47 protein-coding genes and 1 pseudogene are annotated in these 44,831 nt (G+C 66.8%); 21 read left to right on the top strand and 27 right to left on the bottom strand.

Annotated elements, in window-relative coordinates:
- Positions 1-394: 394 nt before the first annotated feature.
- Both rpoN and lptB read right to left on the bottom strand, forming a co-directional pair.
- Positions 395-1,936: an RNA polymerase factor sigma-54 gene (gene rpoN, locus FHS79_RS07790; protein WP_184197882.1), complete on the bottom strand. Its 1,542-nt coding sequence runs from the start codon at positions 1,934-1,936 to the stop codon at positions 395-397.
- A 38-nt stretch (positions 1,937-1,974) separates the two neighbouring features.
- Complete coding sequence (lptB, locus tag FHS79_RS07785; RefSeq protein ID WP_373289774.1) at positions 1,975-2,781, bottom strand: LPS export ABC transporter ATP-binding protein; 807 nt, start codon at positions 2,779-2,781, stop codon at positions 1,975-1,977.
- Positions 2,782-2,921: 140 nt separating this feature from the next.
- Here lptB and FHS79_RS07780 point away from each other — a divergent pair, with 140 nt between their 5' ends.
- Positions 2,922-3,692, top strand: a complete 771-nt coding sequence (locus FHS79_RS07780) for a sulfite exporter TauE/SafE family protein (RefSeq protein WP_207792264.1) — start codon at positions 2,922-2,924, stop codon at positions 3,690-3,692.
- 164 nt (positions 3,693-3,856) lie between these two features.
- Here FHS79_RS07780 and FHS79_RS07775 read toward each other — a convergent pair whose 3' ends face one another.
- On the bottom strand, positions 3,857-5,452 hold the full coding sequence (locus FHS79_RS07775; protein ID WP_184197877.1) for an isocitrate lyase: 1,596 nt from the start codon (positions 5,450-5,452) through the stop codon (positions 3,857-3,859).
- 218 nt (positions 5,453-5,670) lie between these two features.
- Here FHS79_RS07775 and FHS79_RS07770 point away from each other — a divergent pair, with 218 nt between their 5' ends.
- Together FHS79_RS07770 and aceB are read left to right on the top strand one after the other, a co-directional pair.
- Entirely contained in the window at positions 5,671-7,083 is a 1,413-nt protein-coding gene (locus FHS79_RS07770) for a helix-turn-helix domain-containing protein (protein WP_341534430.1), read from the top strand.
- 4 nt (positions 7,084-7,087) lie between these two features.
- Complete coding sequence (gene aceB / locus FHS79_RS07765; RefSeq protein ID WP_184197874.1) at positions 7,088-8,677, top strand: malate synthase A; 1,590 nt, start codon at positions 7,088-7,090, stop codon at positions 8,675-8,677.
- Here aceB and FHS79_RS19420 read toward each other — a convergent pair.
- Entirely contained in the window at positions 8,662-8,769 is a 108-nt protein-coding gene (locus tag FHS79_RS19420; protein WP_373289772.1) for a hypothetical protein, read from the bottom strand. The two genes, aceB and FHS79_RS19420, sit on opposite strands and share 16 nt — an antisense overlap.
- Before the next feature lie 112 nt (positions 8,770-8,881).
- Positions 8,882-9,904: pseudogene (locus tag FHS79_RS07760) on the bottom strand (dicarboxylate/amino acid:cation symporter); the annotation flags it as partial.
- A gap of 98 nt (positions 9,905-10,002) precedes the next feature.
- Here FHS79_RS07760 and argS point away from each other — a divergent pair.
- The 5 genes from argS to scpB are packed head-to-tail and all read left to right on the top strand — an operon-like array spanning position 10,003 to position 14,959.
- Positions 10,003-11,724: an arginine--tRNA ligase gene (gene argS / locus FHS79_RS07755; protein WP_184197871.1), complete on the top strand. Its 1,722-nt coding sequence runs from the start codon at positions 10,003-10,005 to the stop codon at positions 11,722-11,724.
- Positions 11,724-12,563, top strand: a complete 840-nt coding sequence (locus FHS79_RS07750) for an SPOR domain-containing protein (RefSeq protein WP_184197868.1) — start codon at positions 11,724-11,726, stop codon at positions 12,561-12,563. The genes argS and FHS79_RS07750 overlap by 1 nt, the downstream gene beginning before the upstream one ends.
- A 10-nt stretch (positions 12,564-12,573) precedes the next feature.
- Positions 12,574-13,626, top strand: coding sequence for a glycoside hydrolase family 3 protein (locus tag FHS79_RS07745; RefSeq protein WP_184197865.1), 1,053 nt, complete (start codon positions 12,574-12,576; stop codon positions 13,624-13,626).
- On the top strand, positions 13,623-14,387 hold the full coding sequence (locus tag FHS79_RS07740; RefSeq protein ID WP_184197862.1) for a segregation and condensation protein A: 765 nt from the start codon (positions 13,623-13,625) through the stop codon (positions 14,385-14,387). The genes FHS79_RS07745 and FHS79_RS07740 overlap by 4 nt, the downstream gene beginning before the upstream one ends.
- Complete coding sequence (gene scpB, locus FHS79_RS07735; RefSeq protein ID WP_184197859.1) at positions 14,384-14,959, top strand: SMC-Scp complex subunit ScpB; 576 nt, start codon at positions 14,384-14,386, stop codon at positions 14,957-14,959. The genes FHS79_RS07740 and scpB overlap by 4 nt, the downstream gene beginning before the upstream one ends.
- A 16-nt stretch (positions 14,960-14,975) precedes the next feature.
- On the opposite strand, the gene FHS79_RS07730 is transcribed toward scpB, so the two are convergent.
- The 12 genes from FHS79_RS07730 to FHS79_RS07675 form a co-directional block, all read right to left on the bottom strand.
- Complete coding sequence (locus FHS79_RS07730; protein WP_184197857.1) at positions 14,976-15,293, bottom strand: DUF1491 family protein; 318 nt, start codon at positions 15,291-15,293, stop codon at positions 14,976-14,978.
- Complete coding sequence (locus tag FHS79_RS07725; protein ID WP_184197854.1) at positions 15,293-15,772, bottom strand: PTS sugar transporter subunit IIA; 480 nt, start codon at positions 15,770-15,772, stop codon at positions 15,293-15,295. Before FHS79_RS07725 ends, FHS79_RS07730 begins: the two co-directional genes overlap by 1 nt.
- Before the next feature lie 22 nt (positions 15,773-15,794).
- Positions 15,795-16,385: a ribosome hibernation-promoting factor, HPF/YfiA family gene (hpf, locus tag FHS79_RS07720; RefSeq protein ID WP_184197925.1), complete on the bottom strand. Its 591-nt coding sequence runs from the start codon at positions 16,383-16,385 to the stop codon at positions 15,795-15,797.
- A 162-nt stretch (positions 16,386-16,547) separates the two neighbouring features.
- Complete coding sequence (gene dnaQ, locus FHS79_RS07715; protein WP_184197849.1) at positions 16,548-17,240, bottom strand: DNA polymerase III subunit epsilon; 693 nt, start codon at positions 17,238-17,240, stop codon at positions 16,548-16,550.
- Between the two features lie 102 nt (positions 17,241-17,342).
- Positions 17,343-17,918, bottom strand: coding sequence for a dephospho-CoA kinase (gene coaE, locus FHS79_RS07710; protein WP_184197846.1), 576 nt, complete (start codon positions 17,916-17,918; stop codon positions 17,343-17,345).
- Positions 17,915-18,724, bottom strand: coding sequence for a shikimate dehydrogenase family protein (locus FHS79_RS07705; protein WP_184197844.1), 810 nt, complete (start codon positions 18,722-18,724; stop codon positions 17,915-17,917). Before FHS79_RS07705 ends, coaE begins: the two co-directional genes overlap by 4 nt.
- Before the next feature lie 16 nt (positions 18,725-18,740).
- Positions 18,741-19,220: a response regulator gene (locus FHS79_RS07700; protein WP_207792262.1), complete on the bottom strand. Its 480-nt coding sequence runs from the start codon at positions 19,218-19,220 to the stop codon at positions 18,741-18,743.
- 32 nt (positions 19,221-19,252) lie between these two features.
- Positions 19,253-20,302, bottom strand: coding sequence for a sensor histidine kinase (locus FHS79_RS07695; protein WP_184197841.1), 1,050 nt, complete (start codon positions 20,300-20,302; stop codon positions 19,253-19,255).
- Positions 20,299-20,829 carry a methanogen output domain 1-containing protein gene (locus FHS79_RS07690; protein WP_184197838.1) on the bottom strand — a complete coding sequence of 177 codons (531 nt, stop codon included), beginning with the start codon at positions 20,827-20,829 and terminating at the stop codon, positions 20,299-20,301. The genes FHS79_RS07695 and FHS79_RS07690 overlap by 4 nt, the downstream gene beginning before the upstream one ends.
- A gap of 131 nt (positions 20,830-20,960) precedes the next feature.
- A complete protein-coding gene (locus FHS79_RS07685; RefSeq protein ID WP_184197836.1) occupies positions 20,961-21,611 on the bottom strand; it encodes a DsbA family protein in 651 nt (216 codons plus the stop codon).
- A gap of 58 nt (positions 21,612-21,669) precedes the next feature.
- Positions 21,670-22,257, bottom strand: a complete 588-nt coding sequence (locus FHS79_RS07680) for a Maf family protein (RefSeq protein ID WP_184197834.1) — start codon at positions 22,255-22,257, stop codon at positions 21,670-21,672.
- A 25-nt stretch (positions 22,258-22,282) separates the two neighbouring features.
- Positions 22,283-23,122, bottom strand: coding sequence for a pyruvate, water dikinase regulatory protein (locus FHS79_RS07675; protein WP_184197832.1), 840 nt, complete (start codon positions 23,120-23,122; stop codon positions 22,283-22,285).
- A gap of 340 nt (positions 23,123-23,462) precedes the next feature.
- Here FHS79_RS07675 and hemE point away from each other — a divergent pair, with 340 nt between their 5' ends.
- Together hemE and FHS79_RS07665 are read left to right on the top strand one after the other, a co-directional pair.
- The gene (gene hemE / locus FHS79_RS07670; RefSeq protein WP_184197830.1) at positions 23,463-24,503 is read left to right on the top strand and encodes a uroporphyrinogen decarboxylase; all 1,041 of its coding nucleotides are present in this window, start codon (positions 23,463-23,465) and stop codon (positions 24,501-24,503) included.
- Positions 24,500-24,940, top strand: a complete 441-nt coding sequence (locus FHS79_RS07665) for a CopD family protein (RefSeq protein ID WP_184197828.1) — start codon at positions 24,500-24,502, stop codon at positions 24,938-24,940. Before hemE ends, FHS79_RS07665 begins: the two co-directional genes overlap by 4 nt.
- Positions 24,941-25,087: 147 nt before the next feature.
- Here FHS79_RS07665 and FHS79_RS07660 read toward each other — a convergent pair whose 3' ends face one another.
- The 6 genes from FHS79_RS07660 to FHS79_RS07635 all read right to left on the bottom strand — a co-directional run bounded on the left by FHS79_RS07660 (position 25,088) and on the right by FHS79_RS07635 (position 28,881).
- Positions 25,088-25,423 (bottom strand): phosphoribosyl-ATP diphosphatase, encoded by a 336-nt coding sequence (locus FHS79_RS07660; protein ID WP_184197825.1) that lies wholly within the window; start codon positions 25,421-25,423, stop codon positions 25,088-25,090.
- A complete protein-coding gene (hisF, locus tag FHS79_RS07655) occupies positions 25,420-26,184 on the bottom strand; it encodes an imidazole glycerol phosphate synthase subunit HisF (RefSeq protein WP_184197822.1) in 765 nt (254 codons plus the stop codon). Before hisF ends, FHS79_RS07660 begins: the two co-directional genes overlap by 4 nt.
- A 10-nt stretch (positions 26,185-26,194) precedes the next feature.
- Entirely contained in the window at positions 26,195-26,917 is a 723-nt protein-coding gene (gene hisA, locus FHS79_RS07650; RefSeq protein ID WP_184197819.1) for a 1-(5-phosphoribosyl)-5-[(5-phosphoribosylamino)methylideneamino]imidazole-4-carboxamide isomerase, read from the bottom strand.
- A complete protein-coding gene (gene hisH, locus FHS79_RS07645; RefSeq protein WP_184197816.1) occupies positions 26,908-27,543 on the bottom strand; it encodes an imidazole glycerol phosphate synthase subunit HisH in 636 nt (211 codons plus the stop codon). The genes hisA and hisH overlap by 10 nt, the downstream gene beginning before the upstream one ends.
- Complete coding sequence (gene hisB / locus FHS79_RS07640) at positions 27,533-28,186, bottom strand: imidazoleglycerol-phosphate dehydratase HisB (RefSeq protein ID WP_184197813.1); 654 nt, start codon at positions 28,184-28,186, stop codon at positions 27,533-27,535. Before hisB ends, hisH begins: the two co-directional genes overlap by 11 nt.
- Before the next feature lie 65 nt (positions 28,187-28,251).
- Positions 28,252-28,881, bottom strand: a complete 630-nt coding sequence (locus FHS79_RS07635) for a 1-acyl-sn-glycerol-3-phosphate acyltransferase (RefSeq protein ID WP_184197810.1) — start codon at positions 28,879-28,881, stop codon at positions 28,252-28,254.
- A gap of 114 nt (positions 28,882-28,995) precedes the next feature.
- On the opposite strand from FHS79_RS07635, the gene hslV reads away from it, so the two are divergent.
- The 4 genes from hslV (at position 28,996) to FHS79_RS07615 (ending at position 34,102) form a co-directional block, all read left to right on the top strand.
- A complete protein-coding gene (gene hslV, locus FHS79_RS07630; protein ID WP_184197807.1) occupies positions 28,996-29,586 on the top strand; it encodes an ATP-dependent protease subunit HslV in 591 nt (196 codons plus the stop codon).
- Complete coding sequence (gene hslU / locus FHS79_RS07625) at positions 29,586-30,908, top strand: ATP-dependent protease ATPase subunit HslU (protein WP_184197803.1); 1,323 nt, start codon at positions 29,586-29,588, stop codon at positions 30,906-30,908. The genes hslV and hslU overlap by 1 nt, the downstream gene beginning before the upstream one ends.
- 72 nt (positions 30,909-30,980) lie before the next feature.
- On the top strand, positions 30,981-33,614 hold the full coding sequence (locus FHS79_RS07620; protein WP_184197801.1) for a M1 family metallopeptidase: 2,634 nt from the start codon (positions 30,981-30,983) through the stop codon (positions 33,612-33,614).
- Positions 33,615-33,652: 38 nt separating this feature from the next.
- Complete coding sequence (locus FHS79_RS07615) at positions 33,653-34,102, top strand: MmcB family DNA repair protein (RefSeq protein WP_184197799.1); 450 nt, start codon at positions 33,653-33,655, stop codon at positions 34,100-34,102.
- 60 nt (positions 34,103-34,162) lie between these two features.
- Here FHS79_RS07615 and FHS79_RS07610 read toward each other — a convergent pair whose 3' ends face one another.
- Genes FHS79_RS07610 through FHS79_RS07600 form a run of 3 tightly spaced genes read right to left on the bottom strand, consistent with a single transcriptional unit; the run spans position 34,163 to position 36,646 of the window.
- Positions 34,163-34,669, bottom strand: coding sequence for a LysM peptidoglycan-binding domain-containing protein (locus tag FHS79_RS07610; RefSeq protein ID WP_184197921.1), 507 nt, complete (start codon positions 34,667-34,669; stop codon positions 34,163-34,165).
- Positions 34,670-34,726: 57 nt separating this feature from the next.
- Positions 34,727-35,113 (bottom strand): DUF805 domain-containing protein, encoded by a 387-nt coding sequence (locus FHS79_RS07605; RefSeq protein WP_184197796.1) that lies wholly within the window; start codon positions 35,111-35,113, stop codon positions 34,727-34,729.
- Between the two features lie 24 nt (positions 35,114-35,137).
- On the bottom strand, positions 35,138-36,646 hold the full coding sequence (locus FHS79_RS07600) for a YifB family Mg chelatase-like AAA ATPase (RefSeq protein WP_184197793.1): 1,509 nt from the start codon (positions 36,644-36,646) through the stop codon (positions 35,138-35,140).
- A 139-nt stretch (positions 36,647-36,785) separates the two neighbouring features.
- Here FHS79_RS07600 and FHS79_RS07595 point away from each other — a divergent pair, with 139 nt between their 5' ends.
- The 4 genes from FHS79_RS07595 (at position 36,786) to FHS79_RS07580 (ending at position 40,663) form a co-directional block, all read left to right on the top strand.
- On the top strand, positions 36,786-37,127 hold the full coding sequence (locus FHS79_RS07595; protein WP_184197790.1) for a hypothetical protein: 342 nt from the start codon (positions 36,786-36,788) through the stop codon (positions 37,125-37,127).
- A 92-nt stretch (positions 37,128-37,219) separates the two neighbouring features.
- Positions 37,220-39,988 (top strand): preprotein translocase subunit SecA, encoded by a 2,769-nt coding sequence (secA, locus tag FHS79_RS07590; RefSeq protein WP_184197787.1) that lies wholly within the window; start codon positions 37,220-37,222, stop codon positions 39,986-39,988.
- Positions 39,989-40,099: 111 nt separating this feature from the next.
- On the top strand, positions 40,100-40,345 hold the full coding sequence (locus FHS79_RS07585) for a ribbon-helix-helix domain-containing protein (RefSeq protein WP_207792270.1): 246 nt from the start codon (positions 40,100-40,102) through the stop codon (positions 40,343-40,345).
- 3 nt (positions 40,346-40,348) lie between these two features.
- Complete coding sequence (locus FHS79_RS07580; protein WP_184197784.1) at positions 40,349-40,663, top strand: type II toxin-antitoxin system RelE/ParE family toxin; 315 nt, start codon at positions 40,349-40,351, stop codon at positions 40,661-40,663.
- 47 nt (positions 40,664-40,710) lie between these two features.
- On the opposite strand, the gene FHS79_RS07575 is transcribed toward FHS79_RS07580, so the two are convergent.
- On the bottom strand, positions 40,711-41,511 hold the full coding sequence (locus FHS79_RS07575; protein WP_184197781.1) for a class I SAM-dependent methyltransferase: 801 nt from the start codon (positions 41,509-41,511) through the stop codon (positions 40,711-40,713).
- Positions 41,512-41,836: 325 nt separating this feature from the next.
- Here FHS79_RS07575 and rpsL point away from each other — a divergent pair, with 325 nt between their 5' ends.
- From rpsL to fusA, 3 genes are all read left to right on the top strand, one after another.
- Complete coding sequence (gene rpsL / locus FHS79_RS07570; RefSeq protein ID WP_184197778.1) at positions 41,837-42,208, top strand: 30S ribosomal protein S12; 372 nt, start codon at positions 41,837-41,839, stop codon at positions 42,206-42,208.
- A 13-nt stretch (positions 42,209-42,221) separates the two neighbouring features.
- The gene (gene rpsG / locus FHS79_RS07565) at positions 42,222-42,692 is read left to right on the top strand and encodes a 30S ribosomal protein S7 (RefSeq protein ID WP_184197775.1); all 471 of its coding nucleotides are present in this window, start codon (positions 42,222-42,224) and stop codon (positions 42,690-42,692) included.
- A gap of 63 nt (positions 42,693-42,755) precedes the next feature.
- The gene (fusA, locus tag FHS79_RS07560; RefSeq protein ID WP_184197772.1) at positions 42,756-44,828 is read left to right on the top strand and encodes an elongation factor G; all 2,073 of its coding nucleotides are present in this window, start codon (positions 42,756-42,758) and stop codon (positions 44,826-44,828) included.
- The last annotated feature ends 3 nt before the right edge of the window (positions 44,829-44,831 follow it).

Genomic DNA, 44,831 nt, shown 5'->3' with positions numbered 1-44,831 from the left:
TCAACAGGGTCTGATCCTCCCAGAGTCATCGGCAGTGTGAATCACAGCTACGACCCAAAGGGAAGACGCTCTGCCCGGGAATCTGCCCCGGCTACCCATATTGTAAAAGAATCTAATCACGTCGGGCTCCGTTCTGTGGCGCGGGCGGAAATCGCCCCGATGCAAGCAGCTGTGCGATTTATAAGGTTCTCTGAAAAGGGCGGCGGAAGCTGACCCCTAGGCCAAAGTAGCCAGTTTGCTCTGGTTCGAACGTCCGCTTTCGGAATCGCGGCGCTCCGGCGCGAATGGCCGGAAGGGGGGCGCAAACCGGTCGTTGGTTGTGACGAAAATTATCGTCCGACTTCGGGGGTCTTGGGCCTGAGGCCCCAGCCGCCGGAGGCTCTTCTGCCATTTCCTACGCCTCCGCCAGCGTGCGCGCGCGGCGGCGGGCGACGCTGGAGCCGAGGCCCAGGGCTTCGCGGTATTTGGCGACGGTGCGCCGCGCGATGTCGAAGCCTTCGGCGGTGAGGATTTCGACGAGGCTGTCGTCGGAGAGGACGGCGGCGCCTTCGGCGGCGATGAGGCGGGCGATGCGGTCCTTGACGGCGACGGCCGAGGCGCCGCCTTCGCCGGATGCGGTGGCGGCAGAGGAGGCGACGCCCGAGGAGAAGAACCAGCGCAGCTCGAACAGGCCGCGATCGCAGGCGAGATATTTGTTGGCGGCGACGCGGCTGACGGTGGATTCGTGCATGTCGATGGCGTCGGCGATCTGGCGCAGCGTGAGGGGCTTGAGGGCGCTGACGCCGTGTTCGAAAAAGCCCGCCTGCTGGACGACGAGGGCGCTGGCGACCTTGACGATGGTGCGGGCGCGCTGATCGAGCGCCTTCAGCAGCCAGTTGGCGTCACCGAGGCATTCGTTGAGGAAGCTTCCCGTCGCCTTGCTGCCGTCGGCGGCGAGGACGGCGTGATAATCGCGGTCGATGATGAGGCGGGGGAGGGTGGCCTGGTTGAGCTCGACGCGCCAGCCCCCGTTCTTGCCGTTGCCCAGCGCGCCTGGAGCGCGGCGGATGAAGACATCGGCGACGACGGGGGCGGCGTCCTCGCCGCCGAAGCGCAGGCCGGGCTTGGGATCGTAGCGGCGGAGCTCGCGGATCATGTCCATCACGTCTTCGCGGTCGCATTCGGTGACGCGCATGAGGCCGGGGATATCGCCGCGGGCGACGAGATCGAGATTGCCGATGAGGGCGGCCATGGCGGGATCGAGGCGGTCTGCCTCCTGCGCCTGGAGGGCGATGCATTCGGCGAGGCTGCGCGCGCCGACGCCGGTGGGATCGAAACGGTGGATGCCGGTGAGGACGGCTTCGACGGTCTCGGGGGCCACGCCGAGGCGCTCCGCGACGGTTTCTAGCGGCTCGGTGAGGTAGCCGGCGTCGTCGATGAGATCGATCAGATGTTCGGCGATGGTGAGGGCGATGCCGCTGAAGGCCATGCCGGCCTGGGCGGCGAGATGGGCGTGGAGGGAGAGGCCATCTTCGCTGAGGCGATCGAGATCGAAGCCTTCGCCGTCCCCGGTGCTGCTGGCGGTGCCGCTGCTGGAGGCGCTGGTGTTGGCGAGCGCGCCCCCGCCGCCTTCGAAACCGGATTCGCCTTCATCGCGGCCGCCGGAGTCGGGGGGAGCGAGATCGAGGGGGGATTCGGCGAGGGCTGCCTGTGGCTCGCGGCCGAGCAGGGCATCGAGGCCGTCGGTTTCGGAGGGTGGAGGGGCTTCGGCTGAGGGGGTTTCGGTGGGGCCGTCGCTTTCGGCGGTGGTGAGGAGGGGGTTCTTGTCGAGCGCGTCGGAGATATAGGATTCGAGCTCGATGTTGGTGAGCGTGAGCAGCTTGATGGCGAGCTGCAGCTGCGGTGTCATCACCAGCTGCTGCGACTGCCGAAGCTCCAGCCTTGGCCCCAGCCCCATGATGTTTCAGCCGCCCCCGGCTTTGGCTGAAGCGCGGATCATAGCGCGAAATCTTCGCCCAGATAGACGCGGCGCACGGTCTCGTCGGCGACAAGGGCTTGCGGGGTGCCTTCGAAGAGCACGCGGCCATCGTAGATGATGCAGGCGCGATCGACGATTTCGAGGGTTTCGCGGACGTTGTGATCGGTGATGAGGACGCCGATGTCGCGCTCGCGGAGCTGGACGACGAGCGCGCGGATATCGGAGATGGAGATGGGATCGATGCCGGCGAAGGGCTCGTCGAGGAGCATGATCGAAGGGTTGGCAGCCAGCGCACGGGCGATTTCGCAGCGGCGGCGCTCACCGCCGGAGAGGGCCATGGCGGGGGCGGCGCGCAAGCGGGTGATGTTGAACTCGGCGAGCAGCTGCTCGAGCCGCTCGGCGCGCTGCTTCTTGTCGGGCTCGGCGACTTCGAGGACGGCGAGGATGTTCTGCTCGACGGTCATGCCGCGGAAGATGCTGGTTTCCTGCGGGAGATAGCCGAGGCCGAGGGCGGCGCGGCGGTACATGGGGAGGCCGGTGATGTCGTGGCCATCGAGGAGGATGCGGCCGGAATCGGGCATGGCGAGGCCCATGATCGAGTAGAAGCAGGTCGTCTTGCCGGCACCATTGGGGCCGAGCAGGCCGACAACTTCGCCGCGGCGGACCGAAAGCGACACGTCGCGGAGCACCACGCGCTTGTCATAGGCCTTGCCGATGCCATCGACAGAGAGACCGCGGGCCACACCTTCGAAGGGGGCAGCGTCGTGCGGCTCCAGCGCGGCGATGGGGCCGTCGTCTTCGTCCATGATGGTGGCGTCTGCCATAAAACACTGCCTCATGCGCGGCGCCCGACTGTGGCGCGAAGTTTGCATGGCCTCAATGCCAGTCTCGACCATGGTCGTGCAAGGGGACAGGCAGCCGAAATGGCTGGCGCTGGTGGCAGGTGCCCGGCAAAACGCTGCCGATGCTCGCTTCCTTCGATCCCGCCATGCTCCTGTTGCTGCTTGTGGCGGGGGTGTGGGCCGGCATCCAGAATGCGCTGGCGGGAGGTGGGTCGTTCGTCACGCTCCCGGCGCTGATCATTGCGGGGCTGGACCCTAAGCTCGCCAACATCACCAGCACCATCGCGCTGTTTCCCGGGCAGATCACCACCGGGCTTGCGGGGCGAAAGCTGGTGGCGGGGGCGGAGCGGCTTTCGTTCCGGGTGCTGGCGATCATCAGCTTTGCGGGCGGCATTGCCGGCGCGCTGCTGCTGATCATCACGCCGAGCCGGGTGTTTGCGAGCATGGTGCCGTGGCTGGTGCTGGCAGCGACCCTGGTGTTCGCCTGGTCGACGTGGGGCCGGCGCAAGCCGCAGCCGGGGGATGCGCCGATCGTGCCGCCGCCGGCCTGGGTTTCGGCGCTGATCCAGACGGTGATCGCGGTCTATGGCGGGTTTTTCGGGGGCGGGGCTGGGATCATGACGCTGGCGGCGCTGACACTGGCGCGGATGCCGGTGCGCAATGCGGCCGGCACCAAGAATGTGCTGATCTCGCTCGCCAATCTGTCGGCGGCAGTGGTGTTCGCGCTGTCGGGGGCTGTCGCCTGGGCGCATGCGCTGGTGATCGGGCTGGGGGCGATTGCGGGGGGCTATGCCGGGGCGCGGCTGCTGCATGTGCTGCCGGACAAGGTGCTGCGCGTGGGGGTGGTGGTGATCGGGGTGGGGCTGACGGTGGGGTTGTTCGTGCGGGGGTGAGGGGGAGAAGGAAGGAAGGAAGGGCGCGGCAAAGCCGCAATGCCCGCCCCGGACTTGATCCGGGGTCGGACGAGTCAAAACGGGCGGCCTGAAGGGGCCGCCCGTTTCGCTCGCCGGCCGCGCTTGCGCGAGTCGGCAAATAGCTCTGCTATTTGCGCGCCGCGCTACGCGGCAAACTGATTCATCGTATTGTGCGCGCCACCGGCCTTGAGCGCCGCCTCGCCCGCAAAATACTCCTTGTGATCATCGCCGATGTCCGACCCGGACATGTTCTGGTGCTTCACGCACGCAATCCCCTGGCGGATCTCGGCGCGCTGGACGTTCTTGACGTAGCCGAGCATGCCCGCATCGCCGAAATACTCCTTCGCCAGATTGTCCGTGGAGAGCGCTGCCGTGTGGTAGGTCGGCAGGGTGATGAGGTGGTGGAAGATGCCGGCGCGCGAGGCTGCATCGCGCTGGAAGGTGCGGATGCGCTCATCGGCTTCGGCGCCGAGCGGGGTGCCGTCGTAATCGACGCTCATCAGCTTGGGACGGTCGTACTTCGAAACGTCCTTCCCGGCGGCGACCCAGGCGTCATAGACCTGTTGGCGGAAGTTGAGCGTCCAGTTGAACGACGGACTGTTGTTGTAGACGAGCTTGGCGTTCGGGATGACCTCGCGGATACGGTCGACCATGCCGGCGATCTGCTCGATGTGGGGCTTTTCGGTCTCGATCCAGAGCAGGTCGGCGCCGTTCTGCAGGCTGGTGATGCAATCGAGGACGCAACGGTCCTCGCCCGAGCCCGCGCGGAACTGGAACAGGTTCGACGGCAGGCGCTTGGGGCGGAGCAGCTTGCCGCCGCGGTTGAGGATGACATCGCCGTTGCGGGCCGTGCTGGGGTCGATCTCCTCGCAATCGAGGAAGCTGTTGTACTGGTCGCCGAGGTCGCCGGGCTCCTTGGAGACGGCAATCTGCTTGGTGAGGCCCGCACCCAGCGAATCGGTGCGGGTGACGATGATGCCATCCTCGACGCCGAGTTCGAGGAAGGCGTAGCGGCAGGCGCGGACCTTGGCGAGAAAGTCCTCATGCGGGACGGTGACCTTGCCGTCCTGGTGGCCGCACTGCTTTTCGTCCGACACCTGGTTCTCGATCTGCAGCGCGCAGGCACCGGCTTCGATCATCTTTTTCGCGAGGAGATAGGTGGCCTCGGCGTTGCCGAAGCCGGCGTCGATATCGGCGATGATCGGCACGACATGCGTCTGATAGCCGTCGATGGCGGCCATCAGCTGCTTGGCCTTGATCTGGTCGCCATTGGCGCGCGCGGCATCGAGATCGCGGAACATAAGCCCAAGCTCGCGGGCGTCGGCCTGGCGGAGGAAGGTGTAGAGCTCCTCGATCAGCGCCGGGACGCTGGTCTTTTCGTGCATCGACTGATCGGGCAGCGGCCCGAATTCGGAGCGCAGCGCTGCGACCATCCAGCCGGAGAGATAGAGGTAGCGGCGATCGGTGGTGCCGAAGTGCTTCTTGATCGAGATCATCTTCTGCTGGCCGATGAAGCCGTGCCAGCAGCCGAGCGACTGGGTGTAGCTGGCGGGATCGGCATCATAGGCGGCCATGTCGCGGCGCATGATGGCGGCGGTGTAGCGCGCGATGTCGAGCCCGGTCTGAAAGCGGTTCTGCAGGCGCATGCGCGCTACCGATTCGGCGCTGATGCCATCCCAGGTGCCGCCGTGCCTGGCGATGAGGGCTGCAGTGGCGCTGATGTGATCCTGATAAGCCATGACTATGCTCCGAAATTCGTGTCGATGTTTGCGGCGTCGGCTTCTGTGAGCCGACGCCGCATCCTCCCCGTGATTTGGTCTTGTTCGGCGTTTCGCCGTTGCCGCGTCGATGCGCCTGGGCTAGGCGGAGGTCAACGCGAATCAGTCAAGGAAAAGTGTCAAAGCGTGGCCATTTCGCCAAAATATCGTGTCGAATTGTCAATATTTTGACAGAACTGGTGACCCTTGAGGCCGCCGAGCCGATCGCGCGCAAGCTGTTCGCCGGGGCGCGGGTGCGCGCGCTGCGGACAGCGCGGGGGCTCACACAGACGCGCATGGCGTCCGATCTCGGTGTTTCGGTGTCGTATCTCAACCTGATCGAGCGCGACCAGCGGCCATTGTCTGCCGCCTTTCTGCTCAAGCTGGCGGGCACCTATGAGCTCGACCTGCGGTCGCTGGCCGAGGGCGATGGCTCGGCACTTGGCGACGAGCTTGTGAAAATCTTCACCGACCCGCGGCTGATCGGCATCGATGTGCCGCGCGCCGATCTGCGCGAGCTGGCGGTGCGGCAGCCGGGGATTGCGCAGGCGCTGGTGCGGTTGGCCGCTGGCGCGCCGGCGGCAGCCGAAACCGGGATCACATCGGGACCGATCGCGCAGGTGCGCGGGCTCCTCGAACAGCATGGCAATCATTTTGCGGCACTCGATATGGCGGCCGAGGCGCTGGCGGACGAGCTTCGGCTGTCGGGCGGGGACCTGAATGCGGCGGTGGTCGAGCGGCTGCGCGCACGGCACAGCCTGGGCGTCCGGGTGATGCCCGTCGAGGTGATGCCGGACATGCTGCGGCGGCTCGACCTTCATGCACGCCAGCTGCAGCTTTCCGAAAGCCTCGATGCCGCGTCGCGGGGGTTTGCGGCGGCCATCCAGCTGGCGCTGATCGAGCTCAAGGCCGAGATTGCCGAAGCCGCGGCGGCGATCATCGATCCGCTGGCGCGCCGTGCGGCGGTGGTGGCGCTGGCCAAATATGCAGCAGGGGCCGTGCTGATGCCCTATGGGCGCTTTCTCGCCGCCTGCGAGGCGACCGGCTATGACGTCGAGCTGCTGCAGGCACGTTTTGGGCGCGGGCTGGAGCAGATTGCCCACCGGCTGACGACGCTCGGCCGGGCGGGGGCGCGCGGGGTGCCGTTCTTCCTGGTGCGGATCGACCGCGCCGGCACGATTTCGAAGCGCTTCGCGCCGGGGCCGTCGCCGCTGCCCAAGCCGGGGATGGGCAGTTGCGCGCTGTGGAACCTGCATGCAGCCTTTGCCAGCCCGGGACAGATGCAACGCCAGTTGATCGAGTTGGAGGACGGCCATCGCTTCCTGACGCTGGCGCGCACCGTGCGCAGCGTCGCTGTTCCTTGGGGCGCCGGCCCCTGGGGCAGCGAGCGGCCGAACTTTGCCATCGGCATCGGCACGCAGGCGCGCCATGCCGCAGCACTTGTCTGGTCTTCGGGGCTCGATCTCGGCGGTGCCGCCGTGCCGATCGGCCCCGGCTGTGCGGCCTGCCACCGCGCCGATTGCCGCCAGCGCGGCTTGCCTCCCGCTGCCGCACATCTCGCCTTCGACGAGCGGGTGCGCGGCCTCACCCCTTTCCGTTTCACCGAGGACTGACGACATGAGCATCAAGATTACCGGCGCGCTGCAACCCGGTTACGAGACGATCCTGACCGAGCCGGCACTCGCCTTCGTTGCACTGCTGCACCGGAGCTTCGAGCCGATGCGGCAGAACCTGCTGGCGGCGCGCCACGAGCGGCAGGCACAGTGGAACGGCGGCGAATCGATCGACTTCCCGCCGGAAATGTCGAGCGTGCGGGATGATCCGCACTGGCAGGTGCGCGCCGCACCTGCCGACCTCAGCGACCGCCGGGTGGAGATCACCGGGCCGTGCGACCGCAAGATGGTGATCAACGCGCTCAATTCGGGCGCGCAATGCTTCATGGCGTGCCTCGAGGATGCGTCGGCGCCGACCTGGGATGTGATGGTGCAGGGGCAGGTCAATCTGCGCGACGCCGCTGCGGGCACGATCACGCTCGAGGAGAACAAAGGTTCCGGGGGCAAGAGCTACAAGCTCAACGACAAGACCTGCACGCTGATCGCGCGGCCGCGCGGCTGGCACCTCGACGAGGCGCACATGCTGGTCGATGGCGAGCGCGTGGCGGGCGCGCTGTTCGATTTCGGGCTGTATTTCTTCCACAATGCCAAGGCGCTGCTCGCGCGCGGCTCGGGGCCTTACTTCTACCTGCCCAAGCTCGAACATTATCTGGAAGCGCGGCTGTGGAACGATGTGTTCCGGCTGGCGCAATCGGTGCTGGGGCTGCCACTCGGCACCATCCGCGCCACAGTGTTGATCGAGACGCTGCCGGGTGCCTTCATGGCCGAGGAAATCCTCTACGAACTCCGCGACCATATCACCGCGCTCAACTGCGGCCGCTGGGACTATATCTTCAGCTATATCAAGACCTTCCAGAACGATGGCTCGAAGGTGCTGCCCGACCGCGCGGCGGTGACGATGGCGAGCCCGTTCATGGCGGCCTATGCGCGCCATGTGATCCGCACCTGCCACAAGCGCGGTGCGCATGCGATGGGCGGGATGAGCGCCTTCATTCCGGTGAAGGACGATGAGGCGGCCAATGAAAAGGCCTTTGCCGCAGTGCGCGCCGACAAGGAGCGCGAGGCGAAGCTGGGGCATGATGGCACCTGGGTGGCGCACCCCGGGCTCGTCGGGCTGGCGCGCGAAGTGTTCGATGCGATCATGCCGACGCCGAACCAGCTCGGGGTGATTCCGGACGGCGTGGCAACGGCGGATGATCTGGTCACGGCGCCGCCGGGGCCGAAGTCGCGCGCCGGGCTCGACAACAACATCAATGTGGGAATCGGCTATATCGCCGCCTGGCTGCGCGGGCAGGGTGCGGTGCCGCTGCACAATCTGATGGAGGATGCCGCAACCGCCGAGATCAGCCGCACCCAGCTCTGGCAGTGGCGCATGCAGAAGGTGGTGCTCGATTCAGGCGAGCCGGTGGATGCGGCGCTGATCGGGGCGGCGGTGAAGGAGCAGCTTGGTGTGTGGAAGGGCCAGGTGGGGGACAATTTCTTTGCCACCGGCAAATATCAGGAAGCGGCGGACATCCTGCAGACGCTGATCCTGGCCGATGAACTGGCGCCGTTCCTGACCGGGCCGGCGTATGAGTTTCATTTCGCCGGCTGAGGGGACTCTTCAGCGCCGCCGTCACCCTCCCAGCGGGTGACGGCGATGGCGATGGCGAGATCGCCGGTGACGTTGACGACGGTGCGCCACATGTCCAGCAGCCGGTCGAAGGGCAGCACGAAGCCGATGACGAGCGCCGGTCGAGACGCCGATGACATCGAGCACCGCCGCCATCAGGAACAGCGAGGCGGACGGGACCGAGGCCGTGCCGATCGAGACCAGCATTGTTGTCAGTGCGATCAGGCCATAGTCGGCAAGCGACAGCGGGATGCCGAAGACCTGGGCGGCGAACACCGCGACGGCCGCCACATAAAGCCCGGTGCCATCCATGTTGATGGTGGCGCCGAGCGGCAGCACCACCGAGGCAATGGGCGCCGGCACGCCGAGCTGCTCTTGTGCGGCTTCGAGCGAGACGGGCAGGGTGGCGGCGCTCGAGCTGGTGGAAAAGGCCATGAGCTGCGGGGTGCGCGCGCCTTTCAGGAAGGCGGGGATGGGCATCCGGGCGACGAACCGGACGAGGGCGCCCTGCAGCAGCAGCATGTGCAGCGCGCCGCCGAGGAAGACGACAAGCCCGAGCTTGAGCATGCCGGTGAACGCCGCCAGCCCCTCGCTGCCGGTGACGGTGGCGACCAGCGCGAAGACGCCGAAGGGGGCGAATTCCATGACGATTCCGGTCAGCCGCAGCATGACCGCGGAGCCGGCGGTGAAGGCGCGGGTGAGCGGGGCGGCGGCTGGCCCTGCAAGCACCATCGCGGTGCCGAGCAGCACGGCGAAGAAGATGACCGCCAGCACATCGCCCGCGGCGAAGGCGGCGATGACATTTTCGGGCACGATGGCCATCATCCGCTCGCCGAGCGCCACCGGGGCAGCGGTGACGACAGCGGTGGCAGTGCCGATATCGAGGCCGATTCCCGGGCGGATGGCGAGGGCGAGGGCAAGGCCGATGAGCACCGCCCCGAAGGTGGTGGCCATGTAGAGCGTCATCGCCTTGAGCCCTATCGAGGCGAGGCGGGCGGGCGCCTCCATGCCGGTGATGCCGGCGACGAGGGTGATGAACACCAGCGGCACGATAAGCATGCGGATGAGGCGGATGAACAGATCGCCGAGCCAGCGCAGGCTTTCGGCCTGGGCGCCCAGTGCCAGCCCGGCGAGCGCGCCGAGCACCAGGGCGGCGAGGATGCGCTGCCAGAGCGGGACGGCGAGCCATTGGCGGAACAATCGGGTCATCGTCTTCCTGCGTTGCGCCGGTGGAGGACCGGGATAGCATCGGCCCTGCCGCCCCGCACCCCCTTCCGCACCCGCACCGCAGCGGCTAAAGCCGGGGGATGCACCTTCACGCCCGATTTCTCGACATCATCCAGGCCGAGCTTGCCGCCATGCAGGCGAGCGGCGACCTGCCCCAGGGGCTCGACACGCGCGGCGTGACGGTGGAGCCGCCGCGCGATGCGTCGCATGGGGATCTGGCGACCAATGCGGCGATGGTGCTGACCAAGCAGGCGAAGCGGCCGCCGCGCGAGATTGCCGTGGCGCTGGCGCAGCGGCTGTCGCGGCGGGCGGACGTGGCGACGGCCGAGGTGGCGGGGCCGGGCTTCCTCAACCTGACGCTGCGCCGCGCCGAGTGGGAGGCCGAGCTGCAGGCAATTCTGGCGGCGGGCGTCGATTATGGCCGGGGGGCAGCGAAGCCCGGGAGCCGGATCAACATCGAATATGTGTCCACCAACCCTACAGGCCCGGTGCATGTGGGGCATTGCCGGGGGGCGGTGGTGGGCGATGCGCTCGCCAGCCTGCTGGCCTTTGCCGGCAATGAGGTGACGCGCGAATATTACATCAACGACGCCGGCGGGCAGGTCGATGTGCTCGCGCGCTCGGTGCACCTGCGTTACCGCGAGGCATTGGGCGAGGCGGTGACGATTCCCGAGGGCTTTTATCCGGGGGACTATCTGGTTCCGATCGGCGAGGCGCTGGCGGCAGAGCATGGCGACCGTTTCGTGGGCGCGCCCGAAAGCGAATGGCTGAAGGATTTCCGCGGAATTGCAGTGGCGGCGATGATGGATCGCATCCGCGAGGATCTGGCGGCGCTTGCCATCAGGCAGGACGTGTATTTCTCGGAGAATTCACTGGGCCCGCGAGTGCAGGAGGCCCTCGAGGTGCTCGATGCGCGCGGGCTGATCCACCAGGGCGTGCTCGAGCGGCCGAAGGGCACCAGCGGCGAGGATTGGGAGCCGCGCCCGCAGACGCTGTTCTGCTCGACCGAGTTCGGCGATGACAGCGACCGCGCGATGAAGAAGTCCGACGGCAGCTGGACCTATTTCGCCGGCGATGTGGCGTACCATTACGACAAGCTGCAGCGGGGCTATACCGCTCTCGTCAACGTGTTCGGTGCCGACCATGCCGGCTATGTGAAGCGCATGACGGCGGCGGTGGCCGCACTTTCCGAAGGCCGGGTGCCGCTCGACATCAAGGTGGTGCAGCTGGTCAAGCTGATGAAGAATGGCGAGCCGTTCAAGATGTCCAAGCGCGCCGGCAATTTCGTGACGCTGCGCGATGTGGTCGACGAGGTGGGCAAGGATGTGGTGCGCTTCATCATGCTCACCAAGCGGCCCGAGAGCCCGCTGGAGTTCGACTTTGCCAAGGCGGTGGAGCAGACGCGCGAGAATCCGGTGTTTTATGTGCAATATGCCCATGCGCGCATCGCCTCGCTGGGGCGCAAGGCGGTGGAGGCGGGGATCGACCTGCCCGAACCGGATCTGTCGCTGCTGCTGCCCGAGGAGCTGGCAGCGGTGAAGCTGGCGGCGAGCTGGCCGCGGCTGGTGGAGCAGGCAGCCGAGGCGCGTGAACCGCACCGGATTGCCTTTTACCTGGCCGATCTGGCCGCAGCGTTCCATGCGCTGTGGAACATGGGCAATGACGATCCGGCACGGCGCTTCGTGATTGCCGATGATCCGGCCACTACGGCGGCGCGGCTGGCGCTGGCGCGGGGGCTGGGCAATGTGATCCGCTCCGCACTCGGCGTGATCGGTGTCGAAGCGGCGAGCGAGCTGCACTGATGGCGCACGACGATGATGCCCCCTGGCTGGCCGAGGCCGAACCCGGAAGCCGTGGCTCTGGCCGGGGCTCAGGCCGGAGCAATGGCCGGGGCCGCGAGCAGGGCGCGTCGCGGGCGCCGCTGATGCGGCTGATCATCGTGCTGCTGGCGGTGGCGGTGGCGGCGATCATCGCGGTCTATGTCTTTACCCGCCCCGGCCAGAGCAACGGCGACGGCTATATGGAGGCTGCACAGGCGCCGCTGATCAATGCCCTTCCCGGGCCGTTCAAGGTGAAGCCCGAGGATCCGCGCGGGCTCGATGTCGAGGGCCAGGACCAGACGCTGTATGCGGCGGGCGCCGGGATCGACGATATGAGCGACATCAACCTGGGGGCCGCACCCGAGGTGCCGATGGCGCGGCCGGGCAGCGGCGAGGCCGAGCCGGCGGCCCCGCCGCCGACGGCGCGCAACCTGCTGCCGCCGGCGATGGGCGGCGATGCGGTGGCAACACCGGCGCCCGCGCCGGCAGCAGCACCGGCAGCAGCTCCGCCAGCAGCATTGGCGCCCGCGCGCGCGGCCCCTGCTCCTGTGCCGACGATCACGGCGCCGCCACCCAGGGCGGCCCCGGCGGCGGGTGGCAAGACGGTGCAGCTCGGCGCTTTTTCGAGCCGGGCGCGTGCTGAATCCGAATGGGCGCGGCTGGCGGCACGGCACGGGATGCTGGGCTTCTCGCCGCGCTATGTGCCCACCGAACGCGGCGGGCAGACGCTGTGGCGTCTGCGTGCCAGTGGCGGCGATACGGCTGCACTGTGCGCGCGGCTGGCGGGTGCGGGGGACAGTTGCACGGTGGTGAGCGAATGATGGCCGACTTATGATTCCGGCGTTCTTCGGCCTTGAAGGGCTTACCATCTCGGAGGCCGAGCGCGCGCTGTTCCGCAGTGTCGATCCTGCCGGCTATATCCTGTTCAAGCGCAACATCGACAGCCCTGAGCAGGTGCGGGCGCTGACGGCGGCGCTGACCGACATGGCGGGGCGGCGACTGCCGATCCTCATCGACCAGGAGGGCGGGCGCGTGGCGCGGTTGCGGCCGCCGCACTGGCCCGAGTTTCCGAGCGGCCAGGCCTTTGCCGATGTGTATGAGCGCGCGCCCATCACCGCGATCGAGGCGTGCAGGCTCAATGCGCTGGCGCTGGCGGCGATGCTGCGGGACCTCGGCATCACCGTCGATTGCCTGCCGCTGCTCGATGTGCGCGACCGGGAAGGCCATGACATCATCGGCGACCGCGCGCTGGGGTTCGAGCCGATGCAGGTGGCAGCACTCGGCCGCGCCACGCTCGATGGCCTGCGGCAGGGCGGGGTGTGCGGGGTGGTGAAGCATATCCCCGGCCATGGCCGTGCTGCTGCCGACAGCCATGTCGAGCTGCCGATCGTCACCGCAAGCCGTGAGGCGCTGGAGCGCGATTTCGAACCTTTCCGCCGGCTTGCCGCCGCCCCCATGGCGATGACGGCGCATGTAACCTACACCGCACTCGATCCGCACCGCTGTGCGACGCTCTCCCCGACCGTCATCGACTTCATTCGCGAGGATATCGGCTTTTCGGGGCTGCTGATGTCCGATGATCTCGGCATGCATGCGCTCGGCAATCCGCTTTCGGGGGGCCATGCCGCGGGCTCGAACGCGCTGATGGATTTCGGCGCGCGCGCCCTCGCCAGCCTGGACGCCGGCTGCGATATCGCGCTGCATTGCTCGGGCGACATGGCGGAGATGCGCGCGATTGCCGAGGCGCTCGGGTCGATCGAAGCAGCGGCGGCGCGGCGGCTCGATGCGGCGATGGCCTGGGCGGGTGCGGGGGACAGCACGCCGGCGGCGGGCTGGGCCGATGCGCGCGACCAGTTGCTCGCTGCCGGCCTCGGACAGGCATGACCGAGCCGTTCGAGGACGGTCCCCCCCGCGCCGAGGCGCCGCCTTCGCTTGTATTGCAGCTCGGCAGCTGGGAGGGGCCGCTCGACCTGCTGCTGCAACTGGCGCGGACGCAAAAGGTCGATCTGGCGCAGATCTCGATCCTGGCGCTGGTCGAACAGTATCTCGCTTTCATTCGCGACGCGCGGGCGCTGAGCCTCGAGCTGGCGGCCGATTATCTGGTGATGGCGGCGTGGCTCGCCTATCTCAAATCCGCACTTCTGCTGCCCCCCGAGCCCGATGCCGATCCTGATCCTGCCGAGATGGCGTTGAAGCTGCAGTTCCAGCTGCAACGACTGGGTGCCATGCGCGATGCCGGGCAGAAGCTGCTGGCACGGCCGCAACTGGGGTGGGACAGTTTTCGCCGCGCTGCCCCCGAGGGGCTGAGCACCGAGACGCTGAGCCGCTTCGACACCAGCCTTTTCGACCTGATTTCGGCCTATGGCAACATCCAGGCCCGCGCCCAGCACGGGGTGCATGTCGTGCGGCGCCGGCCGGTGATGGCACTCGACGAGGCGATCGAACGGCTGGAGCGGCTGCTTGGCGCATCGCTCGATTGGGCCGAGCTGGTGCGCTACCTGCCGCGCGACCTTGCTGATGAAAGCTATGCGCGCTCGGTGCTCGCCTCAAGCTTCGTTGCCACGCTGGAGCTGGTGCGGCAGGGGCGGGCGGAGGTTTCGCAAGGGGCGGCATTTGCCCCGATTCTGATCCGGGGGCGGGCATGAGCGACACGGCACATGAGGCGCTGCGCGCGCTGGAGGCTGTGATCTTCGCGGCCGAGGCGCCGCTTGGTCTCGGCGAGCTGACCCGGCATGTGGGCGAGCGGGGGGATCTGCCCGAGCTGCTGCGCCAGCTGGCCGACTCCTACGCTCCGCGCGGAATCATCCTTGTCGAGCGCGGCGGGCGCTGGGCGTTCCAGACTGCACCCGACCTGGCGCACCATCTCCGCCCCACCCGCGAGGCGGTACGCAAGCTGAGCCGGGCCGCGGTGGAGACGCTGTCGGTTATCGCTTATCACGAGCCGGTCACGCGGCCGGAAATCGAGGAAATCCGTGGGGTTGCCGTCTCGCCCGGCACGCTCGACGTGCTGATGGAGGCGGGCTGGGTGCGGCCGGCGGGGCGGCGGGAAAGCCCGGGCCGACCGTTGCAATATGCCACCACGCCGGGGTTCCTGGCGCATTTCAACCTCGCCTCGCGGCGCGACCTGCCGGGGCTGGCGGACCTCAAGGCCGCCGGGCTGCTCGACCGTGAGCCACCGCGCGAGCTGCCGTTGCCGCTGGGAGGCCGGGAGGAATAGCTGCCGCCGCAGGGGCTCAATCCTGCCCCAGCGTCTCGCCCACCAGCCGCATGGCGTCCGCCGCCTCGATTTCCACCACCCAGAGATCGGGATCGCGCTGCCGCGCGCGGGACACCCAGCCTGCCACTGCCTCGCCGCGCGCCGCCTCCGACCAGGCATAACGCCCGCTCAGCGCCATCACCGGTGCCAGCAGCAGCTCCTCGCCGCCTTCGCGCACCACCACGGCGATGCTGCCTGCCTCCTGGTCGCCGCGGGCCAGAACCACGCCGAAGCCGCCGACGGCCTGCACAGTACGAAGCAGTGCCGAAACCTTGAGCCCCGCCGCCAGCCGCATCAAGCAGCCTGGTTTTCGCTCATCGCCGGGGAGTCGATCGCCGCAAACAGGGCATCGGCGCTGGGTGCGGCGCGCATTGCGGCAAGGATGCGCCGGTTGCGCAGCGCCCGGCTGATCCGTGCCAGCGCCTTCAGATGGTCCGCCCCCGCACCCTCGGGCGACAGCAGCATCACCACCAGATCGACCGGCTCGCCGTCGAGGGCGCCGTAATCGAGGGGTTTCGCCGGCCGCACGACCACGATCGTCACGGCATCAAGCCCGGCAAGCCGGGCATGCGGGATGGCCACCCCCTGGCCGAAGCCGGTGGTGCCGAGCGTCTCACGCTCGCGCACCCGCTCGAGGATGAAGCTGGCGGGAAGACCGGCAAGCGGCGCTGCTGCCTGCGCGCACGCAGCCAGCAGCGCCGACTTGTCACCGGCCTCCACACCAAGGAAGATTGCATCCCCGCGCAGCAGGTCGGCAAAATCTCCACCGCTCATCGCTTGCTCCAAAATCTGCCCGTCAGGCGCGTCTGGGTTCGACCCAACCGATGCTGCCATCGTCGCGACGATACACCATATTATGGTTTCCGGATGCAGAATTGACGAACAACAATGCGTTTGTGTTGCGCAAGTCCAGCATCATCACTGCATCGCTCACCGTGGCCTCCGGAATGTCCACGCGTGTCTCTGCAATAACAAGCGGATGGTCGCCCTCGGGTTCCGCTTCTTCGGACACGGCGGCAAAGATCTTGTAATCGGCATTGTCGAACTCGCTCATGATAGCCCGCTCGGCGGCCACCTGCGCGCCGGGACCGTGCCGGTCCTTCAGCCGGCGCATGTAGCGACGCAGCTGCTTGTCGATCCGTTCGGCCGCGCCATCGAAGGCGACATGCGCCTCGGCGCCGCGATTCGAGCCCTTCAGGATGAGGTCGGCCATCACATGCATCACGATATCGACCTGGAAATGCCCGTGTGGCGCCGGCTCCAGCGTGACGTGCGCGGTGAGTGCGCGCGGAAAATACTTGTCCACCATGGCCTGCAGCCGCTCGCGCACGTGCACGCCGAAGGCCGCGCCGGTATCAACCTGATGTCCTGAAATCCTGATGTCCATCACTCGTCTCCCAACGCAGGCACCGCCTGCGAGTTGATTGCGCCAGCGAAGTGTGCCGGCGCACTGCCCGCAGCCAATGGCTGCGGACTCGGGATATTGCGGCAAAATGCCTGGCTTGTCCCGCGTCTTGTCCCGCCGCGGACACGGCGGGACGCGGCAACATCATGCCAGCCAGAGCGGCTCCTTGAGCCCGGCCACAAAGGCCTGGTGCCGCGCCAGCTCATCATCGCTCGCCGCCGCATGGATCGCCACACGCGGGCCGGACGCACCCACCAGCGCAGGCGGCGGGGCACTGAAATCGAGCGGCACATCGGCTGCATCCGCCACAAGATCGAGCCCGATCTGGCGGCCGCCCATCAGCTCCACATACACGCGCGCCAGCAGCTCGGCATCGAGCAGCGCGCCATGCTTGACCCGGCCGGAAAGGTCGATGCCATAGCGGTTGCACAGCGCATCGAGCGTGTGCTTTGCGCCGGGATGCAGCTTGCGGCTGATCTCCAGCGTGTCGATCATCCGCGTGAGCGGCAGCGGCTGCCGCTTGGCACGCTTCAGCTCCCAGTTGATGAATTCCATGTCGAAGGCGGCGTTGTGCGCCACCAGAGGTGCATCGCCGATGAAGTCCAGAAACCCGTCGATCACCATTTCGAACACCGGCTGGCCGGTGAGGAAGTCGCTTGAAAGCCCGTGCACATTCTGGGCATCGCGCGGCATCGGCCGGCACGGATCGACATAGGTGTGGAATTGCCGCCCGGTCACCACCCGGCCGATCATCTCCAGCGCGCCGATCTCGACGATGCGGTGGCCATCCCCCGGCATGATCCCGGTGGTCTCGGTGTCGAAGACAATCTCGCGCATGGCGGGGGCATAGCGCAGGGGCGGCGGAAATAGAAGCCTGCGGCGGACAGGGGGCTTGGCCCCTGAACCCCATCCCTTGGACTAATCGCAAATACGACGCCGCTAAAGCTCGCGCACGATCCGCCGCACTGCATCCCAGGTCAGGCGGCGGCCGCGCCCGGTCTCGATCACCACATCGGCGCGGCGGCGCTTTTCGGCATCGGGCATCTGCGCCTTCAGGATCGCCTCGAACCTTGCCCGTGTCATCCCCGGCCTTGCCAGCACGCGCGCGCGCTGCACCCGCAGCGGCGCGGAGACGACCACGGTCAGATGGCAGCGCTGCCAGCCGCCTTTCTCGAACAACAGTGGCACATCGAGCACCACCGCCTGCTTGAGCCGGTGCGCGCCCAGAAACGACGATTGCACTTCGGCCACCAGCGGATGCAAAATCCCCTCCAGCCGCCGCAACGCCAGATGGTCGCCAAACACCGCCGCTCCCAGCCGCTCGCGGTGCAGCCCGGCTTCGTGGGTGGTGCCGGGAAACGCCGCCTCGATCGCCGCCAGCGCGCGGCCGCCAGGTCCCTGCACGCGCCGCACCTCGGCATCGGCATCGAAGACCGGCACCCCGAGCTTGCGGAACATCGCCGCCACGGTGCTCTTGCCCATGCCGATGGAGCCGGTCAGCCCGATGATCTTCATGCCGTGAGCAGCGCCCGCAGTTCGGCATCGTGCATGCGCGGCGCGGCCACGCCATAAATGGTTTCGAACGCCCGCGCCGCCTGACCTATGAGCATTTCAAGCCCGTCGATCACCGACAGCCCGTGCGCCCGCGCCGCCGCCAGCAGTGGTGTTTCGAGTGGCGCATAGACCGCGTCGAAGACGATCCCGTCGGACGCCATGCCCCCCAGGTCGATCGCCAGCGGCGGCTGCCCCATCATTCCCGCTGTCGTCGCATTGAACAGCAGCGCCGCCTCCTTGAAGCGCGCGTCCATCGGCAGGACGTCGCCGGGGATGCCGAGCGACTCCAGCATCGCAGCACCCTTGGCCGGGTCGCGCGCGAGCAGGACGATCTGCCCTGCCTGCAGCCGCCGCATCGCTACCACCGCGGCCCGCGCCGCACCGCCGGCGCCCGCGATCACGACCCGGCGCCCCGCCAGCGCGATCCCCGCCAGCGGTGCCAGAATGCCGTCGATATCGGTGTTCGACCCTGCAAGGCCATCGGCCAGCGCGGTGACAAGGTTGACGGCACCGACGGCTTTTGCCGAGTCGTCGAGCGTTGCCAGATGAGCCATCACTGCCACCTTGTACGGCACGGTCACGTTCACGCCGCGAATGCCCAGAGCCGACATCGCGCCCAGTGCTGCACCCAGTGCTTCGGGGGCCACCGGGAAGCGGCTGTATTCGCCGTCGATGCCGGTCCTTGCCAGCCAGAAGCGATGGATGATCGGCGACCTGGAGTGCGCCACCGGCCAGCCGATGACGCCAGCCACGACAGGTCGGATCATTGCCGGGAACCCGCGATCACGTCGGCCGTCGCCGTTCGAGCGCGCGGGCAACCGCCAGGACCAGCTCATCGCCTGAAAACGGCTTGAACAGCCAGCCGAGCGGCTGCGCGGCATTGCCCCGTCCGCGCGTGACCGCATCGGAATGGGCGCTGGCAAACACGACGCGCAGGCCATGCGGAAGCAGCGCCAGGGCAGCGTCGATCCCGTCCATCTTCCCGGCCAGCCTGATGTCCATCAGGATCAGATCGGGCTTTTCCGAAATCGCCCGCGCCAGGGCGGCCTCGCCGGTCGATTCCACGCCGATCACGTCATATCCTGCATCGCCAAGCGAAGCCTCGGTCGACAGCGCGACGAAATACTCATCCTCGACAATCAGGATTCGGCCGCTGATGCCCGTTGTGGCCGCTATGCCCTTCTGCGCCCCGGACCGCGGCGGCGACCCTGGAATGCCGGGCACGTTGAAGTGCTGCGATGGCAGCGGCATCGGGGCATTCATTGAACTGGGGCATTCATCGATCGGCAGCCTTCTCAATCTTCCTGCGCGTGCGAAATACGCACCACGCAGCGCGCGCCGGCATCGGCTTCGATCGCCAATGAGCCGCCCAGCTGCCGCAGCAGCCCGCGCACCAGTCCCAATCCCGATGCACGCTTGCGGCCGCCCCCGGCGGACGACGCGGCGCCGAAGCCCGGCCCGTTGTCGCCGACGCGCAGCTCCAGCATGCCGCCCGTCACCTTGAGGGTCACGGTGATTTTCTGTGTCCCCCTCGCCGGCATGCCATATTTCACGGCATTGGTCAGCAACTCGTTCAGGATGAGGGCGAGTGATGGCGCTTTGCCGATCGGCAACTGCAGCGGCTCGACATCGGTCTCCACCACAAGCGGGTCTGCGGCCAAGCTGCTGGCGGCGCGCGCCAGCGTTTCGACAAAGGCGACCAAGTCGATGCTGTTGAAATTGTTCGAGGCGTAGAGCAGTTGCTGCACCGCTCCGATCGCTGCAAATCGCGAGGCGGTGTCGCCGAGGATCGCCCGGGCCTCCTCGCTTTCGGCCTCACGCTCGGCACCGCTGAGGATTCCCGACAACATCTGCATGTTGTTGTTCACCCGGTGCTGCAGCTCGCGGAGAAGCAGCTCGCGCTCGCTGATCGACTCGCGCAGGATGGCTTCGGTGCGCTGCCGGGCCCGGACTTCGTCGCGCAACGCCTCGAGATTGCGCGTCAGCAGCGCGAACTGGGCGTCGTCCGACCGGCTCAGCCGCAACAGCACCGCGCGCCCTGCCCCGTTCCCGATCACCCCGTCCCCGATCACATTGCCCCGGCACTGGTATTTGCCTTCGCTGCGCAGCGTGATGGTGCCGACGAGCGGCTGCCGCGATCCCCGACAGCGATCGACATAGGTCGCCAGCCCGCCAGGCTCCCCATCATGCAGTGCAAACACCGGGGTGCCGGCCAGACCAGGCCCCAGCAGCACGCTTGCCGCGCGGTTGGCATGGAGGATGGTTCCGTCCTCCGCCAGCAGCAGCGCCACTTCGGAAAGCCCTTCGAGCACTGCCGCAGCCTGAATGTTCAGCGGCCCCGTCAACGGCGGACATACTCGCGCGCGGTCACCGGCACGGCTTCGCTCGGCCGCAGGTAAACCGTGACGCGGCAGCCGGCATGGCCCTGCGCGATGGTCTCCTCCAGATCGACCGCAGCATAACCCAGGTTCTGCGCAGTGACATGGCCGAACACGTTCGATGTCATCATGCACAGCGACGGCCGATCGCGCACCATCTCGCCGAACGGGCAGACGCGATTGCCGAGGACGATCCGGTCCTCGGTCTCGTCGATGATGAAGAAATCCCCCTGGATCCGCCGCTTCAGGTCGACCAGCACGTCGGCCACCTGCGTCCGCGACAGCCTGTCCACGGCAAAGGCCTGCCGGTAATCGGCATCGATATGCTCGCCGATCGCAGTTCCGACCACACTGATATAGCCCGACGCCTCCTTGACCCCGACGACCTCCTCGAGGGTGCCGGCCAGCTCTCGGATCAGCAACCGCACAAAGCCATCGCGTTCGAGCGGCACATCGAGCTGCGCAGCATTCGCAGGAAGATCAACTGAGGCCATGACGGCACTCCATCGCAAAACAAACATTCACTTGTCTGGCGCTTATGGAACATGCGGCGCCGCCGAGAAAGGCTGTTTCGGACAAAATGTCGCAGCGTGGGCGCCATGTGCGCCACGTTGCCGACCCGGCCTCACCGTGGTCGCGCACGCGCCTCGGCAAAGGCCCGGGCAAAACCATCCTCGTCCATGCCGCCGACCACCAGGATGGTGCCGATCACAAACGCCGGCGTTCCGGGCAGGCTCAGTGCAAAGGCATCCTGGCTGGTGCGCGCGATCAGCTGGTCAATCGGCTGTGCAAGACGGTCAAGATCGGCAAGCAGCCGCGCCCAGTCGCCGCCGCTCGCTTCCACCACGGCCTGCAGCACCGCATCGTCGAGCTGCCGCCGCTCGGCCATCAGCCGCCGATGGACCTGGGGGTAGACGCCCTGCGCCGCCGACGCCAGCGCCACGCGTGCAGCGCGCTCGGAACGCGGTCCGAAGATCGGCCATTCCCGGTAGATCAGCCGCACCCGGCCATCGTCCGCCACCGCCGCCGCCATCGCCGGTGCGGCCACCTTGCACGCCGCGCACTGGTAATCGGTGAACACCACCATCGTCAGATCGGCGCCGCGCACCTCGGTCCGCGGCGAAAGCCGATCCTGCAGCAGCCGCTGCGCGGTCAGGTTGGTGCCGACATCACGGCCGATCGGTGCTGCACGCTGAAAGACCTTTGCAGCCCCCCAGCCAACCACCACCACCGCGCCCAGTTGCAGAAGCTGCCGCCGCGAAACCGCCTGGGCCATCAGCGCGGTCCCCGCAAACGCGGTCCGGGGTCGCCGGCCCCAGCCGCCGGAGGCCAGCTCACGTCCCCACAACCCCCCGCTCGCGCAGCCACCCCAGCAGTGCCAGCAGCGGCAGGCCGCGGATGACGAACTGGTCCCCGTCGATCCGCGTGAAAAGCTGGGCGCCGAGCCCTTCGATCCGGTAGCAGCCGACACAGCCGAGCACCGCCTCGCCCTCGCGGTCGAGATAGTCGGCGATGAAGGCATCCGACAGCGGCCGCATCATCAGCCGCGCCACCCCGCCGGCGCGCCACACCGGCTTGCCGCCCTGCGCCACCACCGCCGCCGACACCAGCCGGTGCGTTGTGCCGGCAAGCTGGCGCAGCTGCACCTCGGCACGGGCGCGCGTCTCGGGCTTGGCGAGGAGCTCGCCATCGGCGGTAACCGCGATCGAATCCGCGCCCAGCACCAGCGCATCGGGGTGCGCGCGAGAGATCTTCACCGCCTTGAGCTCGGCCAAAGCATCGGCGATTTTCTCCGCAGGGGCGCCGACGAGGGCGGCGGTGACCCCCTCCTCATCGACATGCGCGGGAATCGCGTCGTGCGCCACGCCGGCGGCTGCCAGCATCGAGCGACGCGCCGCACTCTGGCTGGCGAGGATGATCATGCAGCCCGCATTGCAGCCGGTTCCATCACACCGGGTCGCCTGCCCGGTCGGCGCGCGCCTGCACCAGGTTGATGATCGCCGCTGCCGTCTCCTCGATCGAGCGACGTGTCACATCGATCACCGGAATGTCGTTGTCGGCGAACAGCCGGCGCGCGAACGCCGTCTCGGCGTCGATCTGCTCGAGGTCCACATAGGCGGTGTCGGGCATCTGCCCCAGGCTCAGCAGCCGGTTGCGCCGCACCGCCAGCAACCGCTCGGAGGCCGCGGTCAGCCCCACCACCAGCGGGTTCTGCAGCTTGAACAGCGAGGCGGGGGGCGGCGATTGCGGCACCAGCGGGATGTTCGCGGTCTTGTAGCCGCGGTTGGCGAGATAGATGGCCGTCGGCGTCTTCGAGGTGCGCGACACGCCGGCGAGCACGATCTCGGCCTCCTCCCAATTGTCATGGCCGGCACCATCATCGTGCACCATCGTGTAGTTGATCGCGTCGACGCGCTTGAAATAGGCGGCGTCCATCACGTGCTGGCGGCCCGGCCGGCTCGTCGCCACCTGCCCGAGAAGGCCCGAAAGCGCGGTCACGGTCGGATCGAGGGGGCTCACCATCGGCAGCCCCAGGTTGACGCATCTACTCTCCAGCCGATCCCGCACCCGGCCATCGACGAGGGTGTGGATGACCAGCCCCGGCCGCTTGACGATTTCCTCCATCACCCGGTCGAGATGCCCTTCGGATCGCACCATCGGCCAGAAGTGCTTCACCGCGTCCACGCCCTCGAATCGGGCAAGGCCGGCCTTGGCGATGATTTCGAGCGTCTCGCCGGTGGAATCGCTCACCAGATGAAGGTGCAAGCGGGTCTGGCCAACGCTCATGTCGAAATATCCCCGGAACAAGCCTGTGAATAACCCGTGGAGCCGCCCGGTCAAGGCCGGCGGAATCGCGTCCATGCCCAGGAACCATCGGGTTCGCCGCCCCCGCTCCGCCCATCGAGTCCCATGGGGAAGACTCCACAGGGGGGGCTGTGGATAACGGGGACAAGTCGCGCGACTCGCGATTTCATGCCGCATTGGCATTTGGCCGGTTGTGGATGGAATCCGGCACAGCGACTTATCCCGATGTTCCCCACCCCCAACAACCACAACAGTTTTTTTAAAGAATCTTGATTGTTGCTGACTCTTGACCGTGCGTGCGCGCGCCGCAATGAAAGCCCTCATGAACGCCCTCCCCACCGACCCGCCCCTTCTCGCCGTCCTGAAGGGCGAACACCGCGATCCGCCGCCGGTGTGGCTGATGCGCCAGGCCGGCCGCTACCTCCCCGAATATCGCGCGCTGCGTGCCGAAAAGGGTGGCTTTCTCGAGCTGGTCTATGATCCCGACGCCGCTTGCGAGGTCACCGTCCAGCCCCTCCGCCGCTTCCACATGGACGGCGCGATCCTGTTCTCGGACATCCTGATCGTGCCGCACGGGATGGGCCAGGGCCTGACCTTCGGCCCCGGCGAAGGTCCGCAGCTGACCCCGCCGCTCCAGACCGCCGACTGGGAATCTCTCACCCCCGCCCCCGGCTATTTTGCGAGGATCTACGAGACCGTCGCCAAGGTCCGCGCGGCGATCGACCCTTCGATCACCATGCTCGGCTTTGCCGGGGCGCCGTGGACGATCGCTACCTACATGGTGAACGGCCATGGCTCGAAGGACCAGGCCGAGACCCGTGCGCTCGCCTATGCCGACCCGGCCGCCTTCCAGTCGCTGATCGATGCCATCGTGCGCAGCACGGTCGACTATCTTTCGGGCCAGATCGACGCGGGCGCGCAGGCGGTGCAGCTGTTCGACAGCTGGGCGGGCTCGCTCAGCCCGACGCAGTTCGAGCGCTGGGTGATCGCGCCGACCGCCAGCATCACCAGCCAGCTGATGGCGCGCCATCCCGATACGCCGATCATCGGTTTTCCCAAGGGGGCGGGTGCCAAGCTTGCCGCCTATGCCGCCGAAACCGGGGTCGATGCCGTCGGCCTCGACGAGACGCTCGATCCCGCCTGGGCCGATGCCGTGCTGCCCCCCGGCATGCCGGTGCAAGGCAATCTCGATCCGCTTGCCCTTTTGACCGGCGGTGAAGCGCTGACACAAGCCGTTGCCCGTGTGCGCGCCGCCTTCGACAGCCGTCCGCACATCTTCAACCTCGGCCACGGCATCATCAAGGAAACCCCGATCGCCCATGTCGAGGCGCTGATGGACCTGGTGCGGAAGCCCTTTCGATGACCGGCTGGCTCGGCAGCGCCTATCCCTATGTGAAGTCGCTCCATGTCATCTTCGTCATCTTCTGGATGGCGGGGCTGTTCATGCTGCCGCGCTTCCTCGTCTACTGGATGGCCGCGGCGTCCGATGCCGAGAACAGCCTCTGGGCCGAACGCTGCCGGCGGCTGCGCCGCATCATCCTCACGCCGGGACTCATCATCAGCTGGGCCGCGGGCCTCAGCCTCGCCTTCCACCTCGGCTTTGCAGGCAATGGCTGGCTCCACGCCAAGCTCGCCATCGTGCTCGGCCTCTCGGGCTTCCATGGCTGGGCCACCGCCACCACGAAGAAATTCGGGCGCGGCGAGCGGCCATATGCCGAGAAGACGCTGCGGCTGGCCAATGAGATTCCGTCGCTGGCCACGATTGGCGCGGTGCTGCTGGTGATCGTCAAGCCGTTCTGATCAAAGGGAAAAGCGGCCTCCGGCGGCTGGGGGCTCGGGCCCCAGACCCCGATAGGTGGCCTGTGCAATATCCGGACGGCCAAGTGTGTGCGATGGCCCACGAATGGGGTCTGGGGCCCGAGCCCCCAGCCGCCGGAGGCCCCTTGTTCACCCCTTCTTGCGCCCGGCCTTTTCGTCCAGCCCCGACAGGCCTTCGCGGCGCACCAGTTCGGCGCGCACATCGTCGAGCGACAGGCCCGCATCGGCGAGCAGGACGCAGAGGTGGAACATCAGGTCGGCGGATTCGCTCACGATCTCGTCGCGGTCGGCGCGCATTGCTGCGATGACGGTTTCCACGGCTTCTTCGCCGAGCTTCTGGGCGATCTTGGCGCGGCCGCGCGCGGTCAGCTTGGCAGTGTAGCTCGTCGCCGGATCGCCGTGGCGGTTGAGGCGGATTCGCGCTTCGAGGCGATCGAGCACATCGGGGGGGGGATCGTCGCTCATGTCGGCCTCCGCACATGCACCCCGGCGGCGATGAGCGCCTGCCGGGCCTGGTCGATCGACGCTTCGCCGAAATGGAAGATCGAGGCGGCGAGTACGGCGCTGGCATGGCCTTCGACCACGCCGGCCACCAGATCGTCGAGCCCGCCGACGCCGCCGCTGGCGATGACGGGCACCGGCACGGCATCGGCAATGCGGCGGGTGAGTGCCAGGTCATAGCCGCTGCGTGTGCCATCGCGGTCCATCGAGGTGAGCAGGATCTCGCCGGCGCCGAGCCGTGCGGCTTCCACGGCATAGGCCACTGCATCGATGCCGGTGCCGCGGCGCCCGCCATGGGTGAAGACCTCCCAGCCATCGCCAACGCGCTTGGCATCGACTGCAACGACGACGCATTGCTCGCCGAAGCGCCCGGCGAGCTCGCCGATGAGTGCCGGGCGCGCAACGGCGGCGGAGTTGACCGCCACCTTGTCGGCGCCCGCCAGCAGGAGGGCGCGGGCATCGGCGACCGAGCGCACCCCGCCGCCGACCGTGAGCGGCATGAAGCACTGGTCCGCCACTGCTTCGACCATGTGCAGCAGCGTGCCGCGGCCTTCATGGCTGGCGCTGATATCGAGGAAGCACAGTTCGTCGGCGCCGGCGGCATCATAGGCGCGCGCTGCCTCCACCGGATCCCCGGCATCGCGCAGCGAAACGAAGTTGACGCCCTTCACCACCCGTCCGTCCGCCACATCGAGGCAGGGGATGATCCGGGTCGCCACACTCATGGTTTCGGGCTCATGCCGCGAGCGCCAGCGCTTCGGCGAGGTCGATGCGCCCGTCGTAGATCGCACGGCCGGTGATGACGCCCTCGATGCCGGGCCGGCCCTTGAGTGCTTCGATGTCCGCCAGCCCCGCCAGCCCGCCGCTGGCGATGACCGGGATCGCCACCGCCGCCGCCAGGGCTGCGGTGGCCTCGACGTTGACGCCCTTGAGCAGCCCGTCGCGCCCGACATCGGTGAACAACAGGGCTGCCACCCCGGCATCCTCGAACCGCCGCCCGAGATCTTCGACCGACACGCTGGACTTCTCCGCCCAGCCGCGCACCGCCACCATGCCGCCCCGCGCATCGACTGCAACCACCACCCCGCCGGGGTGCTCGGCGGCGAGCTCGCGCACCAGCACCGGGTTTTCGAGTGCCGCCGTCCCCATCACCACGCGCCACACGCCGGCCTCGAGCCAGGCTTCGGCCTGGGCGCGGCTGCGGATGCCGCCGCCGACCTGGACCCGGCCGGGAAAGGCCGCCAGGATCGCGCGCACTGCCGCCCCGTTGCAGCTTTCGCCGGCAAAGGCGCCATCGAGATCGACGACATGCAGCACTGTGGCGCCGGCCTCGGCGAAGCGTGCGGCTTGCGCAGCGGGATCATCGCCATAGACCGTTGCCCGGTCCATGTCGCCTTCTGCCAGCCGCACAACCTGGCCAAGCTTGAGGTCGATTGCCGGATAGATCGTCAGTGCCATCGGCCATCCTCGAGCCAGTTCTTCAGAAAGCCCAGCCCATAGGCCTGGCTCTTTTCGGGGTGGAATTGCACCCCGGTCAGGTTCGCGCGGCCGACGATGGCGGCAAAGGGCGTGCCATGTGTTGCCGTGGCGCGCACATCGCTGCCGCTCGCCACCTCGAAGACATAGCTGTGCACGAAATAGGCCTCGCCCTGGGGCAGGCCGCTGCCATCGCTCGGCAGAACGCGGTTCCAGCCCATGTGCGGCACCTTGAGGCTGGTATCTGCGGGCGCCATTCGCACGACCCGGCCCTCGATCCAGCCGAGCCCGCGGTGCACGCCATGCTCATGGCCCTCGCTGGCGAGCAGCTGCATGCCGACACAGATGCCGAGGAACGGCCGCCGCCGCTCGATGACCGCCTCGTGAAGGGCTGCTTCCAGCCCATCGACGCTGCGCAGTGCCTCGATGCACTGGCCGAACGCGCCCACGCCGGGCAGCACGATGCGATCGGCGGCCAGGATCTCCGCCGCGGACGCGGTCACCGTCACCTGTGCCCCTACCGCTTCCAGCGCCCGGGCTGCGGAGCGGAGGTTGCCGGCGCCGTAATCGATGAGTGCGACGCGCTCGGGCGCGCTCTCAGCCGCCATGGCTGCCGTCGAGGTCCATGCCGCCTGTCGCCGTGCCGCCGAGCGATCCCTTGGTGGAGGGCACCGCATCGGCCTTGCGCGGATCGATCGCCACCGCCGTCCGCAGCGCGCGCGCGACGCCCTTGAAGCAGCTTTCGGCGATATGGTGATTGTTCACCCCGTAGAGCGTCTCGATATGCAGCGTCAGCCCCGCAGAGCCGGCGAGTGCCGCGAAAAACTCCTTCACCATCTCGGTGTCGAGGTCGCCGAGCTTGGGCTGGGTGAAGCCCGAGCGCCATACCAGATAGGGGCGGCCGGAAATGTCGAGCGCCACGCGGGTGAGCGTCTCGTCCATCGGCACCAGCGCATCGCCATAGCGGGTGATTCCGCGACGATCGCCCAGCGCCTTGCCGATCGCCTCGCCGAGCGCGATGCCTGTATCCTCGGTGGTGTGGTGGCCATCGATGTGCAGGTCGCCCACCGTCTTCACGTGGAGGTCGATCAGCGAGTGCCGGCTCAGCTGCTCGAGCATGTGATCGAGAAAGCCGATGCCGGTCGACACCTGATAATCGCCGCTGCCGTCGAGGTTGACGGTCACCTCGACCGAAGTTTCCTTGGTGGCGCGGCTGATGGTGGCGATGCGGGAGGCGGGGCTGGGGCTCATGGCATCGCGCGGTAGAGCAAGCGCGACTTTCGGGCAAGCCGCTGCCCCTGTCTCACCTTTTTGTCTCACCGGCCCGTCATCACGAACTTCTCGGGGTATTTTCCCTTGGCATCGGCATAGGCCGCCTGGATGATCGGCAGGTCCTGCGCATAGTCGCCGCTCGGCCACAGCGTGATCTTCAGCGTCACCGTCCGTGTCGCATAGTCCATGACCGCCGTGGTGATGGGCACGCCGGCTCCCACCGCGATATGATAAAAGCCCGATTTCCACTTTTCCACGAGGTCGCGCGTGCCTTCGGGCGGGACCGCCAGGATGAGATCATCGGCCGCGGCAAAGGCGTTGATGCTGGCCTGCACCACATCGTTCGCCTTGCTGCGGTCGATCGGGATGCACCCGCTCCAGCGCACGGCCCAGCCGAACGGCCCCTGCGTCAGGCTCTTCTTGCCCATGTAGCGCAGCCGCGCCCGCCAGGCGCCGGCGGCGGCCACCATCCAGATGCCATCCCAGTTGGAGGTGTGCGGGGCGGCGGTGATGACGACCTTGGCATCCGACGGCCAGTCGCACGCAATCTTCCATCCGCCGGCCAGGAGAAATCCCCGGCACAGCCAGTGCCAGATCTCCATGCCGAGGCTGCCACGGGGCCGCGGCCGCGCGCTCGTTGCATCGTTGACGATCAGCGTGCCGGGAGGTGCCATGGCGTCCCGCTAGCAGAGCCCGCCGTCCCGCCCAAGCTGCCAAAATTGCCGCAAGCCTTTTGCAAGGCCCGCCAAAGCCCTACATGGACCCCAAGAACAAGAAAGTACCCTCGCATGTCCGAAGAATTCACCTGGCACGGCACCACCATCGTCTCGGTGCGCAAGAACGGCCAGGTCACCATCGCCGGTGATGGCCAGGTGACCATGGGCCAGACGATCATGAAGCCCAACGCCCGCAAGGTCCGCCGCCTCGGCCATGATGGCCGGGTGATCGGCGGCTTCGCCGGCGCCACCGCCGATGCCTTCACGCTGTTCGAGCGCCTGGAATCCAAGCTCGAGCGCTTCCCCGGCCAGCTCACCCGCGCCGCCGTCGAGCTGGCGAAGGACTGGCGGACCGATCGCTACCTCCGCCGCCTCGAAGCGATGATGATCGTCGCCGATGCCGATGTCACTCTCGTGCTCACCGGCACAGGCGATGTTCTTGAGCCGCACGGCGGCATCGCCGCAATCGGCTCAGGCGGCAATTATGCCCTCGCCGCTGCCCGCGCGCTGGCGGACAGTCCGCACAGCGCCGAAGCCGTGGCGCGCCGTTCGATGGCGATTGCCGCCGAGCTTTGCATCTACACCAACGACCAGCTCACCGTGGAGACGATTGCCGCCTCGACCGGCGAGAACCAGTCCGACCACTCGGGCGGAGACCTTTGATGATCCACGCCACCCCGCTCACGTCTGCCGAAAAGGGCCTGACCCCCGCCGAGATCGTCGCCGCGCTCGATCGCCATATCGTCGGCCAGGCCGATGCCAAGCGCGCCGTGGCGGTCGCCATGCGCAACCGCTGGCGCCGCCAGCAGCTGAGCGATGACCTGCGCGACGAGGTGACGCCGAAGAACATCCTGATGATCGGGCCCACCGGCTGCGGCAAGACCGAGATCAGCCGGCGGCTGGCCAAGCTCACCGGAGCACCGTTCCTCAAGATCGAAGCGACCAAGTTCACCGAGGTCGGCTATGTCGGCCGCGACGTCGATTCGATCATCCGCGATCTCGTCGAGGAATCGATCCGACTCGTCCGCGATGCTCGCCGCAGCACGGTGCGCGACGCCGCCGAAGCCGCTGCCATGGCACGCCTGCTCGATGCGCTGGTCGGCAAGGATGCCTCCGAAGCCACCCGCCTCGCCTTCCGCCAGCGCTTTGAATCGGGCGACATGAAGGACCGCGAGGTCGAGCTCGAACTCGCCGACGCCGGCCCGCAGTTCGAAATGCCGGGCGCTCCGGGACAGGTCGGCATGATCAATCTCTCCGAGATGTTCGGCAAGGCGATGGGCGGCCGCACCAAGCGCCGCAAGCTGCCCGTCGAAGCCGCCTTCGAAGCGCTGCTGGCGGAGGAATCGGACAAGCGCCTCGATGACGAAGAGATCACCCGCGAAGCCGTCCGCAACGCCGAGGCCAATGGCATCGTCTTCCTCGACGAGATCGACAAGATCGCGGTGTCCGACGTTCGCGGCGGCTCGGTCAGCCGCGAGGGCGTGCAGCGCGACCTGCTGCCGCTCATCGAGGGCACCACGGTCGCCACCAAGCATGGGCCGGTGAAGACCGATCACATCCTCTTCATCGCCTCGGGCGCCTTCCATGTCGCGAGCCCGTCGGATCTCCTTCCCGAGTTGCAGGGAAGGCTGCCCATCCGCGTTGAGCTCAAGGGCCTGACCTATGAGGATTTCCGCCGCATCCTCACCGACACCGAAGCTTCGCTCATCCGCCAATATACAGCGCTTCTCGGCACCGAGGGCGTTAACATCCATTTCACCGCGGACGGGATCAATGCCATCGCCCGCACTGCCGAACAGGTGAATGCCGCTGTCGAGAACATCGGCGCCCGCCGCTTGCAGACGATCATGGAGAAGCTGCTGGAATCGCTGTCCTTCGAGGCGAGCGACCGCGCCGGCGAGACGGTGACGGTCGATGCCGCCATGGTCGAGGACCAGCTCGGTGCGATCGCTCGCAACACCGACCTGTCGAAGTTCATTCTCTGACGCCGCGGGGGGCGGCCAACCCCCCCGCGCAGCCTCTTCCCTTTCCGTCGCATTTGCGTCATCCAGACGCGCATGCGCACCTTTCTCGCCACCTTCGCCACCTTCGCCCTCGGCAATCTCGCGCTGGCCGCCGTGCCCGTGGCAGCCGCAGATGTGCCCACCGGGCGCCTGCCAGCCGGGGTCAAGCCGCTGGCCTATGATCTGAGTTTCGTCATCGATCCCGCCAAGGAGCGGTTCAGCGGCGAGACGAAGATCGAAATCGAGGCGGCTGCTCCCACCAGCACCATCTATCTGCACGGGCAGGATCTCGCGGTGACCACCGCCACCGTCACCGTTGGGCGCAAGGTCATCCAGGCGCGCTATGCCGAGGTCGACCCGTCGGGCGTCGCCGCGCTCACGCTGGCCTCGCCGCTGCCGGCCGGCAAGGCGCGGATCACCATTCGCTACACGGCGGCCTTCCGTTCCGGTGCCGAGGGCATCTTCCGCGCCAAGGTGGGCAATGACTGGTACGCGTGGACGCAGATGGAGCCGCTCGATGCCAGGCGCGCCTTCCCCGGCTTCGACGAACCCGGCTTCAAGACGCCCTTCACCACCAGCATCACCGTCCCCAGGGCGGTGAAGGCCTTTGCCAACACGCCCGAAACTTCGGTCACCACGCGCGGCGCGATGCAGACGCACAGCTTCGCTGCCTCCAAGCCACTGCCCACCTATCTGGTGGCGCTCGGCGTCGGCCCATTCGATGTGCGCGGCACCACGATCCCCGCCAATGCGGTGCGCAAGGAACCGCTGGAGTTCCGCGTCATCGCCACCAAGGGCCAGGCCAGCCGCATGGACGTGACGCTGGAGGAAACGCCCAAGCTCCTCGCCGGGCTCGAGGACTATTTCGGCATTCCCTATCCGTATGAAAAGCTGGATTTCATCGCGTCACCGATCATGGGCGGGGCGATGGAGAACGCCGGGCTGATCGTTTATGGCGACACGCTGATCCTGATGGACCGCGGCGCTCCCTTCGGCCAGCTGCGCGGCTTCTCCGAAGTCGTGGCACATGAGCTGGCCCACCAATGGTTCGGCGATCTCGTCACGCCGGTATGGTGGACCGACATCTGGCTCAACGAGAGCTTTGCGGAGTGGATGGGCAAGAAGATTGCCCATCAGTGGCGGCCGGACCTCGGCATTGCTGCCCAGGAGCTTGGCGAAGCGTTTGGTGCGATGGACCTCGACAGCCTCGGCCGTGGCCGCCCGATCCGCCAGGAGATCACCGAGAATTCGCAGGTGGCGAGCGCCTTCGATGGGATCACCTATCAGAAGGGCGCGCAGGTCGTCTCGATGTTCGAAAATTTCGTCGGCGCCGAGGCCTTCCAGAAGGGCGTGCGCCTCCATTTGAACCGCTATGCCTTTGGCAATGCCAGCGCCGAGCAGTTCTTCGCTTCGGTCGCCGAAGCCGCGAATGATACGCGTGTCATTCCGGCACTCAACAGCTTCCTCACCCAGACCGGCGTGCCGCTGCTCGGCGTCGAGGATGGCACGCAGGCGATCAGGCTGAGCCAGCAGCGCTATCTGCCGCTGGGCGTCACCCCGCCTGAAACGCCGCAGACCTGGCAGATCCCCTATTGCTTCGCGCGCGGCGAAGGCCGGCGCTGCGATCTTCTGAGCACCGCCAGCGCCACCGTCCCGGCCCTTATCGGCACCGAAGCGGCCCTTGTGCCCAATGCCGGCGGCAACGGCTATTTTCGCTACACGCTCGATGCCGCCGGCTGGGACCGGATGATCGCTGCCGCCCCGACGCTGCCGGCGCGTGATGCGATGGCGCTCGCCGACAGCCTCTGGGCCGATTTTGCTGCCGGCGGCGCGCCCTTTGCCACCATCGTCAAGGCGGCCGAAGCCCTTGCGAGGCACCCCGAACGCCTCGCCGCCGCCAACCTTGGTGGGCGGCTCGCCGGAGTCGGCAACCGCATGATCGCGCCAGCCCAGCAGCCCGCCTATCGGGCGCTGATGGCGCGCCTCTATGGCCCTGCCTTTGCCCCGCTCGGTTTCGACCCTGCTCCCGGCGCGCACGCATCCGAGCCCGCCGAGCGCCAGTCGCTGCGCCAGGCATTGCTGCCGCTGGTTGCCAATGAAGCCGCCGATCCCGCGCTCCGCGCCAGGCTCGCCACTGCCGGTCGCGCCGTGATCGCCGGGGACATGAAGGCCGTCGATCCCACCTTCCGCGGCCTGGCGCTCGTCGCCGCAGTGCAGGAGGGCGGCCCCACCGCCCAGGCGGCGCTCTCCAGGGCGTTGCTTGCCTCGCAGGACCCGCTGTTCCGCTCGCAGGCGGCCGGTGCCATCGGTGCCGTCGCCAGCGAAGAACAGGCGACCAAGGCGCTCGAGCTTGCGTTTGCCGATGGCATGCAGGCGCTGGAAACCACCGGCCTTGTCGGCAGCGTTGCCCGCTCGCCCGCCGGCCGCATCGCCGCCACGCGCTTTGCCGAAGCCAATTTCACCCGCGTGCTGGCGAGCTACCCCGGCTTTTCGAAGCGCGGCATCATCAACCTGTTCAGCGGCTTCTGCACCAACGCCGATGCCGACCGGGTGGAAACCCTGCTGCGCCCGCGGCTGCCCGAACTGGGCGGCGGCGAACTCGAACTCGGCCAGGCGGTTGCCGGCATTCGCCGCTGCGCAGCCCTGACCGAAGCCAAGGGGAGCGAGATTGCGGCAGCGCTGCGCTGACGCCTTTCGTTCTTTTAATGTTCTGCTAGTATGGCGCCATGGAAAGTGGCGATGTCAGGCGGGGTGTGTTCAGGTGGCTGGTGCGTGCCGGGGTCATGCCGCTCGCCGAGGTGAGCCTGGGCTGTGGCCGGCGGGCCGATGTTCTGGGGGCGGATACGGCCGGGCGGCTGACGCTTGTCGAGATCAAGGTGTCGCTGGCGGATCTGCGCGGTGACCGGAAATGGCCCGATTATCTCGACTGGTGCGATCGCTTTTTCTGGGCGGTGCCTGAGCCGCTGGCGGCGGCGGTGGTGGGGGAAGCCTTTGCCCCCGAACGGACCGGTGTGCTGGTGGCCGACCGCTATGACGCCGCACTGATTCGCGACGCGCCATGGCTGCCGCTGAGTGCTGCGCGGCGAAAGGCGGAAACGCTGCGCTTTGCCCGGGCCGCCGCGTGCCGACTGGCAGTGGCGAGCGACCCGGAGATGATGGCGTTTGCAGACGCCTAGCTCGTTGTTGTCGCGTGTTTTTTTGTCGGAAAACCGGTGACCGGTTTTCCGAAACCCCCTTTAGACGCTGGTATCGAGCGGGGGCACGCGGAGCACCTGCCCGGGATAGATCTTGTCGGGGTGGCTGAGCATCGGCCGGTTGGCTTCGAAAATCTTCGGATAGAGATTCGCGTTGCCGTAGAGGCGCTTGGCGATGGCCGAGAGCGTGTCCCCCTTGGCAACGGGGTAGAAGACCACGGCTTCCTCGTCGGCATCGGCGTCTTGTGCCGCTGTGGGTGCCGGAGTTGGGGAAGGAGTGGTGGCAGAAGCGGCGGCCTTCGGGGTGATGCTGGAGAGCGGCACGCGCATCTTGTTGTCGACCTTGATGATGCCTTCGTTGTTGCCGATGGCCATCACGATCTTCGATGCCTCGGCGCGGTTGGCGGCGAGGCCGGTGACAGTGGCGATTCCATCATCGATCTTGATGTCGAGGTTCTGCACGTCGAGCCCGAGTTTTTCGACCTGACCCTTGATCTTGTCGGCATCAGGGCCGCCGATACCCAGCTTGTCCTTGAAAAAATCGATCATTCCCACGCATATTCTCCCTTCACTGCATAACGCCTGCGCAGGGGAATAGGTTCCGTGTCAGCCGCGCGGATCGGTGCCGTAGCGGTTGGCGCCATGGCTGCCGCGCGTGCAGAACCAGATGAACAGGATCAATCCGCCGAGAAAAGGAATGAGGCCGAGAAGCACCCACCAGCCCGAGCGGTCGGTATCGTGGAGCCGCCGCACGGTGACGGCGAAGCTGGGGATGAGCAGCGCCAGGCCCAGCAACCCCGTGATGGGACCAACGCTTGGGTTGGAGAGCATGTTCGGAAGGCCGAAGACGATGAAATCGGCAATGGTGGTGGCGACCGCGAGCAGGCCGTAGAGAAGCGCGTACCACCAATATTCCGCCCGGCGCGCACGGCCACGGAAGACCGCATATTTGCGGAGAGGTTCGAGCATCCAGAAGCTGGCAGGCTTGTTCATGGTGCTGGCCCTTTCGCCGGTCCGTCAATTTACCGGGGCGCGGAGGCGGTAGCTCAGGGCCTCGGCGATATGCACACGGCCAATCTGGGTGCTGCCGGCGAGATCGGCAAGGGTGCGCGCGACACGCAGGGTGCGGGTATAGCCGCGCGCGGACAGGCGGAGGCGCTCGGCGGCTTGCGCCAGCAGCGCGCGGCCGGGTTCGTCGGGCGTGGCATGGGCTTCGAGCAGCTTGCCATCGGCTTCGGCATTGGTTCGGACGGGAGAACCGGCGTAGCGCGCGGCCTGCACGCCGCGGGCATGCGCCACGCGGGCAGCGACCTGGGCACTCGACTCGGACGGGGGCGGCAGGGTGAGATCGGCGGCGGACACGGCGGCGACATCGATGTGGAGGTCGATGCGATCGAGAAGCGGCCCGGACAGGCGGGATTGATAATCGGCGGCGCAACGCGGCGCGCGCGAGCAGGCGCGGGCCGGATCATCGAGGTGGCCGCAGCGGCAGGGGTTCATCGCGGCGATGAGCTGGACGCGCGCCGGATAGCTGACATGGGCGGCAGCGCGCGCGACCGACACGGTGCCGGTTTCGAGCGGCTGGCGCAGCGAATCGAGCACGGTGCGCTGGAACTCGGGAAGCTCGTCGAGGAACAGGATGCCGAGATGCGCGAGGCTGACTTCGCCGGGCCTGGCCTTGGCGCCGCCGCCGACAAGTGCGGGCATCGAGGCGCTGTGATGAGGGCTCCGAAACGGCCGGGCGCGGAGGAGGCGGCCCCCTTCCAGCGACCCTGCCATCGAAGCGATCATCGAGACTTCAAGGGCTTCGGCGGGGGTGAGTTCAGGCAAGATGCCGGGCAGGCACGCCGCCATCAGCGATTTGCCCGAGCCGGGCGGGCCGCACATCAGCATGTTGTGGCCGCCAGCCGCCGCCACTTCGAGCGCGCGCTTGGCAGTCTCCTGGCCTTTGACATCGGCGAGATCGGGGCCTTGCCGGGTGAATTCGGCGAGCAGCCGCTCGGGCGCGGTGATAAGCTGTGTGCCCTTGAGATGGTTGAGGAGCGCCAGCAGATCGGGGGCAGCAAGCACATCGACATCGCCGGCCCAGGCGGCTTCGGAGCCTTGGGAGGCGGGGCAGATGAGGCCGAGCTCGGCTTCTGCGGCATGGAGGGCGGCGAGCAGCACCCCGGGGACCGGACTCAGCCGGCCATCGAGGCCGAGCTCGCCCACCGCGAGAAACTCGGCCAGCGCATCGGGGGGGATGATGCCCATGGCGCCGAGCAGGCCGAGGGCGATCGGAAGATCATAGTGCGAGCCTTCCTTGGGCAGGTCGGCGGGGGACAGGTTGACGACGATGCGGCGCGGCGGCAGCGACAGGCCCATGGCGTGGAGCGCCGATTGCACGCGTTCGCGGCTCTCCTTCACCGCCTTGTCGGGCAGGCCGACGGTGATGAAGGCGGCGGCGCCACTGCTGATCTGGACCTGCACCTCGACACGGCGGGCTTCGAGCCCCAGGAAGGCCACGCTTCCGACAAGTGCAACCAAAGGGGCCTCCAGACGCAGCATGGCTGCGGAAGTTGTTGACCCAACGTAAAGCTTTAGGGGCTGATTTGCATATTCTCAAGCGCGGCCGGGGCTTGCCTTGCACTTGCCACATCGCAGCCATAGAGCGCGGACGATGAACATGAACACCCTGCGATGGCTGCTGCGAAGCCGGCCGATGCGGATCGCGCAGATCTGCCTGGGTGTGCTGTTGATGATCGCTGCTCCTGTTGCCGCCATCCCGACGCCGCCACCGGTCGGCATCGTGGTGTTCGCCATCGGACTGGCACTCGTGCTGCGCAATTCGCGCTGGGCCAAGCGGCGTTATCTGCGCTGGACCCGGCGCTACCCGCGGGTACGCAAGGCAGTGGATTTCGGGCTGCGCCGCAAGCAGCTTCGCCAGGGCGCCACAGGGCGGCCGGCGGGGCAGCGCTGGTGGCGGCGGCAGCGGCTCATCGACGGACGCACGGGGGGCCGCAAGTAGCGCTTTCATTGACGAAGGCGGGGGCGGCTCTTACATCGGCGGCTTGATCGGGCGGGCACAAGCCCTGCCTCCATTGATGTGTCAGGATCACCATGCTCGGATTGGGCGTCATCGCCAAGCGCTTGTTCGGATCGGCGAATGATCGGTATGTGAAATCGCTCGGTGCGATCGTGACGAAGATCAACGCCTTCGAGCCGGCGCTTCAGGCGCTCGACGACGAGGCGCTGCGGCTGCAGACGGACAAGTTCAAGGCACGGCTGGAAGCCGGCGAAAGCCTCGACGACATTCTGCCCGAAGCCTTCGCAACTGTTCGCGAGGGCTCGCGCCGTGCGCTCGGCATGCGCCACTTCGATGTGCAGATGGTCGGCGGCATCGTGCTCCACCGTGGCGAGATCGCCGAGATGCGCACCGGCGAGGGCAAGACGCTCGTTGCCACGCTGGCGGTGTATCTCAATGCGCTCACCGGCAAGGGCGTGCATGTGGTGACGGTGAATGACTATCTTGCCAGCCGCGATGCCGGCTGGATGGGGCAGGTCTATCGCTTCCTGGGGCTGAGCGTGGGCGTGATCATCCCCAATCTCGATGATGCCAGCCGGCGCGCGGCCTATGGCAGCGACATCACCTATGGCACCAACAACGAGTTCGGCTTCGATTATCTGCGCGACAACATGAAGTACAGCCGCGAGCAGATGGTGCAGCGGCCCTTCAATTTCGCGGTGGTCGACGAGGTCGATTCGGTGCTGATCGACGAGGCGCGGACGCCGCTGATCATCTCCGGGCCAACCGACGACAAGAGCGAGCTCTACATCTCGGTCGACGCGATGGTGAAGACGCTGGTGCCCGAAGATTATATCGTCGACGAAAAGGCCAAGTCGGTGATCCTGACCGAGGATGGCACCGAAAAGGCCGAGCGCGCGCTCGAAGCCGCCGGGCTGCTCGAGGGCGAAAACCTGTATGACTTCGAGAACACCCAGGTGGTGCACCATCTCAACCAGGCTTTGCGCGCCAATGTGATCTTCCGCATCGACACCGATTACATCGTGCGGAACGGCAAGGTGGTGATCATCGACGAGTTCACCGGCCGCATGATGGACGGGCGGCGCTGGTCCGATGGCCTGCATCAGGCGGTGGAAGCCAAGGAGGGGGTAACGATCCAGCCCGAGAACCAGACGCTGGCGAGCATCACCTTCCAGAATTATTTCCGCATGTACCCCAAGCTGGGGGGCATGACCGGCACCGCGGCGACCGAGGCATCGGAATTCTACGATATCTACAAGCTCAACGTCGTCGAGATGCCGACCAACCTGCCGGTCAAGCGCATCGATGTGGATGACGAATTTTACAAGAGCGCTGCCGACAAGTACAAGGCGATCGTCAAGACCATCGGCGAGGCTTCGGCCAAGGGCCAGCCGATCCTGGTCGGCACGGTGTCGATCGAGAAGAGCGAGATGCTGAGCGAGTTCCTGACCAAGGAAGGCGTGAAGCATGTCGTGCTCAACGCCCGCTACCATGAGCAGGAAGCGCAGATCGTCGAGCAGGCCGGGCGGCTCGGCGCGGTGACGATCGCCACCAACATGGCCGGGCGCGGCACCGATATCCAGCTCGGCGGCAATGCCGAAGCGCGGATCGGACGCGAGCTGGCGGAATTCCATGATGGCCCCGAGAAGGACGCCGAAATTGCTCGCATCAAGGCCGAGGCGGCGGCCGAGCGCGAGGCGGTGCGTGCCGCCGGCGGGCTGTTCGTGCTCGGCACCGAGCGCCACGAAAGCCGGCGCATCGACAACCAGTTGCGCGGCCGCTCGGGCCGGCAGGGGGACCCCGGCTTTTCGCGATTCTACCTCAGCCTCGATGACGATCTGCTCCGCATCTTCGGCCAGCAATCGATGCTCAGCCGGATGATGAATTCGGGGCTCGAGGAGGGCGAGGCGATCGTCCACCCCTGGATTTCCAAGGCGATCGAGACTGCGCAGAAGAAGGTGGAAGCGCGCAACTACGATATCCGCAAGCAGCTGCTGCAATATGATGATGTGATGAACGACCAGCGCAAGGTCGTCTACGAGCAGCGCGCCGACATCATGGATTCGGAGACGGTCGGCGATGTGGTCGTCGACATGCGCCACGAGACGGTAAACGCCATCGTCGCCGAGACCTGCCCGCAAGGCAGCTTCCCCGAACAATGGGATGTGGCGGAGCTTCAGGACAAGGTGACCAACACGCTGGGGCTCGACATCGACGTGACCGGCTGGCCGCAGGAAGATGCCATCGACCCCGAGATGGTCGTCGAGCGGCTGATCGAGGCGTCGGATGCGCTGATGGCCGACAAGGCCGCCAGCGTGCCGCCCGAAAGCTGGATCTCGATCGAGAAGAACTTCCTGCTTCAGGCGCTCGACCATCACTGGAAGGAGCATCTGGCGACGCTCGATGCGCTCCGCCAGGTGATCCATCTCCGCGCCTATGCGCAGAAGACACCGCTCAACGAATACAAGTCGGAAGCCTTTGCGCTGTTCGAGCGGATGCTGGTGATCGTGCGCGAGGATGTGACGCGGACGCTGGCGCTGGCGCAATTCTCGATGGAACCGCAGTCCGAACCCGCACTTCCGGGCTTTGTGACGACGCACATCGACCCGTTCACCGGCGAGAATGATGCCGGTGGATTTTCGATGCCGTCGCTCGATGCCTTTGGCTCGTTGCCGCCCAGTTCACTACCACCCGGCGCGCTCGCTGGCGCCATGGCGGCGACGGCCGAGCTGGTTGATGTGGACGAGGAGACGCGCGCCGAATGGCTGCGCGAAGTGCCGCGCAATGCGATGTGCCCGTGCGGCAGCGGCAAGAAGTTCAAGCATTGCCATGGGGTGATTTGAGGCTGCCGCAGCGACCGGGAATTCGCCCCCGGCAATAGCCGTTCCTTGCGCTGTCCTCGATATTCCTTATGTTGAGGACGATCGATGCAGGAAATGAAGATGGGCAGTTGGATGACGCTGAACGTGCGGGTCAGCGGGATCTTGGGTGAGTTCGTTGCCGCCAATGTCGGTGATGATGGGGCCTATGAGAATGTCAGCGAATATGTCCGGGACCTGATCCGCCGGGACAAGGAGCGCGTGGACGCTGAAGCGTACACGCGGTTGAAGACCGAGTTGATGGCCGCCTTTGCCGCGCCGGAGACAGCGTATGAAACCCTGGACGCCGAGATGATCATCAGCCGCAATATGCGGCGCTGATAGATGACCGCCTTTCGTGTCCAGGCCGGGGCAGGTCGCCGCCTCGATGACATCTATGTTCATACGCGCAAGGTGTGGGGAGATGAGCAGGCATCGCGCTATCTCCACGGCCTTTTTGCGCAATTCGAAGACATTGCGGCTCGCAGGGTCGTGTGGCGCTCCATTCCCGCCGAGTTCGAGGTCGAGGGGTTCTACTGCCGCCATGAGCAGCATTTCATCTATTGGAGGCTGCTTTCCGATGGCGTGATCGGTATCGTGACGATCTTGCACGAGCGCATGCATCAACTCGACCGGTTTCGCGAGGACGTCGCACCTTAGGTGTGAGGATCCGCGATCATTCAGTGCCCGACGCGCAGCCGCGAGTCTTATTCCTGGTCCCGCCGCGACAGCGCCTGCCAATCCGCATCTCCGCCGGTCGGCTGGCGCATCTGTACCAGGCTGGCCCAGAGGCGGGGGAGGCGGCTGCGGAGCATCAGGCGAGCGAGGCGTATCCTCGCCGGCGTGGCGAGGGCGGGCTGGACGAACAGGAGATAGTTGCCGCGGGCGACAAGCGTGTAGCCGAAGCGGCGAGCGATGAGGTCGATGGCGGCGTCTGAATAGAAGAAGATGTGCTGGCCGGTGCTGGGGGTGAGATACCACCAGTTCGCACCTTCGCCGTGCCAGCGGGTGGTGGAGGCGAGGACCGCCCTGGCGCCGCGGCCGAAGATCTGGGCGAGATCTTCGGCGGGGTTGGCGAAATGCTCCATCACTTCGAAGGCCGTGACGAGATCGGGCGTCGTGAAATCGGGGGCATCGAAGCCCTGGGCGTAGCCGGGGCGGGCATGGGCGTCCTCGACAAAGGCGTTGAGGCCATGATCGCGGAGCAGGCGGGCGTGGAGGCCGTCCCCGCCGCCGAAATCGAGGATGTTGCCGAGACCGAACAGCCGCGCGACAAGGTGGCTGGCGCCCATGTTGACGAAGCAGCGTTGGGCGGCGCCGGTATCGAGGTCGGCGAGGTTGTTGGCATAAGCCTCCGCCAGCCAGTGCGGCGGCTCGGTCTGCAGCGAGCCGCAGCCGGCGCAGGCGAGATAGCCGACCTTGTGACGGCCGAGCAGGGTACCGGTGAAGCGGGGGTTGAGGTCGCCGCCGCAGAGGCGGCAAGCGGCGGGTGCAGTTGGGACCGACATGGCATGCTGTGTGGCGGCTGCGGCAGGCAAATGCCAGTGGTTTGCGGGCGGCCGGGCCTGTGGACGATCGGGCAAGCGCATTGACGGCGGGGGCCGGCTGCACTATGCGGCGCCTTCCACTGCGCGTGGCTGCTTTGCACGCATGTGCCGCAGCTGCAGGTGGCGGAACGGACACGACAGGGTGCACCGCGCGCGCGGGGCCTGCCGAAAGGCTGGTCCTGACGCGCTTATGCCTTGGATGGGGTTTCCACTTCATCCCTGGGCGGAGCGGCTCTGGAGTAGGCACTTGCCATGGTGGCATGCGCCGAAGCGACAGGAAGAATTGATGCCAACAATCAACCAGTTGATCCGCAAGGGTCGCGATCCGCAGAAGGCGCGGAACAAGGTGCCGGCCATGGAGGCCTGCCCGCAGAAGCGTGGGGTTTGCACCCGCGTTTACACCACGACTCCGAAGAAGCCGAACTCCGCACTCCGCAAGGTTGCGAAGATTCGCCTGACCAACGGGTTCGAGGTCATCGGCTACATCCCCGGCGAAGGCCATAACCTGCAGGAGCACTCGGTTGTGCTGATTCGCGGTGGCCGCGTGAAGGATCTTCCCGGTGTGCGCTACCACATCCTCCGTGGCGTTCTGGACACCCAGGGCGTGAAGAATCGCAAGCAGAGCCGTTCGAAGTACGGCGCGAAGCGTCCGAAGTAAGGATTGGATTGAAATGGCACGTCGTCGTCGTCCCGAGAAGCGTGAAGTCCTGCCGGATCCCCGGTTTGGTGATGTCGTTCTCTCGAAGTTCATGAATCTGGTCATGCTGCAGGGCAAGAAGTCGGTCGCTGAGTCGATCGTCTATTCGGCCCTCGAGACCATCGAAGCCAAGAGCCGCCGCGAGCCGGTGGGCGTGTTCCATGATGCGCTGGCAAATGTGCGCCCGGGCATCGAGGTGCGGTCGCGCCGCGTTGGTGGCGCCACCTATCAGGTCCCTGTGGAAGTGCGCCCCGAGCGCAGCCAGGCACTGGCCATTCGCTGGTTGATCGCCGCAGCGCGCAAGCGCTCCGAGCACACCATGGCGCAGCGGCTCTCGGGCGAACTGCTCGATGCGGCTTCGAACCGTGGGGCTGCGGTGAAGAAGCGCGAAGATTCGCACCGGATGGCCGAAGCCAACCGCGCCTTCTCGCATTATCGCTGGTAATCTGGCGCTGGTAATATCGCGCGGGTAACCGCGCTCATCCTCTAATCGTCTGGCAGGTTTTCCATGGCACGCACAAATCCGCTCGAGCGGTATCGCAACATCGGCATCATGGCGCACATCGACGCCGGCAAGACGACGACGACCGAGCGCATCCTTTATTACACCGGCAAGTCCTACAAGATCGGCGAAGTGCATGAAGGCACGGCGACGATGGACTGGATGGAGCAGGAGCAGGAGCGCGGCATCACCATCACCTCGGCCGCCACGACCTGCTTCTGGAACGATCACCGCATCAACATCATCGACACGCCCGGCCACGTCGACTTCACGATTGAAGTCGAGCGTTCGCTGCGCGTGCTCGATGGTGCGGTGGCGTGCTTCGACGGTGTGGCCGGGGTCGAGCCCCAGTCCGAAACCGTGTGGCGCCAGGCGGACAAGTACAAGGTGCCGCGGATGTGCTTCGTCAACAAGCTCGACCGCACCGGTGCCAACTTCAACCGCTGTGTGCAGATGATCAAGGATCGCCTCGGCGCGCGGCCGGCGGTGCTGTATCTGCCGATCGGGTTGGAGGGTGATTTCATCGGCCTCGTCGATCTGGTCGAGAACCGCGCGATCGTGTGGCTCGAAGAGTCGCTCGGCGCCAAGTTCGAATACGCGGACATTCCGGACAATCTCAAGGACGAGGCCGCCCAGGCGCGCTCCGAGCTGATCGAGATGGCTGTCGAGCAGGACGATGCCCTGATGGAATCGTACCTCGAAGGCACCGAGCCGACGACGGCCGAACTGAAGGCGCTGATCCGCAAGGGCACGCTTGCGTTCGCCTTTGTGCCGGTGCTGTGCGGTTCGGCGTTCAAGAACAAGGGCGTGCAGCCGCTTCTCGATGCCGTGGTCGATTATCTGCCGAGCCCGCTCGACATTCCGCCGATGCACGGCATCAACCTGAAGGACGAGGACGAGATTCGCGAAGCGTCGGACGAAGCGCCCTTCTCGGCACTGGCGTTCAAGATCATGACCGATCCGTTCGTCGGCACGCTGACCTTTGCGCGCATCTATTCGGGCAAGCTCGAAGCCGCCTCGACCGTGCTCAACTCGGTGAAGGACAAGCGCGAGAAGATCGGCCGCATGCTGCTGATGCACGCCAACAACCGCGAGGACATCAAGGAAGCCTTTGCCGGCGATATCGTGGCACTGGTGGGCCTGAAGGATGTGACGACGGGCGACACGCTGTGCTCGCCGCTGAAGCCGATCATCCTCGAGCGGATGGAATTCCCCGAGCCCGTGATCGAAGTGGCCGTAGAGCCCAAGACCAAGGCCGACCAGGAGAAGATGGGCATCGCGCTCAACCGCCTGGCGCAGGAGGACCCGTCCTTCCGCGTGTCATCGGACATGGAATCGGGCCAGACGATCATCAAGGGAATGGGCGAGCTTCACCTCGAGATCCTCGTCGATCGCATGCGCCGCGAGTTCAAGGTCGAAGCGAATGTCGGTGCGCCGCAGGTGGCGTATCGCGAGTCGCTCGCCAAGAAGGTGGACGTCGATTACACCCACAAGAAGCAGTCGGGCGGCTCGGGCCAGTTCGGCCGCATCAAGTTCTCGGTCGAGCCGGGCGAGCGTGGTTCGGGCATCATCTTCATGGATGAGGTGAAGGGCGGCAATATTCCCAAGGAGTATATCCCGTCGGTCGAGAAGGGCATCCGCGAAGTTGCGGCGTCGGGCCACAAGATCGGCTTCCCGTTGATCGACTTCGTCGCCAAGCTGTATGACGGCGCCTACCATGACGTCGATTCGTCGGCGCTGGCGTTCGAGATCACCGGTCGTGGCGGCATGCGCGAAGCAGCTGAGAAGGCCGGGATCAAGATCCTCGAGCCGATCATGAAGGTTGAAGTGGTGACGCCGGAAGATTATCTCGGCGATGTCATCGGCGACCTGAACAGCCGCCGCGGACAGATCCAGGGCACCGACACGCGCGGCAACGCGCAGGTCATCGAGGCGATGGTGCCGCTGGCGAACATGTTCGGTTATGTGAACCAGCTGCGCTCGATGAGCCAGGGCCGGGCGCAGTATTCGATGCAGTTCAGCCACTATGACGAAGTGCCTTCGAACGTGGCCGAGGAGCTCAAGCTCAAATTGGCTTGATTT

This window comes from Polymorphobacter multimanifer (assembly GCF_014205635.1).
GTDB classification, from domain to species: Bacteria; Pseudomonadota; Alphaproteobacteria; order Sphingomonadales; family Sphingomonadaceae; genus Sandarakinorhabdus; species Sandarakinorhabdus multimanifer.
This window is presented reverse-complemented; position numbering and strand designations above follow the sequence as displayed.

Coding starts and splice junctions, on each gene's coding strand:
- rpoN (WP_184197882.1), bottom strand. CDS start 1,936: ATGGGGCTGGGGCCAAGGCTGGAGCTTCGGCAGTCGCAGCAGCTGGTG.
- lptB (WP_373289774.1), bottom strand. CDS start 2,781: ATGGCAGACGCCACCATCATGGACGAAGACGACGGCCCCATCGCCGCG.
- FHS79_RS07780 (WP_207792264.1), top strand. CDS start 2,922: ATGCTCGCTTCCTTCGATCCCGCCATGCTCCTGTTGCTGCTTGTGGCG.
- FHS79_RS07775 (WP_184197877.1), bottom strand. CDS start 5,452: ATGGCTTATCAGGATCACATCAGCGCCACTGCAGCCCTCATCGCCAGG.
- aceB (WP_184197874.1), top strand. CDS start 7,088: ATGAGCATCAAGATTACCGGCGCGCTGCAACCCGGTTACGAGACGATC.
- FHS79_RS19420 (WP_373289772.1), bottom strand. CDS start 8,769: ATGTGGCGCACCGTCGTCAACGTCACCGGCGATCTCGCCATCGCCATC.
- argS (WP_184197871.1), top strand. CDS start 10,003: ATGCACCTTCACGCCCGATTTCTCGACATCATCCAGGCCGAGCTTGCC.
- FHS79_RS07750 (WP_184197868.1), top strand. CDS start 11,724: ATGGCGCACGACGATGATGCCCCCTGGCTGGCCGAGGCCGAACCCGGA.
- FHS79_RS07745 (WP_184197865.1), top strand. CDS start 12,574: ATGATTCCGGCGTTCTTCGGCCTTGAAGGGCTTACCATCTCGGAGGCC.
- FHS79_RS07740 (WP_184197862.1), top strand. CDS start 13,623: ATGACCGAGCCGTTCGAGGACGGTCCCCCCCGCGCCGAGGCGCCGCCT.
- scpB (WP_184197859.1), top strand. CDS start 14,384: ATGAGCGACACGGCACATGAGGCGCTGCGCGCGCTGGAGGCTGTGATC.
- FHS79_RS07730 (WP_184197857.1), bottom strand. CDS start 15,293: ATGCGGCTGGCGGCGGGGCTCAAGGTTTCGGCACTGCTTCGTACTGTG.
- FHS79_RS07725 (WP_184197854.1), bottom strand. CDS start 15,772: ATGAGCGGTGGAGATTTTGCCGACCTGCTGCGCGGGGATGCAATCTTC.
- hpf (WP_184197925.1), bottom strand. CDS start 16,385: ATGGACATCAGGATTTCAGGACATCAGGTTGATACCGGCGCGGCCTTC.
- dnaQ (WP_184197849.1), bottom strand. CDS start 17,240: ATGCGCGAGATTGTCTTCGACACCGAGACCACCGGGATCATGCCGGGG.
- coaE (WP_184197846.1), bottom strand. CDS start 17,918: ATGAAGATCATCGGGCTGACCGGCTCCATCGGCATGGGCAAGAGCACC.
- FHS79_RS07705 (WP_184197844.1), bottom strand. CDS start 18,724: ATGATCCGACCTGTCGTGGCTGGCGTCATCGGCTGGCCGGTGGCGCAC.
- FHS79_RS07700 (WP_207792262.1), bottom strand. CDS start 19,220: ATGAATGCCCCGATGCCGCTGCCATCGCAGCACTTCAACGTGCCCGGC.
- FHS79_RS07690 (WP_184197838.1), bottom strand. CDS start 20,829: ATGGCCTCAGTTGATCTTCCTGCGAATGCTGCGCAGCTCGATGTGCCG.
- FHS79_RS07685 (WP_184197836.1), bottom strand. CDS start 21,611: ATGGCCCAGGCGGTTTCGCGGCGGCAGCTTCTGCAACTGGGCGCGGTG.
- FHS79_RS07680 (WP_184197834.1), bottom strand. CDS start 22,257: ATGATCATCCTCGCCAGCCAGAGTGCGGCGCGTCGCTCGATGCTGGCA.
- FHS79_RS07675 (WP_184197832.1), bottom strand. CDS start 23,122: ATGAGCGTTGGCCAGACCCGCTTGCACCTTCATCTGGTGAGCGATTCC.
- hemE (WP_184197830.1), top strand. CDS start 23,463: ATGAACGCCCTCCCCACCGACCCGCCCCTTCTCGCCGTCCTGAAGGGC.
- FHS79_RS07665 (WP_184197828.1), top strand. CDS start 24,500: ATGACCGGCTGGCTCGGCAGCGCCTATCCCTATGTGAAGTCGCTCCAT.
- FHS79_RS07660 (WP_184197825.1), bottom strand. CDS start 25,423: ATGAGCGACGATCCCCCCCCCGATGTGCTCGATCGCCTCGAAGCGCGA.
- hisF (WP_184197822.1), bottom strand. CDS start 26,184: ATGAGTGTGGCGACCCGGATCATCCCCTGCCTCGATGTGGCGGACGGA.
- hisA (WP_184197819.1), bottom strand. CDS start 26,917: ATGGCACTGACGATCTATCCGGCAATCGACCTCAAGCTTGGCCAGGTT.
- hisH (WP_184197816.1), bottom strand. CDS start 27,543: ATGGCGGCTGAGAGCGCGCCCGAGCGCGTCGCACTCATCGATTACGGC.
- hisB (WP_184197813.1), bottom strand. CDS start 28,186: ATGAGCCCCAGCCCCGCCTCCCGCATCGCCACCATCAGCCGCGCCACC.
- FHS79_RS07635 (WP_184197810.1), bottom strand. CDS start 28,881: ATGGCACCTCCCGGCACGCTGATCGTCAACGATGCAACGAGCGCGCGG.
- hslV (WP_184197807.1), top strand. CDS start 28,996: ATGTCCGAAGAATTCACCTGGCACGGCACCACCATCGTCTCGGTGCGC.
- hslU (WP_184197803.1), top strand. CDS start 29,586: ATGATCCACGCCACCCCGCTCACGTCTGCCGAAAAGGGCCTGACCCCC.
- FHS79_RS07620 (WP_184197801.1), top strand. CDS start 30,981: ATGCGCACCTTTCTCGCCACCTTCGCCACCTTCGCCCTCGGCAATCTC.
- FHS79_RS07615 (WP_184197799.1), top strand. CDS start 33,653: ATGGAAAGTGGCGATGTCAGGCGGGGTGTGTTCAGGTGGCTGGTGCGT.
- FHS79_RS07610 (WP_184197921.1), bottom strand. CDS start 34,669: ATGATCGATTTTTTCAAGGACAAGCTGGGTATCGGCGGCCCTGATGCC.
- FHS79_RS07605 (WP_184197796.1), bottom strand. CDS start 35,113: ATGAACAAGCCTGCCAGCTTCTGGATGCTCGAACCTCTCCGCAAATAT.
- FHS79_RS07595 (WP_184197790.1), top strand. CDS start 36,786: ATGAACACCCTGCGATGGCTGCTGCGAAGCCGGCCGATGCGGATCGCG.
- secA (WP_184197787.1), top strand. CDS start 37,220: ATGCTCGGATTGGGCGTCATCGCCAAGCGCTTGTTCGGATCGGCGAAT.
- FHS79_RS07585 (WP_207792270.1), top strand. CDS start 40,100: ATGACGCTGAACGTGCGGGTCAGCGGGATCTTGGGTGAGTTCGTTGCC.
- FHS79_RS07580 (WP_184197784.1), top strand. CDS start 40,349: ATGACCGCCTTTCGTGTCCAGGCCGGGGCAGGTCGCCGCCTCGATGAC.
- FHS79_RS07575 (WP_184197781.1), bottom strand. CDS start 41,511: ATGTCGGTCCCAACTGCACCCGCCGCTTGCCGCCTCTGCGGCGGCGAC.
- rpsL (WP_184197778.1), top strand. CDS start 41,837: ATGCCAACAATCAACCAGTTGATCCGCAAGGGTCGCGATCCGCAGAAG.
- rpsG (WP_184197775.1), top strand. CDS start 42,222: ATGGCACGTCGTCGTCGTCCCGAGAAGCGTGAAGTCCTGCCGGATCCC.
- fusA (WP_184197772.1), top strand. CDS start 42,756: ATGGCACGCACAAATCCGCTCGAGCGGTATCGCAACATCGGCATCATG.